Annotated in this window: 50 protein-coding genes, 5 pseudogenes and 2 riboswitches (1 of these 57 only partly in view); of the genes and pseudogenes, 30 read left to right on the top strand and 25 right to left on the bottom strand. The window is 60.6% G+C overall.

The features are described from left to right. A partial coding sequence (locus AACY44_RS17820; protein WP_339530765.1) for a DUF6531 domain-containing protein occupies positions 1–1,219 on the bottom strand: 1,219 nt, incomplete at its 3' end. A gap of 254 nt (positions 1,220–1,473) precedes the next feature. On the opposite strand from AACY44_RS17820, the gene AACY44_RS17825 reads away from it, so the two are divergent. Further along, positions 1,474–3,975, top strand: coding sequence for a TonB-dependent siderophore receptor (locus tag AACY44_RS17825; RefSeq protein ID WP_339530767.1), 2,502 nt, complete (start codon positions 1,474–1,476; stop codon positions 3,973–3,975). 90 nt (positions 3,976–4,065) lie between these two features. Further along, the gene (locus AACY44_RS17830) at positions 4,066–4,395 is read left to right on the top strand and encodes a hypothetical protein (RefSeq protein WP_339418312.1); all 330 of its coding nucleotides are present in this window, start codon (positions 4,066–4,068) and stop codon (positions 4,393–4,395) included. A gap of 4 nt (positions 4,396–4,399) precedes the next feature. On the opposite strand, the gene AACY44_RS17835 is transcribed toward AACY44_RS17830, so the two are convergent. Continuing rightward, entirely contained in the window at positions 4,400–4,537 is a 138-nt protein-coding gene (locus tag AACY44_RS17835) for a hypothetical protein (RefSeq protein ID WP_445261127.1), read from the bottom strand. Between the two features lie 144 nt (positions 4,538–4,681). Here AACY44_RS17835 and AACY44_RS17840 point away from each other — a divergent pair, with 144 nt between their 5' ends. After that, complete coding sequence (locus AACY44_RS17840; protein WP_339530769.1) at positions 4,682–5,128, top strand: GNAT family N-acetyltransferase; 447 nt, start codon at positions 4,682–4,684, stop codon at positions 5,126–5,128. Between the two features lie 531 nt (positions 5,129–5,659). Here AACY44_RS17840 and AACY44_RS17845 read toward each other — a convergent pair. Further along, positions 5,660–6,315 (bottom strand): annotated as a pseudogene (locus tag AACY44_RS17845) (sensor domain-containing diguanylate cyclase). A 127-nt stretch (positions 6,316–6,442) separates the two neighbouring features. Between AACY44_RS17845 and AACY44_RS17850 the strand changes: the two are divergent. Next, positions 6,443–6,589, top strand: a pseudogene (locus tag AACY44_RS17850) (DUF1652 domain-containing protein); the annotation flags it as partial. Here AACY44_RS17850 and AACY44_RS17855 read toward each other — a convergent pair. Further along, positions 6,586–6,726 carry a hypothetical protein gene (locus AACY44_RS17855; RefSeq protein WP_339418315.1) on the bottom strand — a complete coding sequence of 47 codons (141 nt, stop codon included), beginning with the start codon at positions 6,724–6,726 and terminating at the stop codon, positions 6,586–6,588. The pseudogene AACY44_RS17850 and the gene AACY44_RS17855 overlap by 4 nt on opposite strands. Here AACY44_RS17855 and AACY44_RS17860 point away from each other — a divergent pair. Further along, a pseudogene (locus AACY44_RS17860) lies at positions 6,707–7,104 on the top strand (hypothetical protein). The gene AACY44_RS17855 and the pseudogene AACY44_RS17860 sit on opposite strands and share 20 nt — an antisense overlap. Beyond that, a pseudogene (locus tag AACY44_RS27775) lies at positions 7,101–7,252 on the top strand (periplasmic heavy metal sensor); the annotation flags it as partial. The pseudogenes AACY44_RS17860 and AACY44_RS27775, both read left to right, overlap by 4 nt. A 114-nt stretch (positions 7,253–7,366) precedes the next feature. Here the strand turns inward: AACY44_RS27775 and AACY44_RS17870 are convergent. Beyond that, positions 7,367–7,729: an NUDIX hydrolase gene (locus AACY44_RS17870; protein ID WP_065876121.1), complete on the bottom strand. Its 363-nt coding sequence runs from the start codon at positions 7,727–7,729 to the stop codon at positions 7,367–7,369. A gap of 125 nt (positions 7,730–7,854) precedes the next feature. On the opposite strand from AACY44_RS17870, the gene AACY44_RS17875 reads away from it, so the two are divergent. The 4 genes and pseudogenes from AACY44_RS17875 to AACY44_RS17890 all read left to right on the top strand — a co-directional run bounded on the left by AACY44_RS17875 (position 7,855) and on the right by AACY44_RS17890 (position 10,616). Then, a complete protein-coding gene (locus AACY44_RS17875) occupies positions 7,855–8,835 on the top strand; it encodes a Gfo/Idh/MocA family protein (RefSeq protein WP_339418316.1) in 981 nt (326 codons plus the stop codon). A gap of 36 nt (positions 8,836–8,871) precedes the next feature. Beyond that, a complete protein-coding gene (locus tag AACY44_RS17880) occupies positions 8,872–9,501 on the top strand; it encodes a ribonuclease T2 (protein WP_339418317.1) in 630 nt (209 codons plus the stop codon). A 44-nt stretch (positions 9,502–9,545) separates the two neighbouring features. After that, positions 9,546–9,677: pseudogene (locus tag AACY44_RS17885) on the top strand (thioredoxin reductase); the annotation flags it as partial. Positions 9,678–10,028: 351 nt separating this feature from the next. Continuing rightward, positions 10,029–10,616 carry a LysE family translocator gene (locus AACY44_RS17890; RefSeq protein WP_339418319.1) on the top strand — a complete coding sequence of 196 codons (588 nt, stop codon included), beginning with the start codon at positions 10,029–10,031 and terminating at the stop codon, positions 10,614–10,616. Here the strand turns inward: AACY44_RS17890 and AACY44_RS17895 are convergent. The 8 genes from AACY44_RS17895 to gloB all read right to left on the bottom strand — a co-directional run bounded on the left by AACY44_RS17895 (position 10,558) and on the right by gloB (position 21,407). After that, on the bottom strand, positions 10,558–11,451 hold the full coding sequence (locus tag AACY44_RS17895; RefSeq protein ID WP_339428045.1) for an AraC family transcriptional regulator: 894 nt from the start codon (positions 11,449–11,451) through the stop codon (positions 10,558–10,560). The genes AACY44_RS17890 and AACY44_RS17895 overlap by 59 nt on opposite strands. A gap of 74 nt (positions 11,452–11,525) precedes the next feature. Next, positions 11,526–13,127, bottom strand: coding sequence for an ABC transporter ATP-binding protein (locus AACY44_RS17900; protein WP_339428044.1), 1,602 nt, complete (start codon positions 13,125–13,127; stop codon positions 11,526–11,528). 1 nt (position 13,128) lies between these two features. Next, on the bottom strand, positions 13,129–14,148 hold the full coding sequence (locus AACY44_RS17905; RefSeq protein WP_339418322.1) for an ABC transporter permease: 1,020 nt from the start codon (positions 14,146–14,148) through the stop codon (positions 13,129–13,131). A 1-nt stretch (position 14,149) separates the two neighbouring features. Beyond that, positions 14,150–15,226, bottom strand: coding sequence for a microcin C ABC transporter permease YejB (locus tag AACY44_RS17910; protein ID WP_339418323.1), 1,077 nt, complete (start codon positions 15,224–15,226; stop codon positions 14,150–14,152). Beyond that, positions 15,227–17,071, bottom strand: a complete 1,845-nt coding sequence (locus AACY44_RS17915) for an extracellular solute-binding protein (protein WP_339418324.1) — start codon at positions 17,069–17,071, stop codon at positions 15,227–15,229. Next, positions 17,068–18,897 (bottom strand): extracellular solute-binding protein, encoded by a 1,830-nt coding sequence (locus tag AACY44_RS17920; protein ID WP_339418325.1) that lies wholly within the window; start codon positions 18,895–18,897, stop codon positions 17,068–17,070. Before AACY44_RS17920 ends, AACY44_RS17915 begins: the two co-directional genes overlap by 4 nt. A 234-nt stretch (positions 18,898–19,131) precedes the next feature. Further along, complete coding sequence (locus AACY44_RS17925; RefSeq protein WP_339418326.1) at positions 19,132–20,541, bottom strand: transglycosylase SLT domain-containing protein; 1,410 nt, start codon at positions 20,539–20,541, stop codon at positions 19,132–19,134. A 98-nt stretch (positions 20,542–20,639) separates the two neighbouring features. Beyond that, positions 20,640–21,407, bottom strand: coding sequence for a hydroxyacylglutathione hydrolase (gloB, locus tag AACY44_RS17930; RefSeq protein WP_339530772.1), 768 nt, complete (start codon positions 21,405–21,407; stop codon positions 20,640–20,642). Positions 21,408–21,472: 65 nt separating this feature from the next. On the opposite strand from gloB, the gene AACY44_RS17935 reads away from it, so the two are divergent. The 5 genes from AACY44_RS17935 (at position 21,473) to AACY44_RS17955 (ending at position 26,481) form a co-directional block, all read left to right on the top strand. Continuing rightward, on the top strand, positions 21,473–22,231 hold the full coding sequence (locus AACY44_RS17935; protein WP_339470804.1) for a class I SAM-dependent methyltransferase: 759 nt from the start codon (positions 21,473–21,475) through the stop codon (positions 22,229–22,231). A gap of 30 nt (positions 22,232–22,261) precedes the next feature. After that, positions 22,262–22,714, top strand: a complete 453-nt coding sequence (gene rnhA / locus AACY44_RS17940) for a ribonuclease HI (protein WP_010210917.1) — start codon at positions 22,262–22,264, stop codon at positions 22,712–22,714. Positions 22,715–22,784: 70 nt separating this feature from the next. Continuing rightward, complete coding sequence (gene dnaQ, locus AACY44_RS17945; RefSeq protein WP_339418505.1) at positions 22,785–23,525, top strand: DNA polymerase III subunit epsilon; 741 nt, start codon at positions 22,785–22,787, stop codon at positions 23,523–23,525. A 116-nt stretch (positions 23,526–23,641) separates the two neighbouring features. Then, positions 23,642–25,897 (top strand): Orn/Lys/Arg decarboxylase N-terminal domain-containing protein, encoded by a 2,256-nt coding sequence (locus AACY44_RS17950; RefSeq protein WP_339438887.1) that lies wholly within the window; start codon positions 23,642–23,644, stop codon positions 25,895–25,897. A gap of 8 nt (positions 25,898–25,905) precedes the next feature. Continuing rightward, complete coding sequence (locus AACY44_RS17955) at positions 25,906–26,481, top strand: GNAT family N-acetyltransferase (RefSeq protein WP_339418330.1); 576 nt, start codon at positions 25,906–25,908, stop codon at positions 26,479–26,481. 2 nt (positions 26,482–26,483) lie between these two features. On the opposite strand, the gene AACY44_RS17960 is transcribed toward AACY44_RS17955, so the two are convergent. Further along, positions 26,484–27,377: a LysR substrate-binding domain-containing protein gene (locus tag AACY44_RS17960; RefSeq protein ID WP_339418331.1), complete on the bottom strand. Its 894-nt coding sequence runs from the start codon at positions 27,375–27,377 to the stop codon at positions 26,484–26,486. Between the two features lie 109 nt (positions 27,378–27,486). Here AACY44_RS17960 and AACY44_RS17965 point away from each other — a divergent pair, with 109 nt between their 5' ends. Continuing rightward, complete coding sequence (locus AACY44_RS17965) at positions 27,487–27,831, top strand: hypothetical protein (RefSeq protein WP_339438885.1); 345 nt, start codon at positions 27,487–27,489, stop codon at positions 27,829–27,831. Positions 27,832–27,892: 61 nt separating this feature from the next. Here the strand turns inward: AACY44_RS17965 and AACY44_RS17970 are convergent, their stop codons facing one another. After that, positions 27,893–28,129, bottom strand: coding sequence for a hypothetical protein (locus tag AACY44_RS17970; RefSeq protein WP_339530775.1), 237 nt, complete (start codon positions 28,127–28,129; stop codon positions 27,893–27,895). Positions 28,130–28,356: 227 nt separating this feature from the next. On the opposite strand from AACY44_RS17970, the gene AACY44_RS17975 reads away from it, so the two are divergent. Continuing rightward, positions 28,357–28,914 carry an NADPH-dependent FMN reductase gene (locus tag AACY44_RS17975; protein WP_339418334.1) on the top strand — a complete coding sequence of 186 codons (558 nt, stop codon included), beginning with the start codon at positions 28,357–28,359 and terminating at the stop codon, positions 28,912–28,914. A 53-nt stretch (positions 28,915–28,967) separates the two neighbouring features. Here the strand turns inward: AACY44_RS17975 and poxB are convergent, their stop codons facing one another. From poxB to AACY44_RS17990, 3 genes are all read right to left on the bottom strand, one after another. Further along, entirely contained in the window at positions 28,968–30,692 is a 1,725-nt protein-coding gene (poxB, locus tag AACY44_RS17980; RefSeq protein ID WP_339418335.1) for a ubiquinone-dependent pyruvate dehydrogenase, read from the bottom strand. Between the two features lie 428 nt (positions 30,693–31,120). Continuing rightward, positions 31,121–31,615, bottom strand: a complete 495-nt coding sequence (locus AACY44_RS17985) for a DUF934 domain-containing protein (RefSeq protein ID WP_048727764.1) — start codon at positions 31,613–31,615, stop codon at positions 31,121–31,123. After that, positions 31,599–33,257 carry a nitrite/sulfite reductase gene (locus AACY44_RS17990; RefSeq protein WP_339418337.1) on the bottom strand — a complete coding sequence of 553 codons (1,659 nt, stop codon included), beginning with the start codon at positions 33,255–33,257 and terminating at the stop codon, positions 31,599–31,601. The genes AACY44_RS17985 and AACY44_RS17990 overlap by 17 nt, the downstream gene beginning before the upstream one ends. Positions 33,258–33,722: 465 nt before the next feature. On the opposite strand from AACY44_RS17990, the gene AACY44_RS17995 reads away from it, so the two are divergent. Then, positions 33,723–34,784, top strand: a complete 1,062-nt coding sequence (locus AACY44_RS17995) for an ABC transporter substrate-binding protein (RefSeq protein ID WP_339436737.1) — start codon at positions 33,723–33,725, stop codon at positions 34,782–34,784. Here AACY44_RS17995 and AACY44_RS18000 read toward each other — a convergent pair. Beyond that, a complete protein-coding gene (locus AACY44_RS18000; protein WP_339418339.1) occupies positions 34,781–34,999 on the bottom strand; it encodes a DUF2970 domain-containing protein in 219 nt (72 codons plus the stop codon). The genes AACY44_RS17995 and AACY44_RS18000 overlap by 4 nt on opposite strands. A gap of 119 nt (positions 35,000–35,118) precedes the next feature. Next, entirely contained in the window at positions 35,119–38,829 is a 3,711-nt protein-coding gene (gene metH / locus AACY44_RS18005) for a methionine synthase (protein WP_339436736.1), read from the bottom strand. Between the two features lie 165 nt (positions 38,830–38,994). Here metH and AACY44_RS18010 point away from each other — a divergent pair, with 165 nt between their 5' ends. The 3 genes from AACY44_RS18010 to nfuA all read left to right on the top strand — a co-directional run bounded on the left by AACY44_RS18010 (position 38,995) and on the right by nfuA (position 43,043). Further along, complete coding sequence (locus AACY44_RS18010; RefSeq protein ID WP_339530778.1) at positions 38,995–41,286, top strand: fatty acid cis/trans isomerase; 2,292 nt, start codon at positions 38,995–38,997, stop codon at positions 41,284–41,286. 87 nt (positions 41,287–41,373) lie between these two features. Next, positions 41,374–42,399, top strand: coding sequence for an acyltransferase family protein (locus tag AACY44_RS18015; RefSeq protein WP_339418344.1), 1,026 nt, complete (start codon positions 41,374–41,376; stop codon positions 42,397–42,399). 59 nt (positions 42,400–42,458) lie between these two features. Next, entirely contained in the window at positions 42,459–43,043 is a 585-nt protein-coding gene (gene nfuA, locus AACY44_RS18020; protein WP_003190728.1) for a Fe-S biogenesis protein NfuA, read from the top strand. A 187-nt stretch (positions 43,044–43,230) separates the two neighbouring features. Here the strand turns inward: nfuA and cobM are convergent, their stop codons facing one another. The 4 genes from cobM to AACY44_RS18040 form a co-directional block, all read right to left on the bottom strand. Further along, positions 43,231–43,977: a precorrin-4 C(11)-methyltransferase gene (cobM, locus tag AACY44_RS18025; RefSeq protein WP_339418346.1), complete on the bottom strand. Its 747-nt coding sequence runs from the start codon at positions 43,975–43,977 to the stop codon at positions 43,231–43,233. Positions 43,978–44,047: 70 nt separating this feature from the next. Then, entirely contained in the window at positions 44,048–44,440 is a 393-nt protein-coding gene (locus AACY44_RS18030; RefSeq protein WP_339418348.1) for a cobalamin biosynthesis protein, read from the bottom strand. Beyond that, entirely contained in the window at positions 44,437–45,141 is a 705-nt protein-coding gene (locus AACY44_RS18035; protein ID WP_339428037.1) for a CbtA family protein, read from the bottom strand. The genes AACY44_RS18030 and AACY44_RS18035 overlap by 4 nt, the downstream gene beginning before the upstream one ends. Before the next feature lie 11 nt (positions 45,142–45,152). Further along, positions 45,153–45,341, bottom strand: coding sequence for a CbtB domain-containing protein (locus AACY44_RS18040; protein WP_012723860.1), 189 nt, complete (start codon positions 45,339–45,341; stop codon positions 45,153–45,155). A gap of 95 nt (positions 45,342–45,436) precedes the next feature. Beyond that, positions 45,437–45,641: riboswitch (cobalamin riboswitch) on the bottom strand. A gap of 165 nt (positions 45,642–45,806) precedes the next feature. Then, positions 45,807–46,006, top strand: a riboswitch (cobalamin riboswitch). A gap of 92 nt (positions 46,007–46,098) precedes the next feature. Here AACY44_RS18040 and cobW point away from each other — a divergent pair. Genes cobW through AACY44_RS18060 form a run of 4 tightly spaced genes read left to right on the top strand, consistent with a single transcriptional unit; the run spans position 46,099 to position 52,579 of the window. Beyond that, on the top strand, positions 46,099–47,160 hold the full coding sequence (cobW, locus tag AACY44_RS18045) for a cobalamin biosynthesis protein CobW (RefSeq protein ID WP_339428036.1): 1,062 nt from the start codon (positions 46,099–46,101) through the stop codon (positions 47,158–47,160). 3 nt (positions 47,161–47,163) lie between these two features. Beyond that, positions 47,164–50,925 carry a cobaltochelatase subunit CobN gene (gene cobN, locus AACY44_RS18050; protein WP_339438880.1) on the top strand — a complete coding sequence of 1,254 codons (3,762 nt, stop codon included), beginning with the start codon at positions 47,164–47,166 and terminating at the stop codon, positions 50,923–50,925. Continuing rightward, positions 50,925–51,923 carry an ATP-binding protein gene (locus AACY44_RS18055; protein ID WP_339418353.1) on the top strand — a complete coding sequence of 333 codons (999 nt, stop codon included), beginning with the start codon at positions 50,925–50,927 and terminating at the stop codon, positions 51,921–51,923. Before cobN ends, AACY44_RS18055 begins: the two co-directional genes overlap by 1 nt. Positions 51,924–51,925: 2 nt before the next feature. Then, positions 51,926–52,579: a vWA domain-containing protein gene (locus tag AACY44_RS18060; RefSeq protein ID WP_339418508.1), complete on the top strand. Its 654-nt coding sequence runs from the start codon at positions 51,926–51,928 to the stop codon at positions 52,577–52,579. 51 nt (positions 52,580–52,630) lie between these two features. On the opposite strand, the gene AACY44_RS18065 is transcribed toward AACY44_RS18060, so the two are convergent. Further along, positions 52,631–53,578, bottom strand: a complete 948-nt coding sequence (locus AACY44_RS18065; RefSeq protein WP_339438879.1) for a DUF1853 family protein — start codon at positions 53,576–53,578, stop codon at positions 52,631–52,633. A 145-nt stretch (positions 53,579–53,723) separates the two neighbouring features. Between AACY44_RS18065 and AACY44_RS18070 the strand changes: the two genes are divergently transcribed. The 5 genes in view from AACY44_RS18070 to AACY44_RS18090 are tightly spaced (at most 14 nt apart) and all read left to right on the top strand, a layout consistent with a single transcriptional unit that may run on beyond the window. Continuing rightward, entirely contained in the window at positions 53,724–54,614 is an 891-nt protein-coding gene (locus tag AACY44_RS18070; protein ID WP_003217892.1) for an NAD(+) kinase, read from the top strand. Next, entirely contained in the window at positions 54,614–55,585 is a 972-nt protein-coding gene (locus AACY44_RS18075; protein WP_339428032.1) for a metallophosphoesterase, read from the top strand. The genes AACY44_RS18070 and AACY44_RS18075 overlap by 1 nt, the downstream gene beginning before the upstream one ends. Continuing rightward, complete coding sequence (locus AACY44_RS18080) at positions 55,582–56,451, top strand: rhomboid family intramembrane serine protease (protein WP_339418358.1); 870 nt, start codon at positions 55,582–55,584, stop codon at positions 56,449–56,451. Before AACY44_RS18075 ends, AACY44_RS18080 begins: the two co-directional genes overlap by 4 nt. A 14-nt stretch (positions 56,452–56,465) precedes the next feature. Beyond that, on the top strand, positions 56,466–56,726 hold the full coding sequence (locus AACY44_RS18085; RefSeq protein ID WP_339418360.1) for a YeaC family protein: 261 nt from the start codon (positions 56,466–56,468) through the stop codon (positions 56,724–56,726). Beyond that, positions 56,723–56,844, top strand: partial view of a DUF2797 domain-containing protein gene (locus AACY44_RS18090; RefSeq protein ID WP_339418509.1) — the 5' end (the start) only. 709 nt of this gene lie beyond the right edge of the window; only the first 122 of its 831 coding nucleotides appear in the window; the start codon lies at positions 56,723–56,725; its stop codon lies beyond the right edge, outside the window. The genes AACY44_RS18085 and AACY44_RS18090 overlap by 4 nt, the downstream gene beginning before the upstream one ends.

The following is a 56,844-nucleotide window of genomic DNA, read 5'->3' on the forward strand; positions in this document are numbered from 1 at the left end:
AATGGTAGAAACGTGACCCTTGAGACAGGACTAACTCATCAGGCAAAGACCCCAGGTAGATCGCCGCTTCAGCCAAGCTATTGGTAATTGCAGGCCGAGAAACAGAAGGCAAGGGCAGGGTAGTCGACCGATTCTCATGATCCGTCCACACCACCAAGTCACCGGAAACAGCAAGCCGATGCGCCAGCGAATGACTCCAGCCAAACCCCAGCCCGCAATCCACTTCCACTGCACTGGTGCGGTACAACCGAGTCCACTCGAACGGCAGAATTCCATCCAGCGCACCATCGGTCAGCGTCAGCAGTTCCTCCCCGGTAACCATCGATACTGGGCAGCCATTGGTTGCGGTCTTATCCGAAGAAGCCGTCGCATCCCCCGCCGGATTTTTCGAACCAGCAGGCACGTCATCTACATGCTCTGTCTGCTTCAATACCGCGTTTTGCCGGGCCTTCCAGCGCATCTGCATCGTGCCTTGCTTCAGCCCGCCAACCACCCCGCGAACGGCCACCGCCTTGTAGCGATCCATGGCCTGCATAAACTTCTTCAGAGTCGCCAGAAGTCCCCTGACAAAGCTCACCGCCGCCTCGAGGATCTGCGCGCCATACTTGACCAACCGCAAGCTCAAATACGCCACGCCCGCAGCTGGCAATGCGATGGTCAACACCACGCCAATTACCAGATCAACCAGCAACGACACCACGAACCCTGCCGCCACCTCGGCCATTTCACCGGGCGGTAACGCGTCCAGCCAGATCATCGCCGTGCGCACCAACAGGAACAGCGCCGCCTCATCACTGGCCAGCAACATCGCCTGCTCCATGACCTTGGGGGCGTCGGTGGCGATTTGTGCCAACTTGTCGGCCTGATCACCCAGTTGCCCGACGAACTTCAGCGGGTCCTCAAGAATTGCCTGCACCAGCTTGATGCTGTCCCACACATCACGGATCGCCGCCCAACTGCCCGCCAATAGGCCGCTGCCAATCGCGCTGGCAGTAGATCGCTCCCAATGCGGCTTAAACCCAGCCCACTGCGACCGCTGCGAACCCCCGACCCGCAACACCCGATCCATCCCCAGCAACGACGGCATGTCCAACCCGTGGCTCACCGAATCCAGCGCACGCGAATACCAGGCGCCCATCTGCTGGCGATAAATCTCCGCGCTCTGATGAAAGCCATCGAGCTCAAATTCGATAAGGCTGATGTGGGAAGCGTGGGTCATCCGTGACGGCTCGACAAAGGGCAAGGCGTCGGAGCATGCCGGAGCAAAAAGCGGCTGGATGAACGGTTGAGAAATTCAGAAAAGGCCCACTAAAAAGGGGAAAAAAACCGCGCAATACCAACCCCAAGAGCTACACAAAAAAGCGATAAAACTGATTGCAGCAACCACTCTCAAATAAAAATCGCTCTCATCCTTGCCCGATTCCCCGACATGGCCGTCATGGTTAATAGAACCTCCATTACGCAGGATTTCCCATGTCGCGCCTTGCTCGTCCCTTGCATCCACTGACCCTGTCAGTGGCGATGGCTTTTGCCGCCGTGCCGTTGCTGACTGCCCAAACCGTCTTCGCCGAAGAAAGCAGCAGCGCCGTGCGCGGTTTCTCGATTCCTGCCGGTGACCTGAGCCAGGCGCTCAATAGCCTGGCCGAGCAGGCGGGCCTGGTGTTGGCCTTCGATGCGAGCTTGACCCGGGGCAAGCGCAGCAAGGGGTTGAGCGGGCAATACGACACCGAAGTTGCGCTGAACCAACTGCTCGCTGGCAGCGGCCTGCAGGCGATGAAACTCTCCGCCGATCGCTACCGCCTGGAAGCTATCCCGGATAACGGCGCGGCCATGGAGCTGCAGGCCACCACCATCAGCGGTGCGTACCAAGCCGAAAGCCCGACCGGTCCGGTGTCGGGTTATGTGGCCACGCGCAGTTTGTCGGGCACCAAGACGGATACCGCGTTGATCGAAACCCCGCAGTCGATCTCCATCGTCACCAAAGACCAGATGCGTGCGCAAAACGCCGAGAGCCTTAACCAGATCCTGCGCTATAGCGCCGCTGTTATCCCGGAAACCCGTGGCGCCACCGCGTCGCGTCTCGATCAGTTGACCATTCGCGGTTTCGCCCCGGCCACTTACCTCGATGGCTTGCGCATGCCTTCGAGCCGTGACGCCTTGCCGCAAAAGGACGCGTTTGACCTGGAACGCGTCGAAGTGCTGCGCGGCCCAGCGTCGGTGTTATATGGGCAGGGCACGCCGAGCGGGGTGATCAACATGGTCAGCAAGCGCCCGTTAGACGCGCCGTTTCATGAAGTGGGTGTGGAATACGGCACCTTCAACAAGAAGCGCACCACTTTTGACTTGAGCGGCCCGCTGGATGATCAGGGTGTGTATTCGTACCGCGTGGCCGGGCTTTTCGACGATGCCGATGGCCAGGTGGAACACACCGAGACGCGCCGTCAGTCATTGTCCAGCGCCTTTACCTGGCGCCCGGATGACGCCACGTCGTTGACCCTGCTCGGGCATTTCCAGAAGGACCCCAAAGGCGCGTCTTACGGCTCGGTGCCGGCCTGGGGCTCGGTGCTGCACAGCCCGACCGGGCGCAGCATCGATGTGGATCTCTACGATGGCGAAAAGAAGTTCGAGAAAAGCGACCGCGAGTATTACTCGATCGGCTGGGCGTTCGAGCATCATGTCGATGACGTGTGGACCGTGCGCCAGAATGCCCGTTACCTGCGCACCGAAGGCCAATACCGCAGCCTCTACAGCAATATCCTGTTATCGGATTACCGCACCATCCAGCGTTCGACCATTGCCAGTGATGTCGATATGGATGCCTACACCCTCGACAACCAGTTGCAGGCAAAATTTGAGACGGGGCCGTTGCAGCACACCTTGTTGATGGGGCTCGATTACCAGAACACCAGCACCGATACGCTGTCCGGCTCAGGCGTTTACAAGGCCGGGCCCACACTGGATATCTTTGATCCGGTCTACGGCGCGGCGGTCCCCGTGCCGGCCTATACCACCGACGGCACCTCGCGCAGCGAACAAACCGGTGTCTACCTGCAAGAGCAGATGAAGTGGGACAAGTGGGTATTGCTGCTGGGCGGTCGTTATGACTGGGCCAGCACCGATAGCAGTACCCAGGCCCTGCGCAGCGGCGCCAAGAGTAAATCTTCGTTGGACAGCAAGGCGTTTACTGGCCGTATCGGCCTGGTCTACCTGTTCGATAATGGCCTGGCTCCGTATGCCAGCTACGCGGAGTCCTTCAACCCGCAATCGGGCACCGGGTATGGCGGTTCGGTGTTCAAGCCGACTGAAGGCAAACAGTATGAAATCGGCATCAAGTACCAGCCGCCGGGGAGCAACAGCTTTATTACGGCGGCGATCTTCGACCTGCGCCAGACCAACGTACTGACCACCGACCCGGACCCCACCCACCTGTGCGGCAGCGGGCGCTGCCAGAGCCAGGACGGCGAAGTGCAATCGCGTGGCTTTGAGCTGGAAGGTAAGGCTAGCCTCAACGATAACCTGGACATTACTGCGGCCTACGCCTATCTGGACAACCGCATCAGCCAGTCCAACAACACCGTGCGCTATTCGCCCATCGGCGATATCGGCGTAGGCCCGAACCTCGCCGCCGAAGGCACCACCACCTACGCCGTACCTCGCCACACTGCGTCGGCATGGGCCGACTACACCTTCCACGAGGGCCACCTCAAGGGCTTCGGCGCGGGTGCGGGCGCACGCTACATCGGCTCGTCCTGGGGCGATACCGCCAACACCCTGAAAGTGCCGGGCTACACCTTGTTCGATGCGGCGGTGCACTACGACATCCCAAACCTCACCAGCCTTAAGGACAACCTGCGCCTGGCGCTCAACGCAACCAACCTGGCGAATAAAGAGTACGTCGCCTCCTGCTACTCCTACTCGTGGTGCTGGTATGGCTCGCAGCGCACCGTGCAGGCGAGCGCCACTTACCAGTGGTGATGGCACGCAATAAGGCAATTTAATGGCCCCTTTGTAACAAAATCCTCGCCAGAATCGCGTTTATTTTCAGGTGGTTAGGTGGGGATGCAAATGCGCACTGTTGGAATCATGCTGATCGCCTGCTCCCTGGCCGGCGGCGCAACTGCCGTGCAGGCACGGGAGTTGCGCGAGGGTGACAAGTACATGTGCAGTTGGGGCGCAGGCACCGCCGCCAGGGCCCAGAAACTCAAGTTGTCGGGGGTGTCGCTGTACGCCGCGCGGCAGAAAATCCAAACCATCAAATTCAATAAATCCTGGATGCGCATGATGGCCATGGGCATCACTGAACAGACCTACGACAGCGGCTCACGGCTGAAACCCGAGGCGATTCGCCAGAGTTTCTATCAGGACTGTGTGCGCTACAAAGTTGCCCGCAAATAACCGCTTAGTGCGACGACGCTGAGCTGGCATCTTCCTGGAAATACAGCACTGAACGCAGCAGGGTCGATACGCCCATGCCCTTGCGGGTAGCGTTAATCACTCGCGGGCCAAAGCTGCTTTCCAGGGCAGTGTTGAAACGCACGCTGGCCTGGACTATTTCGTCCCCGTGCTGCTCTCCTTATTCGCGAAAGCAGCATGACAAGTGCCTGCAGAGCGCTTTACAAATCCACGACATTCACTGTGTTTCTATTTGCATACAATTGCGTCCTCTATCACGGGGGCCAGTATGCAAACGCTAATCCGCACGGCGACGCAGGACGATATCGACATGCTGTTCAGCATCCGCACGTCGGTGGTGCAGAACCATTTGAGTGTCGAACAGATGGCTGGGCTGGGCATCACGCCGCAGGTGTTGGCCGAGAGCATCGAGGCAGCGCCCTGCGTGTGGGTCGCTGAAGTGGATGGCCGGGCCGTCGCCTTTGCCATGGTCGACCTGGCCGAAGGCGAGGTATTTGCGATGTTCGTACGGCCCACTCACGAAAACCTGGGCCTGGGCCGTCAGCTGATGGCGGTCGCCGAAGCCGCGCTGTTTGAACACCATGACCGGCTGTATCTGATCACCGATGGCCGCGACGAAATACGCGCCAACGGTTTTTATCAGCGGCTCGGTTGGGTCGTGGTCGGTCAGGTTGACGGCGATGATGTGCGATACGAGAAGAGCAGGACGCAGTAGTCTAATGAACGCGCCCGAGCCGTCGTCTTCTAACAGCGTGCGCTACTTCGTGCTCGGAGTGCTTTGCTCTGCCGTATTGCTGGGGATTTATTTTGTCCAGCTCAACGCCCAGGTTGACCGCGCGAGGCAAGCCGCCAACGAGCGCCTGGCACTCTGTCGGCAGGTGGAAAGTATCGCGCGTTCACTACTGCCTAATAGCCTTGATACACGCGAGACATGTGAGCCGTTGAACGAGCGTATGTCGAAAAGTGTGACGCCGCCTTAATTCAGTAACCCTTTTTTATAAGGGGGAATTTTGGCGGTATTTGCACCAAAAAGTGGCATTCATAGAGTCCGCCACCTTAAAAAATGTGTGGTTATTGAATGACTTACAGCGCTTTTAATCCGACGAAAGGATTAAAATAATCTTGTTACAGCTTTTTACAGTCGCTACTATAGCCGGGCGTTCACCTCCCACGGTTTATGCATTTTTAAATCCCAAGTTTCCATCAGCTACTTGGGATTTTTTTTGCCTGCAAATTGACCTCAACGTCAAACTTCACCTGTCGCGAACGCTGCACGCATCCGCCCATTGCGTTTGGCTTGGTACAACAACTTATCGACCTCTTCGACAAACCCCAGCATCGGGCTATCGGGTTTTACGATGTGTGTGCCGACGCCCAGGCTCAAGGTCAACAGGTTCGATACCGCCGAAAAACCATGCTCGATCTGCCGTTGGCGAATCAGGTGCAGGCAGCGTTGCGCCACTTGCCTGGCCGACGCCGCATCGGTTTCCGGCAGCAACCACACAAATTCTTCGCCGCCGATACGCGCAATGAAATCCCGTGGCCGGTTGGCGGCCTGTGACAGGGTGTGCGCGACTTGGCGCAGGCATTCGTCGCCCTTGATATGACCATAGTGGTCGTTGTACTGCTTGAAAAAATCGATATCCAGGATGATCAGCGACAGTGGCAACTGACTGCGCTGGGCGCTGGCCCATTTTCACGGTCGTCCGGGTGCATGCGCTCGATCCAATCGTCCACGCTGACCCAACTTTGCGGGCTCCAGCCGAGCAAGGTCTTGATCTGCGGGCCGATATAACTGAAGGTCATGCTTTGCCAATCAATGCGCCAGGGGATGGCCTTGGTCGACTCCAATAATGTCTTGTACACATCGCTGTCGGGCTGGCTGGGAGGGTCGATGCTCATAGGGGCTTTGCTCAGAATGATGGCGAAAGGCCAAGAGCCTCTTGTGATTGACGCGTGGAGTCAAGTGCCCTCCGAAACAGCAGACGAGAGGTCGAAGGCAGGGTTTTTGACGTCAGCGAACCGACATTTTCGAGCGGTTTCCGGCCGGGTCGACCTGCTCCTGACCGGCGTGTCCCCCGAGGTTTTGGACAGCATCCGTTCCATCTCAAACCTGATTGGCGAGTTGCGCACCGAGATCACGGCCGGGCGCCTTGGGTTTGCGGTGGTCGGCTAGCCGTTGACGGAGTGGGTCGGCGTATCGAGCGCGCCGTAATAGCGCCAGCAGCAATGGCGGTGCTCCGGCAGGATTACGCAGCCGCTGAGGCTGACGATCAGCAACGCGGCAACTAGCATGGAAAGTCGACGGTACATGGTGTGTCCTCTGGCGGAGCGAGGCGCGGCGCAAGCCCTGCTTGAAAGTGCTCATCCCAGTGCCCGTGCGGCCTTGGAGGAGGCCGTTGGCTCGACGCCCAGCTGAACAGCTATCAACTGGCGCTTACCGACCCGGCACTGGCGAGGCAGATCCGCCAGTCTGCGTCGCGCCGCAGGTCGTTCTGGTCGCGCTACGCCAACTGGTTGTCGCCTGTGGGCCTGGTGGGCGTGAGCATTGCCGGCATTGTTACCGGGACGCTGGTAGCGTCGATGAGCGTGCCACTGCCGATGTTGTCATCCGACGTGTTGCCCTGTGTCTTCGATCAGGGCGATGCGCAAGTCATCTTTACCGCCAACGCCGAGGACACCCAGCAATGACCGCTAAATCCCTGAAACCGTGGTTGTTTGTCTCGGTATTGCTCAATGTATTTTGATCGGCGGCGTGGGCGCAGGCCTCTACCATTGGAGGGTTAACGCCAAGCCCTCCGTAGCGATGGTCAGCCAGCACGGCCTGCGCCAGGCCATGGCAGTACCGATTGCGCACGCAGCCGCAGCCGCGTTCGTCAGATCCTTTGTCGAACGGCAGAAAGAGAATGGTTTGGTGAAGCGAGGATTGGTCGCCAGCGGGCAGAGCGCTGAACTACAGGCGACGTAGGAAGGATTTAACGATGTGCCGGGTAGCGTCGGTGGTGTCGAGTTCTTCCATCGCGCCATAGGGATGCCACTGGCAATCGATTATTTCGTTGCAAGGTTTTGCATCGGCGATGTTCACAACGGACGCTTCGAAAACGTGGTGAACGGTGTCGCGGGCTTTCAGCTCTTGCAAGTAGAGCAAGCCGTCCACGTTCAACCCGGTTTCTTCTTGCAGCTCGCGTTCGGCGGCGCCGACCGGGCGCTCGTTGCGTTCTACCTTGCCGCCCGGCAAGGCCCATTTTGATCTGGCCTTACGCACGAAGAGGATATGCCCCTCGTGTTCGCAGATGACCGTTGCGCGTATTTTCATCGTTTAGCCCCGCAGCGGAATGAGTGTCATAAAATTGTAATTCAATTGTCATGCTAAGTGGTTATAGCGCTGACGTGTGGGGATGTGGATACTGCCCGATTGATCAAAACGAACGAGGAGAGCAGATGAGCACCGTACGCTGGGGCATGATCGGCTGTGGCAGTGTCACTGAATTGAAGAGTGGACCGGCTTTCTACAAAGCGCCAGGTTCTGCGCTGGTGGCCGTGATGGGGCGCCGTGAAGCTGTTGTGCGTGATTATGCGGCACGCCACGGTATCGCACGCTTCTATACCGAAGCCCAGGCACTGATCAACGACCCCGACGTTGACGCGGTGTACATCGCCACGCCGCCCGACAGCCACCTTGAATACAGCCTGATGGTGGCCGCAGCCGGCAAACATTGCTGCGTCGAGAAGCCCATGTCGCTGAATGCCGAGCAGAGCGCGTTGATGCAGCGCACGTTCGAGCGTGCCGGGCTGCATCTGTTTGTTTCTTACTACCGCCGCTCGCTGCCGCGCTTCCAGCAAGTGCGTGACTGGCTGCTGGACGGGCGCATCGGTGAGCTGCGTCACCTGACCTGGACCTTGTGCAAACCTGCGGGAGTCGACGACGCCAGCGCCGCTAACTGGCGTACCGACCCGACGATTGCCGGTGGCGGCTATTTCGCCGACTTGGCCAGCCATGGCTTCGACCTGTTCCAGTACCTGGCCGGGGACATCATCGAAGTCTCGGGCTTCACCGCGCGCCAGGCCGGGCGCTATGCGGCCGAGGATGCAGTGACGGCGTGCTGGACCTTCAGCTCCGGCGCGTTGGGCATGGGCTGCTGGAACTTCGTCGCGGACCGCCGTGAAGATGTGGTCGAGATGATCGGCAGTCGTGGGCGCATCCGGTTCTCGGTGTTCGAGGACCAGCCCCTGCACCTTGAGGGCGAGACCCATGAGGTGCTGGAAGTACCCTGCCACGCGCATATCCAGTGGCATCACGTATTGGCCATGAATGCGCATATCCGTGGCGAAGCCGAGCATCCGTCATTGGCCATCGAAGCGTTGAAGACCGATCGGATCCTGGACAAGGTGCTACAACGTAACCCCCATCATCCTGGGTAGTCGCGATAGGGTTTTGTTTTTCCAAGGAACAGACCAATGAAATACTGGATGATGGTGTGGCTGGTACTCGCCACAAGTGCAGTGGCGGCCCCGCGTAGTCAAGGCACGCCGGGAGAGTTTGATTTCTATGTGCTGTCGTTGTCATGGTCGCCAACCTTCTGCCTCACGCACCCGGACAATGAACAGTGTTCGGGCAAGGGCTACGGCTTTGTGCTGCATGGCTTATGGCCGCAGTACGCACGGGGTGGGTGGCCGGCTTCGTGCTCAGCGCGATCGCAGTTGAGTCGCGAAGAAATCGAAAAAGGTGCTGCATTGTTCCCGACCCGTTCACTGCTTCGGCACGAATGGGCCAAGCATGGCACCTGCAGCGGGCTGGAGCCGCTGGCGTATCTGGAAAAAACCGACGAGGCGCTGGGTGTGGTGACCATTGCGCAGCAACTGCAGCCGTTCAATACGCCGCCATCGTTACAAGCCCGTGAGATCGAGGCGTTGTTTCGTGAGAGCAACCCGCGCATGGGCAGCCATGGGCTGGCGGTGATCTGCAAAGGTAACGTGTTATCGGAAGTGCGCGTGTGCCTGACCAAGGACCTGGCCTTCGCCGGCTGCCCGCGCAGCGTCAAAACCCAGTGCCGCGACGGCGATATCCGCATTCCCGCCCAGCGCTAGGGCATCATCGCGACGCGATAGCGCTCGTCAAAATCCTCGGCCAACTGCGCCAGACTTCCGTGCCCGGTGTGTTTGCTGGTGGTGATGTCTCCCTTGCCGCCGGTTCCGTCGCGCTGGCCGTGGCCGAGGGCGTGTGTGCCGGCGTGGGCGTGCACTTCTCGTTGATCGACGGTTGAGGCGCCCAGACGGCACTGGCTTGATGGCGAAAGTAAGGAACCGGACATCCTGCGTCGCTTGGAACAACTCAGCCCACGACTTTTCGCAAGAACCCCTTGTCGCAACAGTGGTGGGTGGTACGCGACGAGCCAGGCTCCAGGGTGTCACTGTGCTTCGCGCCCCATGCCGATTGCGCGCTGCCCCTGGACCCCAGCCTTGGTTCGACGCCTACTACCGCGCCGGGCACGTGAAAGCCCGGGATCGGGAGTTGTTTGTCAAATAAGCCTGCGGGGGCATTTTCTTCAATACCGCCGCCGTTTTGCCCTTTACCGTGAAGCCATCTGCACCCATCACCCTAAAAGGGAACCCCCATGAGCTTGATCATTTCCATGGCTGCCTTCGCCCTGGCGACCTCCATCACACCGGGGCCGGTGAATGTCGTCGCGCTCAGTACAGGCGCGCGCTTCGGTTTTGCCGCCAGCCAGAAACACGTGCTCGGCGCCGCCGTGGGCTTTACGTTGCTGTTGGTGTTGATTGGCCTCGGCTTGCATCAAGTGCTGCTGCGCTGGCCGATCCTGACCCAGTTGATCCAGTGGGGTGGGGTGGCGTTTTTGCTGTACATGGCCTGGAAACTGGCGGTGGACAACGGCCGGCTGGACGCCGACGGCACGGCCACTGCGCCGTCGATGCTCTATGGCGCAATCATGCAGTGGCTCAATCCCAAGGCCTGGCTGGCCTGCGTGGCGGGGATGGGGTTGTTTGTGGCGGATGGCGATACCGCACAGGTCTGGCTGTTTGCGGCGATTTATCTGGTGATCTGTTACCTGTCGGTCGCTTGCTGGGCCTACGCCGGCACGTTCCTGCGCCGCTACCTCAGCAACCCCCAGGGCGTGCGGCTGTTCAACCGCTCAATGGCCGCGTTGCTGGTGGCCAGTGTGGGTTATTTGCTGATGGCGTGAGCCGGTCGCGGTATTGCCCCGGCGTGGCGGCGAAATGCTGTTTGAACGTGCGCTGGAAATGCGCCTGGTCGGCAAAACCTGCGGCCAGGGCCACATCGGCGATCAGCTCGCCCTGACGCAATTGCGTACGGGCAAACTGGATGCGCTGGTTGACCAGGAATGCATGGGGCGTCAGCCCGTAATACTGCTTGAAGGCGCGGATCAGGTAGGACGGCGACAACTCGGCCGCCGCGCAGATATCTTCCAGTTTCAACGCCTGGGTGCAGTGGGCGCGGATGTATTCGGCAGCGCGCTCCAGCTTGTGGTTGACCTCGCGTACCGGGGTGTCGGAGGGGTTGAGGCGTTGTTGCACCTCAGTGAAGTAACTCACCAGCGCACTCTGTTTTTGCAGGTGTTCAGCCTGTTCGTCCACCAGTATTCGATACAACGCCAGCAGGCCGTTGTACAGCAGCGTGTCCCGAGTGTAAGGCGTGTCGAAGGGCCGGTAACCCTGGTCCGTGCTGAAACCCAACTGGTGCTGCAAGTCGGTCAGCCACGACGTGTCGAGGTACACCATCTGGTAGGACCACGGCTCGTTTTCGAAGGGGTTGCAGGCGTGGACATCACCTGGGTTCATCAACACCACGGTGCCGGTGTTGACCTGGAAGGTGTCCGCGCCGTAGTGGTAATAGCTCCTTCCGGTCGTGATCGCACCGATGGAAAAGTGCTCATGAGCATGACGGGTGTACGTGACCTTGCGCCCATCATCGATGGTACGTGCTTCAATGAACGGCAAGCGCTCATCACGCCAAAAGCGTGGTGCGTGTGCGGGTTGCGCGGTGTTGTTCAACGACATGGCGGTGGTTCCATCCCTTTAGAGACCGGGGGACGATCATTGCACAGACCGCCAGGGTCGTCAGCCTGTGTACGTCAGGCGGGTACGAGGAAGGCTGCCTCCAGCAGTTGCCGCGTGTAAGCATGCTGCGGATCAGCAAAAATCGCCCGTGCATCGCCTTGCTCTACCACCTGCCCGTGCTTAACCACCATCAGTTGGTGACTCAACGCCTTCACCACCGCCAAATCATGGCTGATAAACAAGTAAGTCAGGTTGTACTTGGCCTGCAAACTGCGCAGCAGTTCCACTACTTGGCGTTGCACCGTGCGGTCCAGCGCGGAGGTGGGCTCGTCAAGCAGGATCAGGCGAGGCTTGAGCACCAGCGCGCGGGCGATGGCGATGCGCTGGCGCTGGCCGCCGGAGAACTCGTGGGGGTAGCGGTGCCGGGAATCCGGGTCGAGGCCCACTTCCTTGAGCGCAGCGATGATTGCCGCTTCCTGCTCGGCGGCTGTGCCCATCTTGTGGATGCGCAGGCCTTCGCCGACGATCTCGCTGACGCACATGCGCGGGCTCAGGCTGCCGAACGGGTCCTGGAACACCACCTGCATTTCCCGGCGCAACGGGCGCACCTGTTGCTGGGTCAGCGTGTCCAGTTGCTGGCCTTCGAAGCGAATCCCGCCCTTGCTGGCGATCAACCGCAGAATCGCCAGGCCCAAGGTGGATTTGCCCGAGCCGCTTTCGCCGACGATGCCCAGGGTTTGCCCCTGAGGCAGGCTGAAGTTAATGCCGTCCACCGCCTTGACGTAGTCGACGGTGTTGCGCAAAAAGCCCTTCTTGATCGGGAACCACACTTTCAGGTCATCCACCTCCAGCAACGGGGGGCCGACTTCATTGGTCGCCGGCCCGCCGCTGGGTTCAGCCGCGAGCAGTTCCTGGGTGTACGGATGCTGAGGTGATTGGAACAGTGTCTCGCAATCGGCCTGCTCAACGATGCAGCCCTTTTGCATCACGCACACGCGATGGGCGATACGCCGCACCAGGTTCAAGTCATGGCTGATCAGCAACAGCGCCATGCCCAGGCGTGCCTGCAAGGCTTCGAGCAATTCGAGGATCTTCAACTGCACCGTGACGTCGAGGGCGGTGGTCGGTTCGTCCGCGATCAGCAACTCCGGCTCATTGGCCAGCGCCATGGCAATCATCACCCGCTGGCGCTGGCCGCCAGACAGTTCGTGGGGCAGGGCCTTGAGGCGCTTGTGCGGTTCGGGAATGCCCACCAGCTCCAGCAGTTCCAGGGTGCGCAGGGTGGCGGCTTTGCCGGTGAGTCCCTTGTGCAGGCCGAGCACTTCGTTGATCTGCTTTTCGATGTTGTGCAGGGGGTTCAACGAGGTCATTGGCTCCTGGAAGATCATCGCAATGCGGTTGCCGCGAATGTGCCGCAGGCTTTTTTCCTGGAGCGTCAGCAGGTCTTGCCCGGCGTAGTTGACGGTGCCGGATGGGTGCCGCGCCAGCGGGTAGGGCAGCAGGCGCAGGATCGAGTGGGCGGTCACCGATTTGCCCGAGCCGCTTTCGCCGACCAAGGCCAGGGTTTCGCCGCGCTTGATATCAAAGCTGACGTTGTTCACCACGCGGTGGTGATGTTCGCCCGTGACGAACTCGACAGAGAGGTCGCGGATTTCGATCAGATTGTCCTGATTCATCTCATTTCCTCGGGTCGAAGGCATCGCGAGCGGACTCGCCGATAAACACCAGCAAACTCAACATGATCGCCAGCACGGCAAAGGCACTCATGCCCAGCCACGGCGCTTGCAGGTTGGATTTGCCCTGAGCCACCAGTTCACCCAACGACGGCGAACCGGCGGGCAAGCCAAAGCCAAGGAAGTCCAGCGCGGTGAGGGTGCCGATGGCGCCGGTAAGAATGAACGGCATGAAGGTCATGGTCGACACCATGGCGTTGGGCAGGATATGCCGGAACATGATCGCGCCGTTCTGCATGCCCAAGGCCCTGGCCGCGCGCACGTATTCCAGGTTGCGTCCGCGCAGGAACTCCGCGCGCACCACGTCCACCAGGCTCATCCAGGAAAACAGCAGCATGATCCCCAGCAACCACCAGAAGTTGGGCTGCACGAAACTGGCGAGGATGATCAACAGGTACAGCACCGGCAACCCGGACCAGATCTCCAGGAAACGTTGCCCGGCCAGGTCGACCCAGCCGCCGTAGAAGCCCTGCAACGCGCCGGCGATCACGCCGATGATTGAGCTGAGCACGGTGAGTGTCAGGGCAAACAGCACCGACACACGAAAGCCGTAGATCACTCGCGCCAACACATCGCGGCCCTGGTCGTCGGTGCCGAGCAGGTTGACGCTAGAGGGGGGCGCCGGAGCTGGCACTTTTAGGTCGTAGTTGATGCTCTGGTAGCTGAATGGGATCGGTGCCCACAAGGTCCAGGCATCCTTGGCGTTGAGCAGTTCCTGGATGTACGGGCTCTTATAGTTGGCCTCTAGCGGGAATTCACCGCCGAACGTCGTTTCCGGGTAACGCTTGAGCGCCGGGAAGTACCAGCCGCCGTCATAGTGCACGGCCAGCGGCTTGTCGTTGGCAATCAGCTCCGCGCCCAGGCTCAGCACGAACAGCACCAGGAACAGCCACAGCGACCACCAGCCACGCTTGTTGGCCTTGAACCGCTCATACCGGCGGCGATTGAGGGGGGACAGGTTCATCTCAATGCTCCCGGCTGGCAAAGTCGATACGCGGATCGACCAAGGTGTAGGTGAGGTCGCCGATCAGTTTTACGACCAGACCCAGCAAGGTGAAGATAAACAGCGTGCCGAACACCACCGGGTAGTCGCGGTTGATCGCGGCTTCAAAGCTCATCAGACCCAGGCCGTCGAGGGAGAAGATCACCTCCACCAACAGCGAACCGGTAAAGAAAATACCGATAAACGCCGATGGGAAACCGGCGATCACCAGCAACATTGCGTTGCGGAATACATGGCCGTAGAGCACGCGGTGGTTGGTCAGGCCCTTGGCTTTGGCGGTGACCACGTACTGCTTGTTGATCTCGTCGAGGAAGCTGTTCTTGGTCAACAGGGTCATGGTGGCGAAGTTGCCGATCACCAACGCTGTGATCGGCAACGCCAGGTGCCAGAAGTAATCGAGGATCTTGCCGCCCCAGCTCAGTTCGTCAAAGTCGTTCGACGTAAGCCCGCGCAAGGGGAACCAGTTGAAATAACTGCCCCCGGCAAACACCACGATCAACAGGATCGCAAACAGGAACGCCGGGATTGCGTAGCCAACGATGATTGCCGAACTGGTCCACACGTCGAAATGGCTGCCATGCCGCGTGGCCTTGGCGATCCCCAGGGGGATCGACACCAGGTACATGATCAGCGTGCTCCACAACCCAAGGGAAATCGACACTGGCATCTTTTCCTTGATCAGGTCGATGACCTTGGCGTCACGGAAGAAGCTATCGCCAAAATCCAGCGTGGCGTAGTTCTTGACCATGATCCACAAGCGTTCCGGCGCCGATTTGTCGAAGCCGTACATCGTTTCGATTTCCTTGATCAGCGCCGGGTCCAGGCCCTGCGCGCCGCGGTAGCTGTTGGAGCCGGCCACCGAGACCTCGGCGCCGCCACCGGCAATGCGGCTGGTGGCGCCTTCAAAGCCTTCAAGCTTGGCGATCATCTGTTCCACCGGCCCACCGGGAGCGGCCTGGATGATGACGAAGTTGATCAGCAGAATTCCGAACAGCGTGGGGATGATCAGCAACAGGCGACGAAGAATATAGGCCAGCATTTAATCGCCTCCGCTCGCCGAATCGGCGCTCGTGTTTGTGCTTGTGTCTAGGGTCACAGCCGGTTTGACATCGGGTTTTTCCCACCAGGTGGCGGTGCCGACGTCGTAGCGCGGCGCGACTTTGGGGTGACCCAGATGGTCCCAGTACGCCACGCGGAAGGTCTTGATGTGCCAGTTGGGAATCACGTAGTAGCCGAACTGCAGTACGCGGTCCAGGGCCTTGGCATGGGCCACCAGGCTTTTGCGCGAATCGGCGTCGATCAGCTCTTCCACCAATTGGTCGACAGCCGGGTCCTTGAGGCCCATGTAGTTACGGCTGCCGGGTTTGTCGGCGCTTGAAGACTTCCAGAATTCCCGTTGTTCGTTACCCGGCGAGGTGGATTGCGGAAAGCTGCCCACCAGCATGTCGAAGTCCCGCGAGCGAATGCGGTTGACGAATTGCGAGACGTCAACCCGGCGGATCACCAGTTCAATGCCCAGGTCGGCCAGGTTGCGCTTGAACGGCAGCAGGATACGTTCGAACTCGGTCTGCGCGAGCAGGAACTCGATGGTCACCGGTTTGCCGGTGGTGTCGACCATCTTGTCATCGACAATGCGCCAGCCGGCCTCCTGCAACAGTTGATAGGCTTCGCGCTGCTGTTTACGGATCATCCCGCTGCCATCGGTTTTGGCCGGCTCAAACGCCTGGGTGAAAACTTCGGGCGGGATTTTATCGCGCAGGGGCTCGAGGATTTTCAGCTCACCCGGGCCGGGCAGGCCGGTGGCCGCCATCTCCGAGTTTTCAAAGTAGCTGCGGGTGCGCGTGTAGGCGCCGTTGAACAGCTGCTTGTTGCTCCACTCGAAATCCAGCAGCAGGCTGATGGCCTTGCGCACGCGCACGTCCTGGAACATCGGCTTGCGCATGTTGAACACAAACCCTTGCATGCCGGTAGGGTTGCCGTTGGGGATCTCTTCCTTGATCAAACGGCCTTCTTTGACTGCCGGTGTGTTGTAGGCGTTGGCCCAGTTCTTCGCGCTGAATTCCAGCCAGTAGTCGAACTGCCCGGCCTTCAAGGCCTCCAGGGACACGGTGCTGTCGCGGTAGTAGTCGGTGATGCGGTTATCGAAGTTGTAGAAACCTTTGGCGACCGGCAGGTCCTTGGCCCAGTAGTCCTTGACCCGCTCGTAGCGGATCATACGCCCGGCCTTGACCTCGGCCACTTTGTACGGCCCGCTGCCCAGTGGTATCTCGAGGTTGCCCTTGGCAAAGTCGCGGGTCGCCCACCAATGCTTGGGCAATACCGGCAATTGCCCGAGGATCAGCGGCAGTTCGCGGTTGTTGGTGCGCTTGAACTTGAACAACACCTTCAGTGGGGCTTCGGCGATCACTTCGTCGACATCGGCGTAATAGGTGCGGTAGATCGGCGAGCCGTCCTTGATCAACTCCTGAAAGGTAAACACCACGTCTTCGGCGCGGATCGGGTGGCCGTCGTGGAAGCGCGCCTCGGGACGCAGGTAGAAGCGCACCCAGCTGTTGTCCGGGGCTTTTTCGATCTTGCCGGCGACCAGTCCGTATTCGGTGATTGGCTCATCCAGGCTTTGCATGGCCAGGGTGTCGTAGATCAGGCCCAGGTTGTCGGCCGGCACGCCCTTGCTGATGTAGGGGTTGAGGCTGTCGAAACCGCCCATGGCCGACTCGCGGAACGTGCCGCCCTTGGGCGCTTGCGGGTTGACGTAGTCGAAGTGCTTGAAGTCGGCGGGGTACTTCGGCGGTTCGTTGTAAAGCGTCAGTGCGTGTTGCGGAGCGGCATGGGCTGCGGTGCACAGCAGCAGGCTGCCGAGCAGTGCGTTGCGCAAATACATCATTGGGCTTTCTCCGAAGCTTTCAGCCACCATGCGCTCAGGCCCAGGCTGTAGGGCGGCGTGGTGACAAAGGCGAACCGGTTGCGGTAGGCCAGGCGATGATAGTTGAGGTACCAATTGGGAATGCTGTAGTGCTGCCACAGCAACACACGGTCCAGGGCACGGCCGGCGGCCAGTTGCTCTTCGCGGGTCTGCGCCGCCAGCAGTTGTTCCAGCAGGTGATCGACAATCGGGTTATTGATGCCGGCGTAATTCTTGCTGCCCTTGATCGCGGCCTGGCTGGAGTGGAAGTACTGCCACTGCTCAAGGCCCGGGCTCAGGGTCTGGTTGAGGGTGATCAGGATCATGTCGAAGTCGAATTGATCCAGGCGCTGCTTGTACTGTGCGCGGTCGACGGTGCGCAGGCGCGCGTCGATACCGATGCTGATCAGGTTCTCGACATAGGGCTGCAGGATGCGCTCAAGGTTCGGGTTGACCAACAGGATTTCGAAGCGCAGCGGTTGCCCATCCTTGTTCAGCAGGCGTTGACCCGATAGCTTCCAGCCGGCTTTACCGAGCAGGGTGAGCGCATGGCGCATCGTCTCGCGGGGGATGCCGCGACCATCGGTCTGCGGCAGGCTGAAAGGCTGGGTAAGCAGGCTGGCCGGCAACTGCTCGCGGTACGGTGAGAGCATCAGCCACTCACGGCCGGTTGGAACACCGGTAGCGGCGAATTCGCTGTTGGGGTAGTAGCTCAATGTGCGCTTGTAGGCGTTGCTGAACAGGGTGCGGTTGGTCCATTCAAAGTCGAACATCAGCCCCAGTGCTTCGCGCACCTTGGTCTGGCTGAAGGTTGGCCGACGGGTGTTCATGAACAGGCCCTGGCTTTGCGTCGGGATCTGGTGGGCTATCTGCGCTTTGATCACATCGCCACGGTTCACCGCCGGGAAGTTGTAGCCATTGGCCCAGTTCTTGGCCTGGTGTTCGATATAGATATCAAACTCCCCGGCCTTGAAGGCTTCGAACGCCACATCGCTGTCGCGATAGAACTCCACTTCGACCTTGTCGTAGTTATAGAAGCCCTGGTTGACCGGCAGGTCCTTGCCCCAGTAATCCTTGACCCGTTCGAACATCAGTTGCCGGCCTGGCGTGACTTTGCTGATGCGGTACGGCCCGCTGCCCAGCGGTGGTTCGAAGGTGGTGGCCTTGAAGTCGCGATTTTTCCAGTAGTGCTGGGGCAATATTGGCAACTCGCCCAGGCGCAGGATCAGCAGCGGGTTGCCGGCGCGCTTGAACACAAAGCGGATGCGGTGACGATTGAGGATGTCCACCCGCGCCACTTCCTGCAGGTTGGTGCGGTATTGCGGGTGGCCTTCGGTGAGCAGGGTGCGATAGGAAAACGCCACATCATAGGCGGTGATCGGCTTGCCATCGTGGAAGCGTGCTTCCGGGCGCAGGTTGAACACCACCCAACTGCGGTCCTCGCTGTACTCCACCGATTGGGCGATCAGCCCGTAGCTGGAGGTGGGTTCGTCGCCGGAGGGCGCGTACTGGCCGGTACCGACCATCAATGGCTCGTTCAGCTCATTGACGCCGTATTGCAGGAAATTGGGGGTGGAAACCGGGCTGGAGCCCTTGAAGGTATAGGGGTTGAGCGTATCGAAGGTGCCAAAGGCCATCACCCGCAATGTGCCGCCTTTCGGCGCTGCAGGGTTTACCCAGTCGAAGTGGGTGAATTTGGCCGGGTACTTGAGCCTGCCGAACTGCGTATACCCGTGGCTCTCGGTAATTGTCGCGTTCGCACCAAAGCTCAAGGCCAGACTTATTAGTAGAAGGAGGGGACGCTTCAAGTCAGAGATCCGATCCAGGCGGCTTGGGCTTTATGATCGGTACAGTAACAGCTTGTTCCGGTTGGAAAAAGGCCGTTGGGAAGGCCCTTTGAGGGCTGGCGCGGTATTGAACGGTGTGAAGATCAAATGTGGGAGCTGGCTTGCCTGCGATAGCATCACCTGGGTGTCATTGATACACCGCGGTGTCTGCATCGCAGGCAAGCCAGCTCCCACACAAGCCAGCTCTCATGCGGCTTATCTTGGCCCGGAAACCACCAGCATCTGCCCCGGCTTGAGCGCCTGGCCAGTGCGTGGGTTCCAACGCTTGAGATGTTGCATCTCCACGTTGAAGCGCTTGGCGACGATGTACAGCGAGTCGCCTTTCTTGACCTTGTACTGCACCGGCTTCTTGCGACTGGCTACCGCGCGGCGGGTGTCCTGCATCACCAGGGTCTGGCCGACCTTGAGGGCCTGGCCGTTGAGCTGGTTCCAACGTTGCAGGTCATGCACATTGACTTTGTTGGCCTTGGCGATCAGCGTCAGGTTGTCACCCTTACGCACTTTGTAGCTGCGGGTACGCCCGGTAACCCGTGCGGTCTCAACTTCGTCGAACACCCGTTTTTTGGGGCGCATCGCCAGTAATTCTTCCGGCTTCATCGTCGAAAGGGTGCTGGTGAGCAGTTGCGCTTTGGAACTTGGCACCAGCAAATGCTGCGGGCCGTCCAAGGTAGTGCGTTGTTTCAGGGCCGGGTTGAGCTGGAACAATTCGTCTTCGTCGATCTCGGCCAGCGCGGCAACCCGTGACAGGTCCATGCTTTGCTTGACTTCAACCACTTTGAAGTACGGCGTGTTGGCAATCGGGTTAAGGTTGACGCCGTAGGCTTCCGGCGCCAGCACTACCTGGGACAGCGCCAGGAACTTGGGCACGTAGTCCTTGGTTTCCTGGGGCAGGGGCAAGTTCCAGTAGTCAGTCGGTAGGCCGAGTTTCTCGTTGCGCTCGATTGCCCGGCTCACCGTACCTTCGCCGGCGTTATAGGCAGCCAGGGCCAGCAACCAGTCACCGTTGAACATGTCGTGAAGGCGGGTCAGGTAGTCCAGGGCGGCGGTGGTGGAAGCGGTGATATCGCGGCGGCCATCGTAGGCGCGGGTCTGGCGCAGGTTGAAGTAGCGCCCGGTGGAGGGAATGAACTGCCACAGGCCGACCGCATTGCTGCGCGAGTAGGCCATCGGGTTATAGGCACTTTCAATCACTGGCAGCAGCGCCAGTTCCAGGGGCATGTTGCGTTCTTCAAGGCGTTCGACGATGTAATGGATGTAGAGGCTGCCGCGTTCGCCGGCGTTTTCCAGGAAGGAGGGGTTGCTGGCGAACCACAGGCGCTGTTGCTCGATGCGCGGGTTGACGCCTACGTCGTCCTGCAATTGAAAGCCACGTCGCATGCGTTCCCAGACGTCTTGTGGGACGTCGGGAGCCGGCTTCTCTGAAAGCCAGATGACGGGTTTCTGTTTGATCTTGGCGGTAAGGTTTGGCTTGGGTTGCACGGTGGGTTGTGCGGTGAAATTGTTTGATTGGCAGCCCGCCAGCGTGGCGGACACAGCCACCGCCACAGCTTGAGCCAGGCGGGTCAATGCGTCTGAATGGTTGGATTTACGAATAGATGACGACATTGGCTGGAAGTAAGTTCCGGGCAAAAATGTCGGGCGATTCTAGAAAGCGCATTGGTTCCGGTCAACCATTCAGAAATTACGTATCAGATTGTTTTCCGTTAGAACTTATCTTTCCAGGCCCTCAAACTAGCAAATACCTCGGCCCTAGAGCGGTTGTCGCGCCCATTCCGTTCGTCCGCTTTTTGTTTAACGGATGTTTCAGAGGTGCGCAGAAAGGGATTGGTGCGCTTTTCCAGGGCCAGGTTGGAAGGCAACGTGATCTCGCCCCGGGCCCGCAGTTGAAGGACGTTTTCCACGCGTTCGGCGATATCTGCGTTGTGTGGTTCCACCGCCTGGGCAAACTTGAGGTTACTTTGTGTGTATTCGTGGGTGCAGTACACCAAGGTATCGGCAGGCAGCGAGGCCAGACGCTCAAGAGAGGCGTACATCTGTTCCGGCGTGCCTTCGAACAGGCGCCCGCAACCGGCGGCGAACAGGGTGTCGCCACAAAACAGCACGCCTTGGTGATAAAAGGCGATATGGCCCAGCGTATGGCCAGGCACTGTATAAATGTCGAAGTCCCAGCCGAGCACCGTGATGCGGTCATTATCGTTTAACGCTACGTCCCGCGCCGGGATCATCTCGTTGGCCGGGCCGTAGACCTTGGCGTCGGTAGCACCTTTGAGTTGTTCGACACCGCCGACATGATCATGGTGATGATGGGTAATCAGGATGTCGCTGAGGGCCCAGCCAGGGTTTTGCTTGAGCCAGGCCAGTACGGGCGCGGCGTCGCCGGGGTCGACCACGGCGCAGCGCTGGGTGCGGGGGTCTTGTAACAACCAGATGTAGTTATCGGTGAAGGCGGGCAGGGCAGTGATCTGTATCATTCTTCGATTCGCCAAGCTGAACACATTGGTGCATCTTAGAACGTCTAGGCGAGTTGGAGAATGCAATGACTGATAAAGCGTTCGCCCAGGCCGATCCTGAGTGGCTGGCCCTGATCAGCGCAGCCCGTGAATGGCTGTCCGGACCCATCGGGCAATTTCTGCTGCACGAAGAACGGCGCATGCTTGAAGACGAGTTGGGCCGGTTCTTTGGCGGCTACCTGGTGCATTACGGGCCATCAGCCGAAACGCCACCCGCCGCGCCCCAAGTGCAACGCAATGTACGCTTGGGCGCACCGTTGCCGGGGGTTGAGATCGTGTGCGAGGAACAAGCCTGGCCGTTGAGCGAGCACGCCGCCGACGTGGTGGTGTTGCAACATGGGCTGGATTTCTGCCTGTCACCCCACGGTTTGTTGCGCGAAGCGGCGAGCAGTGTGCGCCCAGGTGGCCATTTGCTGATTGTGGGCATCAACCCCTGGAGTAGTTGGGGGCTGCGCCATGTGTTTGCCCATGACGGCCTGCGCCAGGCGCGCTGCATCTCGCCGCAACGGGTGGGGGACTGGCTGAACCTGCTGGGCTTCGCGCTGGAGAAACGCCGCTTCGGATGCTATCGTCCGCCGCTTGCTTCGACCAAGTGGCAAGGCCGCCTGGCTGGCTGGGAGCGGCGCGCAGGTGCCTGGCAACTGTCGGGCGGCGGCTTCTATTTATTGGTCGCACGCAAGATCGCGGTCGGGCTGCGGCCGGTGCGTCAGGTACGTCGCGAGCCTATCGGCAAGCTGCTGCCGATGCCGCTGGCCAAGGTCAACCGTGAGCAAGTCGATACGTAACTTCTTTTTTGAATTCAGACCGAGCAACCGATGACCGATAGCGTAGAACTCTTCACCGATGGCGCCTGCAAGGGCAACCCGGGCCCTGGCGGCTGGGGCGCATTGCTGGTGTGCAAGGGCGTGGAGAAGGAATTGTGGGGCGGTGAACCCAACACCACCAACAACCGCATGGAGCTGATGGGTGCCATTCGCGGCCTGGAAGAACTCAAGCGCCGCTGCAACGTGCTGCTGGTGACCGACTCGCAGTACGTAATGAAGGGCATCAATGAGTGGATGGTCAACTGGAAGAAGCGTGGTTGGAAGACCGCGGCCAAGGAACCGGTTAAAAATGCTGACCTGTGGCAACTGCTCGATGAGCAATGCAATCGGCACGACATCACCTGGAAGTGGGTGCGTGGTCACATTGGCCACCCTGGCAACGAACGCGCCGACCAACTGGCCAACCGTGGCGTGGACGAAGTGCGCGGCTACAAGCAGAGCTGATGCCGGCTCACGTGTTAACATCGCGCCCTTTGATTCACACCACACCGTTGAGAGCTGAACCCTGATGGCCATCCGATCTGTTGTACTCGATACCGAAACCACCGGCATGCCGGTGACTGACGGCCACCGGATCATTGAAATCGGCTGTGTCGAACTGATGGGTCGCCGCCTCACCGGGCGTCACTTCCACGTCTACCTGCAACCAGACCGGGACAGTGACGAAGGCGCGATCGGCGTCCACGGCATCACTGACGAATTCCTCAAGGGCAAGCCGCGCTTTGCCGAAGTCGCCGATGAGTTTTTCGATTTCATCAATGGCGCCCAGCTGATCATCCATAACGCAGCGTTCGACGTCGGCTTCATCAATAACGAGTTTGCCCTGATGGGGCAGACGGATCGCGCCGACATCTCCAGGCACTGCTCGATCCTCGACACCCTGATGATGGCCCGGGAGCGTCACCCGGGCCAACGCAACAGCCTCGATGCCTTGTGCAAACGTTATGGCGTCGATAACTCCGGCCGTGAACTCCACGGCGCCTTGCTCGACTCCGAGATCCTCGCCGACGTTTACCTGACCATGACCGGCGGGCAGACCAGCCTGTCCCTGGCCGGCAATGCGTCCGATGGAAATGGTTCGGCGGAAGGCTCGGGTAACCGCCCTTCGGAAATCCGCCGCCTGCCGGCGGATCGCAAGCCGACCCCGATTATCCGCGCCAGTGAGCAAGACCTGGCCGAGCATGCGGCGCGGTTGGAGGCAATTGCCAAGTCGGCGGGTGCGCCGGCGTTGTGGACCCAGCTGACCCAGCAATAACCCCCAAGACTGAACGCAGCCCACACTGGATCTCCATTGCTTTCAAAATCTTCATTCGCGTCATCGCCCCCAAGCTTCTACCCTTGAGTGCATAGCCGTCAGGACGCCATGCCCTTATGTACAAAGACCTGAAGTTTCCGATCCTCATCGTGCACCGCGATATCAAAGCCGACAGCGTCGCCGGTGACCGGGTCCGAGGCATCGCCCGGGAGTTGGAACAAGAGGGCTTCAGTATCTTTTCCGCCGTGGACTACGCCGAAGGCCGGCTGGTTGCTTCTACCCATCATGGCTTGGCCTGCATGCTGATTGCCGCCGAAGGTGCCGGTGAGAACACCCACCTGCTGCAAAACATGGTCGAACTGATCCGCCTGGCGCGGTTACGGGCGCCGAACCTGCCGATTTTTGCCCTGGGCGAGCAAGTCACCCTGGAAAACGCGCCGGCCGACGCCATGAGCGAACTCAACCAACTGCGCGGCATTCTGTACCTGTTCGAAGACACCGTCCCGTTTCTCGCCCGGCAAGTCGCCCGCGCGGCCCGCACTTACCTGGATGGCTTGTTGCCGCCGTTCTTCAAGGCGCTGGTGCAGCACACCGCCGACTCCAACTATTCCTGGCACACCCCCGGCCATGGCGGTGGCGTGGCCTATCGAAAAAGTCCGGTGGGGCAGGCGTTTCATCAGTTTTTTGGGGAAAACACCCTGCGTTCTGACCTGTCCGTCTCGGTGCCGGAACTGGGCTCGCTGCTGGATCACACCGGCCCATTGGCTGAAGCGGAAGCCCGCGCTGCACACAATTTTGGCGCCGATCACACCTTCTTCGTGATCAACGGCACGTCCACCGCCAACAAGATTGTCTGGCATTCCATGGTCGGCCGCGATGACCTGGTGCTGGTGGACCGCAATTGCCACAAGTCGGTATTGCACTCGATCATCATGACCGGCGCGATCCCACTGTACCTGTGCCCGGAGCGCAACGAACTGGGGATTATCGGGCCGATTCCCCTGAGCGAATTCAGCCCCGAGTCGATCCGCGCCAAGATCGACGCCAGCCCGCTTGCCCGTGGCCGAGTGCCGAAAGTGAAGATGGCGGTGGTCACCAATTCCACCTACGACGGCCTGTGTTACAACGCCGAGCTGATCAAGCAGCAATTGGGCAGCAGTGTCGAGGTGCTGCACTTTGACGAGGCCTGGTATGCCTATGCGGCGTTTCACGAGTTCTTTGCCGGGCGCTACGGCATGGGCACTTCGCGCACGCCGGACAGCCCGTTGGTGTTCACCACTCACTCCACCCACAAACTGCTTGCAGCCTTCAGCCAGGCCTCGATGATCCACGTGCAGGACGGCGGTGCGCGCCAGCTGGACCGTGATCGTTTCAACGAAGCGTTCATGATGCATATCTCAACCTCGCCGCAATACAGCATTATCGCTTCGTTGGACGTGGCCTCAGCGATGATGGAAGGCCCGGCCGGGCGCTCGCTGTTGCAGGAAATGTTCGACGAAGCCTTGAGTTTCCGCCGTGCCCTGGCCAACCTGCGCCAACACATTGCCGCCGATGACTGGTGGTTCTCCATCTGGCAGCCGCCGTCGGTGGCGGGTATTGATCAGGTGGTTACCGACGATTGGCTGTTGCAACCTGAGGACGATTGGCATGGCTTTGGTGATGTGGCCGAGGACTACGTGCTGCTGGACCCGATAAAAGTGACACTGGTGATGCCCGGCCTAACCGCCGGGGGCGCTCTGAGCGACTGCGGCATTCCTGCTGCGGTGGTCAGCAAATTCCTGTGGGAGCGTGGCCTGGTAGTGGAAAAAACCGGGCTGTATTCCTTCCTCGTGCTGTTCTCCATGGGTATTACCAAAGGCAAATGGAGTACGCTGCTCACCGAATTGCTTGAGTTCAAGCGCAGTTACGATGCCAATGTCAGCCTCGCTAATTGTTTGTCATCGGTCTTCGCACAAGGGCCGGCGCGCTATCAGGGTCTGGGTTTGCGCGACCTGTGCGATCAATTGCACAGCTGTTACCGCCGCAATGCCACCGCCAGACACCTCAAACGCATGTACACGGTGTTGCCGGAAATTGCGATGAAACCGGCCGACGCCTATGACCAATTGGTGAGAGGTGAAGTCGAAGCGGTATCGATTGACGCCTTGCCAGGGCGCATCGCAGCCGTAATGCTGGTGCCGTATCCACCTGGCATTCCATTGATTATGCCGGGCGAGCGGTTTACCGATTCGACGCGCTCGATCATCGACTACCTGGCCTTTGCCCGGACGTTCGATAGCAGTTTCCCCGGTTTTGTCGCCGATGTTCATGGGTTACAACACGAAGATGACGGCAGTGGTCGTTGTTACACCGTCGATTGCATCAAGGGTTAAGAATGTTTATGCAAGCTGTAATGAACCCGAAGTATCCGGGGCTCAGTGTACGGGTCGCTGACGAAGGTTTTGATGCCTACGTGTGGGGCAATGACTTCAGCTTTGAGGTCAGCGGCTATGGGCAGCCGCAGATGGGCGCGCGGGTCGATCAATGGCCCGTGGAGCGCATCGTGCCGTACCGCAAGTGCTATGGTATCGATCCGGAGGAGTTCGCCAGTTTTCGCGATGCGCCCGACAGCGCGATCTTCATGGCCTACCTGGACGACCGCCCGGTGGGGCATATCGTGGTCAGTACCAATTGGAACGGCTATGCCCATGTCGATGAACTGGCGGTGGTCTTGCCCGCGCGGCGTCATGGGGTGGCCAAGGCATTGCTGGATGTGGCGCAGTTCTGGAGCCGCAAGAAAAACCTGCCCGGCTTGATGCTGGAAACCCAGAACAACAACCTCGGCGCCTGCCGTTTGTATGAACGTTGTGGTTACGTGATGGGGGGCATCGACAATCTGCGCTATCGCGGCATCGATCCGCAAACCCGCGAAGTGGCGATCTTCTGGTATCGGTTATTCAAAAGCGAAGTCGAATAGGCTTAGCCCACCAACAGGCCTTCAGCCTTCTGCGTCACGATCTCCAGCAGTGCATTCAGCGCCGGGGAAGTCACGCCATCCTTGAGGGTCAGCGCATACAGGTTGACCATGATCGGCGGCGACACCGGGCACGCATCCAGCCCGGCTTCACGCGCGCCAAACGCGGTGAACGGGTCAACCACCGCCAAGCCTTCTCCCGCTTCCACCATGCTGCGCATCATCTGATAGGTCTGTACGCGCGTCTGCACCACAGGCAGCGGGCGCAAAGCTTGCAGCTTGGCGTCCAACTGGCGGCTGAGCGGGTCCTGGCCCTCCAGGCCAATCATCGATTGCCCGGCCAGGTCCTGCAACGCGATGTACTTTTGCTTGGGCTTTAGCCAGCCACGGGGCGCGAGTAATTGCAGCTTGCCCTGGGCCAGTACGGTGCTGTGGATCTGTGGGTGTTCCGGGTCATGCAGGCTTAAACCGACGTCAGCCTCGTGCAGCAGCAGGCTCCTGACGATCTCCCGTGTCGGCTGGCTCGACAGGTTGCAAGGTGTGTCCTGGAAACGTCGGCGCAGCACCGCAATGCTGTGCGGCAACAGTTGGTTGGCCAGGGGCGGCGTGCACAGGGCACGGAGGGTCGGGGCGTGATGGTGTTTCAAGCGACTGGCCAGGCGTTGCACCGGCTCCAGCGCCTCATACACATGGGCGATTTCTGCCTGCAGCTCCAGCGTTTCCCGCGTCGCCTGCAATCGCCCGCGGATGCTGGCGAACAGCATAAAGCCCAGTTGCGCCTCGGCTTCCTTGAGCGCCGCGTCCACGTCGCCCACGGGGAGTTGCAGCCACTCGGCGGCCAAGCCGGGGTGTCCGGTCTGCAAGATGGCCTGAATCACTTCGATATGACGTAAACGCATCGCCGGAGTCTATGTGCAGCGCGCCGCGTATTCAATAGAATGGCTACGCTGATCATCAACGACCACAGCCGGCTACCGGCATTAACAACAAAAACAGGTCTGGTCTCAAATGCCTCTACCCTCGATATTCCTCGGGGTAACGGCCAAGCAACTGCTGGTTCTGGTGACCGTAGGGTGCGTGGCTGCTTATCTCTTCAATACCCAAAGCGAAACCACGCCGGAAAAGCTGGCACTTGAAACGTTTATCCGTTCCCAGGAACAGGTGGCCGAACAGGTGGGGGCAGTCCTTGGCATTGAGTTGATCAGGCAGGTGGTCGCGCATCCCGGTTACAACTCGGCGGGTTACCAGCGTTCGATGTTTGCGGTGGAAGGCGAGCGTGGGCGGGTAGTGGTGACGTTGAAAGAGGTCGAGGGGGAGCAGGGCATTGAAGTCACGGAGATCCGCCGCCCGTGATCACCTCAGCCCAGTCAATGCCATCAATGGCCAGGACTGAGCAGGTGGATAGGGCGAGATCTTATGAAGCGAGGGTGGTTTGCGATTCGCGCACGAGAATGGTGCCCGACTGAATCAGCTTGAATTCGTCGCCTTCCAGTTTCTCTACACGGTCGCCAATGGCCAGCTTGTAGGTGGTGGTAGGTCCCGAGCCAGCCAGGTCGCCTTGCGCCGGGTTGGATTCCTGGAACTCATGCACCGAATACACGCGTCCTTCTGCGTCTCTGGCATGAAACTGTCCGACTAGTACTGCTGCCATCTGTTTAGAACCTCTGGAGATAAACACTCGATTTGCGGTTCTGTAGACCGTTATGGAGCGGGGTAGTTTACTTACGGAATAAAAATACTATTCGCTGATCTTTTTGGACGCTTCCTACACGTTGTAGGGCGATGCAAACGTCCGGGGGATGAGCAAAACCTTCTGGTGAACACGCCGCGAAGACTTTATAACTACACGTTCCTTTAGTCAGACGTCGAGAAACCCCAATGAGCAAGGTCTACACGGTAGCCGTCCTGGTTGGCAGCTTGAGAAAAGACTCGATTAACCGCAAGGTTGCCTTGGCATTGGCCGAACTGGCCCCTGTCAACCTTAGGTTGAACATTGTGGAAATTGGCGATTTGCCGCTCTACAACGAAGACATCGACGGCGCTGCACCGCCCGCAGCCTACAGCACTTTCCGCCAACAGGTGAGCTCATCCGACGCGGTGCTGTTCGTGACCCCGGAATACAACCGTTCCGTGCCCGCTCCGTTGAAGAATGCCATCGACGTGGGTTCCCGGCCGTACGGGCAGAGTGCCTGGAGTGGCAAGCCGGGTGCGATCATCAGCGTGTCGCCGGGGGCCATTGGTGGCTTTGGCGCCAATCATCATCTGCGCCAATCCCTGGTGTTCCTGGATGTGTGGTGCATGCAGCAGCCGGAGGCCTACTTGGGGGGGGCGGGGAGCGTGTTCGATGACGCAGGCAAGGTCTCGGAAAAGACCAAGCCGTTTCTGCAAGCGTTCATTGATGCCTACGGCAAGTGGGTGGAAAAACAGCACGCTTGATTTGGCAATGAGATCAGAATGTGGGAGCGGGCTTGCTCGCTCCCACATTGGGTTCAGCGTAGCCAGTTGGTGCGCGCCAGCTCGATCACTTCATCGCCACGCCCACTCATCACCGCCTTGAGCATATACAGGCTGAACCCCTTGGCCTGTTCCAGCTTGATCGTCGGCGGCATCACCAACTCCTGGGTCGCGGTGATCACGTCCACCAGCACCGGGCCGTCATGGGCCAAGGCGCGGCGCAGGGCCGGCTCCAGGTCCTCGGATTGTTCCACCCGAATGCCGAGGATGCCCATGGCATTGGACATGGCGGCGAAGTCCGGGTTTTTCAGCTCGGTGCCAGCATCCAGGTAACCCGATGCTTTCATTTCCATGGCGACAAACCCCAGCGACGAGTTATCGAACACGATGACTTTCACTGGCAGCTTCAACTGCGCCAGCGAGATGAAATCCCCCATCAACATGGCGAATCCACCGTCACCGGACATCGAGATCACCTGGCGATTCGGGAAGGCTGCCTGGGCACCAATGGCCTGGGGCATGGCATTGGCCATCGAACCGTGGTTGAACGAACCGATCAGGCGGCGTTTGCCGTTCATCTTCAAATAGCGTGCCGCCCAGACGGTGGGCGAGCCGACGTCGGCGGTGAAGATCGCATCATCATCAGCCAGCTCGCTGAGCAGGCGCGCCACGTACTGCGGGTGGATTGGTCGATCGGCTTTCGACGGTTGAGCAAGGTCGTCCAGCCCTTGGCGGGCCTTTTCGTAGTGCTTCAAGGACGCTTCGAGAAAGCTGCGATCGGTCTTGCGTGTCAGGCGCGGTAGCAACGCGCCAATGGTTTCACTGACGTCGGCGGCGATGCCCAAGTCCAGCGTGGCACGACGGCCCAGCGCCTGCGGGTTGCGGTCAACCTGGATGATCTTCGCGTCAGTCGGGTAGAACTGACGGTACGGAAAGTCGGTGCCGAGCATGATCAAGGTGTCGCAGTCGAGCATGGCGTGGTAACCGGAGCTGAAGCCGATCAGGCCGGTCATGCCTACGTCGAACGGATTGTCCCACTCCACGTGCTCCTTGCCGCGTAGCGCATGCACCACCGGAGCGCCGAGTGCGTCGGCCAGGGCGACCACTTGGTCATGTGCACCGGCACAGCCGCTGCCGCAGAGCAGGGTGGTTTTATGGCTGCTTTCAAGAATTTCGGTAAGGCGTTGTAGGTCTTGTTCAGCTGGCAAGGTGCGCGGCGCGTGCAGAGCGGGCCAGGGCTTGAGCTTGTCTTCCACTTCCAGCAGCGAGACGTCGCCCGGAATCACCACCACCGCGACGCCGCGATTGAGGATCGCCGAGCGCATGGCGCGGTGCAGCACATGGGGCATCTGCTCGGGGTTGGTCACCAGCTCGATGAAGTAGCTGCATTCCTTGAACAGTTCCTGAGGATGGGTTTCCTGGAAGTAGTTAAGGCCGATCTCCGAAGACGGAATCTGCGCGGCAATCGCTAGTACCGGCACATGGTTGCGATGGCAGTCAAACAGGCCATTGATCAAGTGCAGGTTGCCCGGCCCGCAGCTGCCGGCGCAGACCGTCAGCTCACCCGTGGCCGCGGCTTCGGCACCGGCGGCGAACGCGGCCACTTCTTCGTGGCGCACGTGCATCCACTCGATGCTGTCCATGCTGCGCAGGGCGTCGGTGAGGCCGTTGAGGCTGTCGCCGGTCAGGCCCCAGATGCGCTTGACGCCCGCCTGTTCAAGGGTGCTCGCCAATTGCTGGGCCAGGTTGATTTTCGCCATGGAGAACTCCAATCGTCAGTGAGGTTAAAAACTGCTGATCAATAGGGGACAGTTCGATCACGGCGAATGCTCCGCCTTTAATGTGAAGATTGCGTCAGAGAGGGGCTTCACCGCCGGCCCCCTGTGGGAGCCGTCGAGCTTCAGCGAGGGCGCGATAGCGGTGGGGCAGGCGATGATTATGTTGGCAGTGCCGGCCTTTTCGCAGCCTCGCTAAAGCTCGACAGCTCCCACCTTTGATCTGCGTTGCTGATAGGAATGGTGTCCGTAAGGAATGCCTGGGAGCCGAGATTCAGCCGCCACCGCCGATCCCCTGTGTGAGCCGTCGAGCTTTAGCGAGGCCGCGATAGCGGTGGGGCAGGCGGCGAGTGGATTCGCTGATGAACCATAAAAAAGCCCTGGCATGCCAGGGCTTCTTCTTTCGCTAAGACTCAGCGACGACGAAACAACGGCAACGGTTCATCCGTTGCAGCCTGGTACGTCACGGAGAAGTCCTTGAGGCTTTCCAGCGCTTCGTACGGGTCTTTGTCGGCGCGCAGGGCGAAGGCATCGAACCCGCAGCGGCGCAGGTAGAACAACTGGTCGCGCAGTACGTCGCCAATGGCGCGCAACTCGCCCTTGTAACCGTAACGGTCACGCAACAGGCGCGCGTTGGAGTAGTTGCGACCGTCGGTGAACGCCGGGAAGTTCAGGGCGATGACTTGGAAGTGTTCCACGTCGTCGCCGATCTCTTCGGCTTCTTCATCGGCGTCCAGCCACACACCCAGGCCGCCGTCGCGGGCCTTTAGGGCGTGGCCGTGTTCGCGCCACAGCGCCAACGGCACGATCAGGTCGTCGCAATTGGAGATGCCGTCGAAGCTCGCGTCCTTGGGCAGCAGGTGCCAGGTTTCGTCGAGGACTTCGTTGTTCTTAATGATTCGCTGCATAGACGCGCTCCTTGAACAGGTCAATGCCGATGCGCTGGTAGGTGTCGATAAAACGCTCATCTTCGGTGCGCTGTTCGATGTACACATCGATCAGTTTGCCGATCACCTCGGGCATGGCTTCCTGGGCGAAAGACGGGCCGAGGATCTTGCCCAGGCTCGCATCGCGGCTGGCGCTGCCACCCAGGGACACTTGGTAGAATTCTTCGCCTTTCTTGTCCACGCCCAGGATGCCGATGTGGCCGACGTGGTGGTGACCACAGGCGTTCATGCAACCGGAGATGTTCAGGTCCAGCTCGCCGATGTCGAACAGGTAGTCCAGGTCTTCGAAACGACGCTGGATCGATTCGGCAATCGGGATCGACTTGGCGTTGGCCAGGGAGCAGAAATCGCCACCCGGGCAGCAGATGATGTCGGTCAGCAGGCCGATGTTCGGTGTGGCGAAACCGCCTTCGCGCAGCTCGCCCCACAGGATAAACAATTGGCTCTGCTCAACGTCCGCGAGAATGATGTTCTGCTCGTGGGAGGTGCGCAGTTGGCCAAAGCTGTAGCGCTCGGCCAGGTCGGCGACGGCGTCCAGCTGCTTGTCGGTGATATCGCCCGGAGCAACGCCGGTAGGTTTCAGCGACAGGGTCACCGCGACATAACCCGGCTTCTTGTGCGCCAGGGTGTTGCGGGTACGCCAACGGGCGAAACCTGGGTGCTGCTGGTCGAGTGCCGCGAGCTCGGCGTCCTGATTGGTCAGGGCCTTGTACTCGGGATCAACGAAGTGTTTGGCCACGCGGTGCACTTCGGCTTCGGTCAGTGTGGTCTGGCCGCCGCGCAGGTGTTCCATTTCAGCGTCGACTTTCTGGGCAAACACCTCAGGGGTCAGCGCCTTGACCAGGATCTTGATCCGGGCCTTGTATTTGTTGTCACGACGGCCATAGCGGTTGTAGACCCGCAGGATCGCGTCGAGGTAGCTCAACAGGTCCTGCCACGGCAGGAACTCGTTGATGAAGGCGCCGACTACCGGGGTCCGGCCAAGGCCACCACCCACCAGTACGCGGAAGCCCAGTTCGCCGGCTGCGTTGTGCACTGGCTCCAGGCCGATATCGTGCACTTCGATGGCCGCGCGGTCCGAGGTCGAGCCATTGATGGCGATCTTGAACTTGCGTGGCAAGTAGGCGAATTCCGGGTGGAAGGTGGTCCACTGACGGACGATTTCGCACCAAGGGCGTGGATCGATCAGTTCGTCAGCGGCCACGCCGGCGAATTGGTCGGTGGTCACGTTACGCAGGCAGTTACCGCTGGTCTGAATCGCGTGCATTTGCACGGTCGCCAATTCAGCCAGGATGTCCGGCACATCTTCCAGTGCCGGCCAGTTGAACTGGACGTTCTGGCGGGTGCTGATGTGGGCGTAGCCTTTGTCGAAGTCGCGGGCAATCTTGGCCATCATGCGTGTCTGACGTGACGTCAGTTGGCCATAGGGCACGGCCACCCTCAGCATCGGCGCAAAGCGCTGCACATAAAGGCCATTTTGCAGGCGCAGAGGGCGGAACTCTTCTTCGCTCAGTTCACCTGCTAAGTAGCGTCGGGTCTGATCACGGAACTGCTTGACGCGGTCCTCGATGATGCGCTGATCGTATTCGTCGTATACGTACATATAGGTCCTGTTCTCGGCAAATCTGCGCGCACGGCCGCGCACTCCCAACGGAGCCGGGGCACGATACCAGTTTGCGTTTATGCGCAAAAGTGATGTTTGAGTATATGCAAATAACCAAATCGCCTAATTAGAGCCATTATTGCGATACCCACATTTGTCATACGGGCAATCGTCAACTTTACTGTGAGCGTGTTTAGGGGGCGTTCTCATCGATTTTCCCCGCCAGCGGGGAAAATCGATAAGAGCGCCCCCTAGCAATCACCTATAAAACCGATAAGAGGCGATGCGATGAGCAATCCTACAAAAGCCCGTAAACCCGACAGTACCGTTGATGCCTGGGCCATTCTGTTTTTGATCATACTGGTGGTGGGAACTGCCGTATTCTGGGTGAGCCACCAGTAAACGTCCTCGGGTGACTGTCGCATTGCCACTATCATGGCGGTCAATATTCAAGGTTTGATAACCATGTTGAAGGTGTTGATTGCGTGTGTCTGGTTGCTGGGGTCGGCGTATGGGGCAACGGCCCATGCCACGTCGGTGGTGTTTCTCAACCCGGGCATGTCGACGGAAACCTTCTGGGTCAGCTACACGCAATTCATGCAGGCCGGTGCCAAGGACCTCGGCCTGCATTTACGCGTGCGCTATTCCGAGCGCGATACCCAAAACACCCTGATCCAGGCCCGTGAGGCGCTGCAAGGCAGCGAGCGGCCGGATTACCTGGTGCTGGTGAATGAACAATACGTTGCCCCACAGATTCTGCGCATGGCCCAGGGCAGGGGGGTCAAGCTGCTGATCGTGAATAACGCGCTGACTGCCGACCAAGTGCAAATGCTCGGCCACGACGTCGATTGGCTCGGCAGCATCGTTCCCGACGACGAGCAGGCCGGGTACCTGATGTTCAGCGATCTACTGCGCCAGCACGGCCCTGTCGCGCCTGGCGAGCGCATTGATTTGTTGGCCTTCTCCGGCGTCAAGAACACCCCGGCCGCGCAGTTGCGTGAACAGGGCCTGCATCGCGCCCTGGCCGAGCACCCCGAGGTGCGGCTGCGCCAGTTGGTCTATGGCGAATGGAGCCGTCAGCGCGCGTTCGAGCAAGCCACGCAACTGTTCAAGCGCTACCCGAAGACGGCGCTGGTGTGGTCGGCCAACGATGAGATGGCACTGGGTGCGATGCAGGCGCTGCAGGGCAGCGGGCAAATGCCGGGCAAGCACGTGTTGTTCAGTGCGGCCAACAGTTCACCGCAGATCTTGCAGGCGCGGTTGGACGGTCGACTGAGTACGCTGGTCGCCGGGCATTTCACCCTGGGCGGGTGGGCGATGGTGTTGATTCATGATGATGCCAAGGGTGTGGACATTGGCACCTTCGGCGGACGTGATCGCCAGGAAGCGTTATTCCAGCTGATTGACGCCGCCCAGGCGCAGCGCTTACTGGGCGCTACTGCGCGCGTTGACTTTCGTGCGCTGTCTGCCGTCGGCAAGCCGGCGTCCTACCGTTATCCCTTCAGCTTGCAACTGCTGCTGCGCTAGACCCCGGCCAGGAGCAGCACCAGCTTGACGATGCCGAACAACGCCAAGGCAAACACCGCTGTGAACAGAATGCCCAGCAGCACAAAGTGGCTGGGCTTGCCGTGGGTAAAGTCGCGGGCGCGGTTCTTGCCACTCTGCACGCCAAAGGCGGCCGCCAAGACGCTGTGCAGCATCTGCCAGAAAGTAGGGGGCTTGTTGTTGACTGGATCGTCCATAAATCCCTCGACACAAGGTGTGTGAGGGACAGCATAGCTGACGATGTTTTGATCTGTAGTGAACGGGCTTGCCCCGCGCGGGGAAAGCCCGCTCACTACAGAACCTGGGGGGCGGTCAATCAGTTGTCGTAACCCAGGTTCGGCGCCAGCCAACGCTCGGTCACGGCCAGGTCCTGGCCTTTGCGGGCGGTGTAGCTCGCCACCTGGTCTTTGTCGACTTTGCCCACAGCAAAGTATTGCGCCTGCGGATGGGCGAAGTACCAGCCGCTGACGGCCGCCGCCGGAAACATCGCGTAGTGCTCGGTGAGGAACACGCCACTACGCCCGGCCTGCATTTCGCGGGCCTCGGGATCGAGCAGTTGGAACAGTTGGGCTTTTTCGGTGTGATCCGGGCACGCCGGGTAGCCCGGGGCAGGGCGGATGCCGCTGTATTGCTCCTTGATCAGCGCTTCGTTATCCAGTTGCTCGTCCCTGGCGTAACCCCAGTAGTCCTTACGGACTTGCTGGTGCAGCCACTCGGCGCAGGCTTCGGCCAGGCGGTCGGCCAGGGCCTTGACCATGATTGAGTTATAGTCGTCGCCAGCGTCCTGATAGGCCCTGGCGACTTCTTCGGCACCGATGCCGGCGGTGGTGATGAAACCACCGATGTAGTCGGTTACACCGCTGTCTTTGGGTGCCACGAAGTCGGCCAGGGAGAAATTCGGCTTGCCGTCAGTCTTGATGATCTGCTGGCGCAGGTGGTGCAGCTTTGCGATCGGTTGGCCGTCGTCGCCGTAGACTTCCAGGTCATCGTCCTGCACCTGGTTGGTCGGCCAGAAACCGAATACCGCGCGGGCGCTGATGAGTTTTTCGTCGATCAGCTTGGCGAGCATTTCCTGGGCGTCGGCGTACAGCGCGGTGGCCGCTTCACCCACGACTTCATCGGTAAGGATGCGTGGGAATTTGCCGGCCAGGTCCCAGGAGATAAAGAACGGTGTCCAGTCGATGTACTCGGCCAGCACCTTGAGGTCGATATTGTCCAGCACCTTGGCGCCGGTAAAGGTCGGCACCACCGGCGTGTAGCTGCTCCAGTCGAACGGCGGCTTCTTCGCGATGGCGGCCGGGTAGCTCAGGCGTTCGGTGCGGGCGCTACGGTTGGAGGTGCGTTCGCGCACGTCGATGTATTCCAGGCGGGTTTTCTCGACGAAACCGGCCTTGAGTTCCTTGGACAGCAGTTGCGTGGCCACGCCCACGGCGCGCGAGGCGTCGGTCACGTAGATCACCGCATCGTTGCTGTACTTGGGCTCGATTTTCACCGCCGTGTGCGCCTTGGACGTGGTGGCGCCACCGATCATCAAGGGCAGGTGGAAGTCCTGGCGCTGCATCTCACGGGCGACATGCACCATCTCGTCCAGGGACGGGGTGATCAGGCCGGACAGCCCGATGATGTCGCACTTCTGCTCCTTGGCCACCTGCAGGATCTTCTCCGCCGGCACCATCACGCCGAGGTCGACGATGTCATAGCCGTTGCATCCCAGCACCACGCCGACGATGTTCTTGCCGATGTCGTGCACGTCGCCTTTCACAGTGGCCATCAGGATCTTGCCCTTGGCTTCCGGCTTGTCGCCTTTTTCCAGTTCGATGAACGGAATCAAGTGGGCCACGGCCTGCTTCATCACACGGGCGGACTTCACCACCTGGGGCAGGAACATTTTGCCGGCGCCGAACAGGTCGCCAACGATGTTCATGCCGGACATCAACGGGCCTTCGATCACTTCGATCGGGCGTGCGAATGACTGCCGGGATTCCTCGGTGTCGTCGACGATGTGGGTGGTGATGCCCTTGACCAGCGCATGTTCCAGACGTTTGTTGACCGGCCAGCCGCGCCATTCTTCGGTCTCGGCTTCCTTGACGCTGCCGTCGCCTTTGTATTTGTCGGCGATGGCGAGGAGGGCGTCGGTGCCTTCTGGGGTGCGGTTGAGCACCACGTCTTCCACGGCGTCACGCAGCTCGGCCGGGATCTGGTCGTAGATCTCCAACTGGCCGGCGTTGACGATACCCATGGTCAGGCCGTTGCGGATCGCGTACAGCAGGAACACCGAGTGGATTGCCTCACGCACCGGGTTGTTGCCACGAAACGAGAACGACACGTTGGACACGCCGCCGGAGGTCAGCGCATACGGCAGCTCGTCACGGATATAGGCACAGGCGTTGATAAAGTCGACGGCGTAGTTGTTGTGCTCTTCGATACCGGTGGCGACCGCGAAAATGTTCGGGTCGAAGATGATGTCTTCCGGCGGGAAGCCGACTTCATTCACCAGGATGTCGTAGGAGCGTTTGCAGATCTCTTTCTTGCGCGCTTCGGTGTCGGCCTGGCCGGCTTCGTCAAACGCCATCACCACCACGGCGGCGCCATAGCGCTTGCACAGCTTGGCGTGGTGAATGAACTGCTCGACGCCTTCCTTCATGCTGATGGAGTTGACGATGCCCTTGCCCTGGATGCACTTCAGGCCGGCCTCGATCACTTCCCACTTGGAGGAGTCGATCATGATCGGCACGCGGGAGATGTCCGGCTCGCCGGCAATCAGATTGAGGAAGGTCACCATGGCCTTCTTCGAATCGAGCATGCCCTCGTCCATGTTGATATCGATCACCTGGGCGCCGGCTTCCACCTGCTGCAAGGCGACTTCCAGGGCTTCGGTGTAGTTGTCTTCACGGATCAGGCGCGCGAAACGCGCGGAGCCGGTGATGTTGGTGCGCTCGCCGACGTTGACGAACAATGAGCTGCGATCAATCGTGAACGGCTCCAGGCCCGACAGGCGGCAGGCCTTGGGGATGTCCGGGATCTGGCGCGGCGCATAACCGGCCACAGCCTTGGCGATGGCTTCGATATGGCCCGGCGTGGTGCCGCAGCAGCCGCCGACGATGTTCAGGAAGCCGCTCTGGGCAAACTCCTCGATAACCTTGGCGGTTTCCGATGGCAGTTCATCGTACTCGCCGAATTCGTTGGGCAGGCCAGCATTGGGGTGCGCGGACACATGGGTGCTGGCTTTGTTCGACAACTCTTCCAGGTACGGGCGCAGTTCGCTGGCGCCCAGGGCGCAGTTTAGGCCCACGGAAATCGGCTTGGCGTGGCTGACGGAGTTCCAGAACGCTTCAGTGGTCTGGCCCGACAGCGTGCGGCCGGAGGCGTCGGTGATGGTGCCGGAGATCATGATCGGCAGTTCGATATTCAGCTCTTCAAACACACCCTGCACGGCGAAGATCGCCGCCTTGGCGTTGAGGGTGTCGAAGATGGTTTCGATCAGGATCAGGTCAGCGCCGCCTTCGATCAGGCCTTTGGTGGCTTCGGTGTAGTTTTCCACCAGTTCATCAAAGGTCACGTTGCGGTAGCCGGGGTTGTTCACGTCGGGCGACAGCGAGCAGGTACGGCTGGTCGGGCCGAGCACGCCAGCAACGAAACGCGGCTTGGCCGGTGTCTCCAGGGTCTTGGCGTCAGCGACCTTGCGCGCCAGGCGTGCGCCTTCTACGTTGAGCTCGTAGGCCAGTTCTTCCATGCCGTAATCGGCCATGGAAACGCGGGTGGCATTGAAGGTGTTGGTTTCGAGGATGTCGGCACCGGCATCCAGGTAGGCTTTTTCAATACCGCCGATCACGTCCGGACGGGTGAGCACCAGCAAGTCGTTGTTTCCCTTGACGTCACTTGGCCAGTCGGCGAAGCGTTTGCCACGGTAGTCCTGTTCTTCAAGCTTGTAGCTCTGGATCATCGTGCCCATACCGCCGTCGAGGATCAGGATGCGGTCCTTGAGGGCTTGGTGAAGGGCTTGCAGACGAGCGCTACGATCGGACATGGGACTACTCTGGTCAGGCATTTCGGAGGGCGTGAATCATAGCAAACCTGTGCCGATTTGGAGCATGTACGGGTTTTACATGAATATCGTTCATGTTGGCTGGGGGCATGGCCCGGTAGAATCACCGGCACTTTTCGCCGCACGCATTGAATCGGGACCGGATCCATGTCATTTCGCCTCATCGCCAGCGCCGTCCTGGCACTGGTTACCTGCACTGCTCAGGCCGACGGATCCGCCCCGGCGATTTCGTATACCCGCGACATTCAACCGATCTTCACCGAGAAATGCGTGGCCTGCCATGCCTGCTACGACTCCGCCTGCCAGCTCAACCTGGGCAGTGCCGAAGGCGCGGTGCGCGGTGCGAGCAAAATGCCGGTGTATGATGGCGAGCGCAGCCAGGCGGCGCCGACCACCCGCCTGTTTATAGATGCTTCTGGCAAGGCGGCCTGGCAACAGAAGGGCTTTTACTCGGTGTTGGACGCGCAGGGCAGCCAGGCTGCATTGATGGCGCGCATGCTCGAATTGGGGCACAACGCTGCACTGGCACCCAATGCCAAGTTGCCTGAAGACATCGTCCTGGGCCTGAACCGCGCGAACATGTGCGCAATACCCGGCGAATTCAACGCCTACGCCGGCGCCCACCCCAAGGAAGGCATGCCACTCGCCGTCACCGGCCTGACCGAGCAGCAGTACCAGGCGCTGCAACGCTGGCTCGCGTCCGGCGCGCCTATAGATGAACAAAGCCTGGCGCCGAGTGCCAGCGAAGCCTTGCAGGTGCAGCAGTGGGAGAACCTGTTCAACAAGCCAGGCGCCCGCGAAAGCTTGGTGGCACGCTGGTTATTTGAGCATTTGTACCTGGCGCATATTGACTTCGAGAATGGCGAGCCGGGGCATTTCTTCCAGTGGGTGCGGTCGCGCACCCCGAGCGGGCAGCCGATTGATCTGATCACTACCCGTCGCCCTAACGATGACCCTGGTACTCATGTGTATTACCGCCTGTGGCCAGTGCAGGGCGTGATCGTGCATAAAACCCACATCACTTACCCCTTCAGTGCTGCGAAAATGGCGCGCATCAAAGCGCTGTTCTACGCCGGCGACTGGCAGGTCAGCGCCTTGCCTGGCTACGGCCCAGCCCGTCGCGCCAATCCATTCGAAACCTTCGAGGCCATCCCCGCCAAGGCGCGTTACCAGTTCATGCTGGATAACGCCGAATACTTCGTACGCACTTTCATTCGTGGGCCGGTGTGCCGCGGGCAGATTGCCACGGATGTGATCCGCGATAACTTCTGGACCCTGTTCCAAGACCCGGACCACGACCTCTACATCACCGATGCGCGCTATCGCGGCCAGGCCACGCCATTACTGGCCATGCCGGGACAGAATGACGATGTGGGCAGCGTGCTCAGCCTGTGGCGGGCCTACCGCGATAAACGCAATGAATACGAGGCCCTGCGCCGTGACAGCTATGCTGACCTGCCGCCGCCAAGCTGGTCGAGCCTGTGGGCGGGCAATGACGATGCCTTGCTGAGCATTTTCCGCCACTTCGACAGCGCCTCGGTGACCAAAGGCCTGATCGGCGATGTGCCGCAGACGATGTGGTTGTTCGACTATCCGCTGCTGGAGCGTACGTACTACCAATTGGCGGTGAATTTCGACGTGTTCGGCAATGTCTCGCACCAGGCCCAGACCCGGTTGTACTTCGACCTGATCCGTAACGGCGCCGAGCAGAACTTCCTGCGCCTGATGCCCGCCGATACCCGTAAAGACTTCCTCGACGACTGGTACCAGAACAGCGGCAAGATCAAGCTCTGGCTGGACTATGAGGCCATTGATGATGAAAAACCCACGGGTTTGCACCTGAACCAAAACGACCCGAAGCGCGATTTCGCCAACCAATTGTTGACCCGTTATGCCAGCTTGAATGCCAGCCCGGACCCATTTAACCGTTGTGTGAGTGCGTATTGCTCGCGCAGCGGTATTGATCCGGTTTTGCAGGATGCGGAGCAGGCGTTGAGCCGCTTGACCTCACGCCCGGCCGCCGGGCTCAAGGTGATCGATCAATTGCCCGAAGCCACGATGTTGCGCATTCAAACTGCCAGCGGCAAGCGCGAGATCTACAGCCTGCTGCGCAACCGCGCCCACAGTAATGTCGCGTTTTTGCTGGGCGAAGCCTATCGCTACCAGCCGCGACTCGACACCTTGACCCTTTACCCCGGCGTACTAAGCAGTTACCCGAACTTCATGTTCAATATACCCGCCCAGGAAGTGCCCGAGTTCGTGGCTGAAATGGAGCGGGCCAAAGATGCCGATCGTTTCGAAAAGATCGTCGACCGCTGGGGCGTGCGGCGCAGTCATCCGTTGTTCTGGCAGTACTTCCACGATCTGTCGCAGTACCTCCACGAAGTCGCGCCCGTGGAAGAGGGGGTATTGGACATGAACCGCTATGAGAACCTATAACGACGCTCATTGATCCAGTCATCTCTCCAGGCGGAAGTTGAAGCAGTCGGATATCCAGTGCGCGGGGCTCGAAAAGGTACTCCGATAATGTTGATTTCAGTGCAATTTCTCCGCGCCTTGGCTGCATGGCTGGTGGTGGGTCACCATGTCATGCAGCTGTTTTTCAACTTTGAGGTGCACAACGCGCTGGAGTATCTGTTCGTCGAAAAAGGCGGCGCAGGGGTGGATGTGTTCTTTGTCATCAGCGGCCTGGTGATATTCCTTGCGACCGCAGACAAAGCCCTGACACCTTGGTGCTTCATGCTCATGCGCGTGGCACGGATCGCTCCGGCGTACTGGTTCTATACCTTGCTGCTGGCCCTCCTGACCCTGGCTGTGCCGTCGATGTTTCCCGATGTTCAACTCGCGCTGGGCCATGTGCTCCTGTCGATGCTCTTTATCCCTGCCCAGCACCCGGCAGGCTACGGCGTCTATCCGCTGCTGGATGTCGGCTGGACCCTGAACTTCGAAATGCTGTTCTATGGCCTGTTCGCCGTCGCCTTGTGGGTTCGTGGGGACTATCGGTTATGGGTGGTGGCCGTGCTGTTGTACCTGGTGTGCTACCTCATCGCTCCCGCCCTTGACTTGGCCGACGGTTTTTACAGCAATGATATTGTCCTGGAGTTTCTGATGGGCATGGTCATCGGCATGCTGTATCGCCGCGGCCTGTGTCGGGCCAGGGCGTGGGTGCCGTTGTTGGGGATTGTGGCGGCATCAGTGGCGTTTTATCACGGGGCGGATCTGCCCCGTGCGTTTGAATGGGGCGTGCCCAGCGCGATCCTGGTCATCAGTTGCGTGGCACTGGAGCCTTACTTCCAAGGCTCACGCGTGTTGAAGCTGATGGGGGACTGCTCTTACTCGGTGTATCTGATCCACGTGCTGGTTCTGTGCGCTGGGCTGTGGGTGGTCAAGCGTACGGGAATAGATCCCTATGCGATGCTGCCTGTTTGCATCGTATTAACGGCGCTTTGCGCCTTTGCGAGCTACCAATGGCTGGAAAAATCGACCTATCGCACGCTTAAGCGTTGGTTTGGCATTGATGATCCCGCAGCTCTTTCCCGACAAAAATACTAGGACTTTGTACCTCTGTAATGATTTGGCGTAAACTGCCGGCAAGCCTGTGAGGAGTTTCCATGACTGCCATAACCATTACCGACGCCGCCCACGATTACCTGGCTGACCTGCTGTCCAAGCAGAACACCCCAGGTATCGGTATTCGCGTCTTTATCACCCAACCCGGCACCCAATACGCCGAGACTTGCATTGCCTACTGCAAGCCAGGGGAAGAGAAGCCTGAAGACACCGCCTTGGGGCTGAAAAGCTTCACCGCGTACATCGACGCCTTCAGCGAAGCCTTCCTCGACGACGCCGTGGTCGACTACGCCACCGATCGCATGGGCGGCCAACTGACCATCAAGGCGCCGAATGCCAAGGTGCCGAACGTCAACGCCGACAGTCCGGTGAACGAGCGCATCAACTACTACCTGCAAACCGAGATCAACCCGGGCCTGGCCAGCCACGGCGGTCAGGTCAGCCTGATCGACGTGGTGGATGACGGCATTGCCGTGCTCAAGTTTGGCGGCGGCTGCCAAGGCTGCGGCCAGGCGGACGTGACCCTGCGCGAAGGCATCGAGCGGACCCTGCTGGAGCGTATTCCAGAGCTCAAGGGTGTACGTGACGTGACCGACCACACGCAGAAAGAAAACGCCTACTACTGAGTAAGGTGTTCACTGCGGACAAAAAAAACGGCGCCCCGTGAGCGCCGTTTTTTATTGTTTAAATTCAATGGCTTGAGATACTTAGCTAAGAAAGCAGATCAACTGTGGGAATAAACCCGCTCCAGCGGTTTTATTATAATTTATTCAATTAAATCAGTGCTTTGAACCTGTAAGCTGATTCGGTTTATTAAGATCGATAAAGGTGCGCATGCCCTGCGCGATACAGCGAAGACTCACTGAAACCCTCACTGCCCAACACCCGACCCACCACAATCAACGCCGTTCGCCGAAATCCCTTCGCCGCCACTTTCCCGGCAATATCGCTCAGCGCCCCCACCACCCAATCCTGATCCGGCCACGTCGCGCGGTGCACCACGGCAATCGGGCAGTCCGCGCCATAGTGCGGCAGCAGTTGAGCGACGATTTTCTCCAAGTGATTGACCCCCAGATGGATCGCCATGGTGGTGCCATGTCGCGCCAGGCTGTCGAAGTCCTCGCCATCCGGCATGCTGGTTTTATCTGCATAACGGGTCAGGATCACACTCTGGGCGATGTCCGGCAGGGTCAGCTCGGTTTCCAATAACGCTGCGCAAGCCGCCACTGCCGTGACGCCGGGAATGATCTGGAATGGGATGCCCAGCTCACGCAAATGACGGATCTGCTCGCCAATCGCCCCGTACAGGCTCGGGTCGCCAGAATGTACGCGTGCCACGTCCTGGCCTTTCGCGTGGGCGGTCTTGATCAGGTCGATGATCTGTTCAAGGTGCAATTCGGCACTGTTGACCAGTTGTTCTGCCTGGTGGCCTTCGAGCACTGCCGTCGGCACCAGCGAGCCGGCATAGATGATCACCGGGCAACTGCGGATCAGCCGCTGGCCTTTGACGGTGATCAATTCCGGGTCGCCGGGGCCTGCGCCGATGAAGTAGACGGTCATGGGAATATCCTATGGAAAAACGCACGAGCATGAAGAACGCTCATGATCGGAGCGGGCGATTATCAGGTTTTCAGCCGGCGCAAGCCAATGCGAAGGTGGCCTGGGCGGTTTGCTTGCGGGTAATCAATAGCCGGGCAGGGGCGTTGGCGAGGTGTTCAGCCAGGGCCAGGGCGGCGCTTTCGGCAATGCCGTAGCAGCCTGTATGGGCAAACGCGATCGCGGATTTGTGGCTCAGCTGTTCTGCATAGCCCGCCAACTGATCAGCGTCGAAACACTGGAACGGCACGTTCAACAGATCGGCCAGGGCTCGAAGGCCAGGTTCATCGCGCTTGCGGTCGATACTGGCCAGCGCGGTGATCCGTTGGGGCTCGATACCGCCCTCGGCGAGGGCGCTCTCGAGCAGGGCCAGCAGGGTGTGAACGTCACAACCCCGCTGGCACCCCAGGCCGACCACTAAAATCATGCTGGGTATTGATCATCACGATTGCGGCGGAACAGCCAAGCGCTGATCAGGCCCAGCGCTAGCCAGAAGGCGACATTGGTCAACTGCGAAGCAATCTTGAACTGCGCTTCCAAGGCTTCGGGGGCTAGCATCGAATGCACTTGCGGCTGGGGCGCGCCGATCACGTGTGGCACGACCAGAATCGCTACGCCCAGCGCTTTGAGCAGCCAATTGCGGCCGAACACGATCAGCGCTATGCCCGCAGCGGTGGAGGCGGCGGTGCCTACCCACCAGATCTGCCGTTGTGCGAGATCAGCGGCAGCAGTGCCCGGCAGCTCAGGCGGCAGGCCCATTGTCGGCGCCAACACGAAGGTTGCGTAGCCGGCCAACCCCCAGAGCAGCCCCTGGGCAGTGCGGGTGGGTGCGCGCAGGGTATAGAGACCGGCGAGCATCAGCGCGAAACCGACAGCGACCACCAGATTACCGCCGGTGGTAGACAACACGCGCTGCCAGCCGTCTTCCGGCTCCCAGGCTTCGAGGTCATGGGTATGCGCGGCAGCACCGGCTGCGTGCTCATGCATCACTTCAGTCGCTGCCGGGGCCTTTTCAAAGGTTTCCGCCTGCAGAATTAACGGAGCGACCCAGAAGCTTTGCAGCAGGGTCAGCAGCAGGGCAGCCAGAAGACCGGTGAAACCGGCAGTTTGCGCAATACGCTTGATCATGTCGGCAGGTCTCAGTGGCACGGGAACGCGGCGCTGTGGCGGGTATCGTGGGCAGCGTTGTGCACCGCCTCGATGTGCGAGAAACCGGCGAAATACACCAGGCACGCGCCCAGGATCGACGCGCCGATTGCGGCGGTCAGGCGTTGGCTCAAGGTAGAGGTGCTGCTGGCGGAGTGCGAAGTGCTGCTGATGATCGACATGGCGCGTCCCTTTCAGGTATCAGGGTGAAACGAGCGCATGAAAACCCCGCGAGCCAGGCTCGCAGGGTTTTGAACAGCGCCCGCCCACCGCGGGTTTTTTATCTGATTTTCGGGCCGGTCTCCGGGCTTGCGAGGGGCATTGTGCCTAATTAAGCATCGCCTTCCCATGCCTTAGCGGCACAGTGGATCTGACGCTTCACTCGCTTACCGTTGCGGGGGCAGCACCGGACTTGCCATATGTTATGGCTCACCGGTTTCCCGTTTCACCCTGTGAAGGGCACCCGAAACAAGGTGTGTAGGAGAGCATGGGGGTGGGAGGGGAGTCAATTGGGGAGGGCATATCCGTTATTTGGGTAATGGCTGCTATTGGTTCCGGCGTGAGGGCGGAACCAATAGCAGCTGTAACCGCAGAAACGGATATGTACGCCAACCCAACCCCATCATTGACCATCCCCCAAGCACTGCGTAGCCTTGCACCCTCGAGGTTCTTCGGCCCAGGCCGAAGCTAAGAAGGGAACGCGGTCCAATCCGCGGCTGCCCCCGCAACTGTGAAGGGTTTATCTGACTGCCACGCCACTGCCGATACGGCGGGAAGGCGCAGCCAGCGCCGGTCGCAAGACCCGCAAGCCCCAAGCCAGGAGACCTGCCTCGCAACCGATTTTCAATTCAACCGGGCGGGGTGATCCGGTGACGAAAACCGCTGCTGCGCGCCGTCGCAGGGCCTATCGTCCCGTATGCCCGCCCCAAAGGGCATCCGATGAAAACACTGGCCAAACTCCCCGTCACCATCGTTACCGGCTTTCTCGGCTCGGGCAAAACCACCTTGCTGCGCCATATGCTCGACAACGCCCAGGGCCGTCGTATTGCCGTGATCGTCAACGAATTCGGCGAGCTGGGCATCGACGGTGAAATCCTCAAGCAGTGCTCCATCGGTTGCACCGAAGAAGAAGCCAGCGGCCGTGTTTACGAACTGGCGAACGGCTGCCTGTGCTGCACCGTGCAAGAAGAATTCTTCCCAGTGATGCGCGAACTGGTCGCGCGTCGCGGTGACCTTGACCATATCCTTATCGAAACCTCCGGGCTGGCCCTGCCAAAGCCGTTGGTACAAGCCTTCCAGTGGCCGGAGATCCGCAGCGCCTGCACCGTTGATGCGGTGATTACCGTGGTCGACAGCCCGGCCGTGGCCGCTGGCACGTTCGCGGCATTCCCGGATCAAGTGGATGCCCAGCGCAAACTCGATCCGAACCTGGACCACGAATCGCCACTGCACGAACTGTTCGCTGACCAACTGGCCAGCGCCGACCTCGTTATCCTCAATAAATCCGACCTGATCAGCCCTGAAGACCTGGCCCGCGTGCGCCTGGAAGTCGCCGAAGAGCTGCCGCCAGCGGTGAAGATCATCGAAGCCAGCAGCGGTCGCGTGCCGTTGGACGTGCTGATTGGCCTGGGCGCTGGCTCTGAAGAGCACATCGACGGTCGTCACAGCCATCACGATCACCATCACGAGGGCGAGGACGATCATGACCACGATGCCTTCGACTCCATTTCCATCGACCTGCCGCAGGCTGACGAAGCGCTGCTGCTCGATGCGCTGAACCAATTGGTCGTGCAACACGGCATCCTGCGCGTCAAAGGCTTCGCTGCCATCCCGAACAAGCCGATGCGCCTGCTGATCCAGGGCGTGGGCACGCGTTTCGACAAACACTTTGACCGCGCCTGGGGCGCCGACGAAGCCCGCATAACGCGACTGGTGCTGATCGGCCAGGCGCTGGACGCAGCGGGCCTTGAAGCGCAACTGCGCGCTGCCCTCAGCGTTTAACCCATGCACCTGCTCAGGACCCAGCCCGGTGGTTTCGTCTCAGACGACAATATTGCCGACCTTGGCCAAACCCCCGCTGAACTGGTGATCTTGTGCAGCGGTGATTCGAGCCTCGCACTGCTGGCCGAAGCCGCCCAGCACTTGCCGGACGATTACCCGACGTTTCGCCTGGCCAACCCGATGCAAGTGCAGAACCATGCCTCGGTCGACCTGTACGTCGATGAGGTGCTGCGCCACGCCAAGGTCATCCTGATTTCGCTGCATGGCGGCATTGGTTATTGGCGTTACGGCATCGAGCGTCTGGTGGCGTTGGCGGAACGCGGCGTGCAACTGATCCTGGTGCCGGGGTGTGATCGCCCGGACCCTGAGCTCAGCGGCTTGAGCACTGTTGGCGCACAGGAGCGTGACCGCCTGTGGCACTTTCTGCGCCAGGGCGGCCTGGCTAACGCGCTGGATTTTTACCGCTGCCTGGCCAGTGCCTACCTAGGCCAAGACTACGCCTGGGCCGAACCGCAAACCCTGCCGCGCACGGCGATTTATCACCCGCACAACGCCACTGCCCGCCTGAATGATTGGCAGGCGGATTGGAACGCTGATTGGCCGGTGGCGGCGGTGCTGTTCTACCGCTCGCATTTGCAGGCCGCCAATACCGGCTTTATTGATGTGTTCTGCGAGCGCTTGCAGGCGGCGGGGTTGAACCCGTTGCCGATGGCGGTGGCCAGTCTTAAAGAGCCCGGCTGCCTGACGGTGGTCGAGGACTTGCTGGATGAGGTCGGCGCGGCGGTGATCCTCAACACCACCGGTTTTGCCCAATCCAGCCCCGAAGCGCCGCATTTGCGGCCGTTTCGCCGCAATATCCCGGTGATCCAGGCGATCTGCGCCCAGGACAATCAGCCCGGCTGGGAGGCCAGCGAGCAAGGCCTCGGCCCGCGCGATCTGGCGATGCACATTGCGTTGCCGGAGCTGGACGGGCGCATCATCAGCCGGCCGATCAGCTTCAAGGACCTGGCCTGGCGCAGCGAGCGCAGCCAGTCGGATGTGGTGTGCTATCGAGCAGCGCCCGAGCGTATGGATTTCGTGGCTGAGCTGGCGCGGCGCTGGGTCGAACTCGCGCGGGTGCCGAACGCGCACAAGCGTATCGCATTGATCCTCGCCAACTACCCAACTCGCGATGGCCGTATCGGTAACGGCGTAGGCCTGGATACGCCCGCAGCGGCGCTGAATATCCTGCGTGCCCTGCAGGCCGAAGGCTATCCGCTGCCGGACACGTTGCCCGACAGCGGCACTGCGCTGATTCATCAACTGCTGGGCGGTGTCACCAACGACCTGGACAGTCTCGACCTGCGTCCGTGCCATCAAAGCCTGGGCCTGGACGACTACGAGACACTGTTCAGTCGCTTGCCCGAGGCTAATCGTCGAGCCGTGATGGAACGCTGGGGCACGCCTCATAACGATCCGATGTGCCGCGACGGCCGGATGATGATCGCCGGCCTGCGCCTGGGACTGACCTTCGTCGGTATCCAACCGGCGCGGGGTTATCAGGTCGACGCCAGCGCGGTGTACCACGACCCGGACCTGGTGCCACCCCATGGCTATCTGGCGTTCTATTTCTGGCTGCGCCATACCTACGGCGCCCACGCTGTGATTCACGTGGGTAAGCACGGCAACCTCGAATGGCTGCCGGGCAAGGGCGTGGGCCTCTCGGAAAACTGCTGGCCCGATGCGCTGCTGGGGCCGCTGCCGAATATCTATCCGTTTATCGTCAACGACCCAGGTGAGGGCGCCCAGGCCAAACGGCGTACCCAGGCGGTGATCATCGATCACTTGATGCCGCCGCTGACCCGCGCCGAAACCTATGGCCCGTTGCGTGACCTGGAGTTGTTGGCCGACGAGTATTACGAGGCGCAACTGCTCGACCCACGCCGCGCCCTGGAATTGCAGAAAGACATCCTCACGCTGGTGCGCGAAACCCGTATCGACCAGGAGCTTGAGCTGGACAAGGACGCCGACGCCGCCATCTGGCTGCCGCGCCTCGATACCTACCTGTGCGACTTAAAGGAATCGCAGATCCGCGACGGCCTGCACATCTTTGGCGAGTCGCCTGAAGGCCGCTTGCGTATCGACACCTTGCTCGCCTTACTGCGCATCCCGCGTGGTGACGGCCGAGGTCCGCAATCGAGTGTGCTGCGAGTGTTGGCCAAGGCTTTCGAGCTGGGCTTCGACCCACTCGACTGCGCCCTGGCCGAACCCTGGACCGGGCGCCGGCCCGACGTGTTGCTGAAAATCGATGAGCAGTTGTGGCGCACCGCCGGCGATACCCGTGAGCGCCTGGAGTTGTATGCAGCGCGGCTGATCGAACAGGCGTTGGAAGGGCCGCTTGAACAATTGGAAGCGCCCGGTTGGGAGGAGGTGAAGGCGGTGATCGAGAGCCTGCGCAGAGTCGTGGCGCCATGCCTGGACGCCTGTGGGCCGGCAGAAATGCGCGGGTTGCTGGACGCCTTGAGCGGCCGCTTCGTGCCTGCCGGCCCCAGTGGCGCACCGAGTCGCGGGCGTTTGGACGTGCTGCCGACCGGGCGCAATTTTTTCACCGTCGACGTGCGCAACTTGCCGACCACCACGGCCTGGCGCATTGGCTTCCAGTCGGCCAACCTGATTCTTGAGCGGCACCTGCAAGACCATGGCGACCACCTGCGCCAGCTCGGCCTGTCGGTGTGGGGCACCGCCACCATGCGCACTGGCGGCGACGATATCGCCCAGGCCATGGCGCTGATGGGCGTGAGGCCGGTGTGGGCGACGGGCAGCCAGCGCGTGGATGACTTTGAAATCCTGCCGATCAGCCTGTTGGACCGTCCGCGCGTTGACGTGACGTTGCGCGTGTCCGGCTTTTTCCGTGACGCCTTTGCCAACCTGATCCGCCTGTTCGACGCGGCGGTGCAGGCGGTGGCCGCGCTGGACGAACCAGACGACATGAACCCGCTGGCGGCCAAAGTGCGCAGTGAACGTGAGGCGTTGTTCAAGTCGGGCCTGGACGCAGAGGCCGCAGCGAAACAGGCCGGCTGGCGCATCTTCGGCGCGAAACCCGGCGCCTATGGTGCGGGTGTGCAAGGCGCGATCGATGGTCGCCTGTGGCAAAGCCGCGAAGACTTGGCCGAGGTCTATTTGAACTGGGGCGGCTACGCCTATGGCGGCTCCGATGAGGGCACCGCCGCCCGCGAGCAATTCGCCCAGCGCTTGAGCCAGGTGCAGGCGGTGTTGCAGAACCAGGACAACCGCGAGCACGACCTGCTCGACTCCAATGATTACTACCAATTCCAGGGCGGCATGCTCGCCGCCGTGGAAACACTGAGTGGCGAAAAGGCCGCCAGTTACCACGGTGACCACAGCCAGCCGGACCTGCCGAAGATCCGAACGCTGAAGGAAGAGCTGAACCGGGTGATCCGTTCCCGCGCCGCCAACCCCAAGTGGATCGACGGCGTGAAGCGCCATGGCTATAAAGGTGCGTTTGAAATGGCCGCGACCGTGGACAATCTGTTCGCGTTCGATGCCACCACCGCGCTGATCGACGATCATCAATACGCCTTGCTCGCCGACGCTTACCTGCTGGACCCTGACACACGGGCCTTTGTGCAAGAGCACAATCCCGACGCCCTGCGTGACATGACCGAACGCATGCTGGAAGCGCAGCAACGTGGCCAGTGGCAGGAGCCGGGGGCTTATAAAGAGGCGTTGGAAAACCTGTTGCTGGATATAGAAGAAGACAGCTGATGACTGATACTCCGCATTTTCCGCTGTCCGCCGTGGTCGGCGCCGACGACTTGAAATTGGCCCTGTGCCTGACTGCCATCGACCCGAAGATCGGCGGCGTGCTGATCGAAGGCCCGCGTGGCATGGCCAAGTCCACCTTGGCGCGGGGGCTGGCAGACCTGCTGGCCAGTGGTCAATTCGTCACCTTGCCCTTGGGCGCTACCGAAGAGCGGCTGGTGGGGACGCTGGACCTGGACGCCGCATTGGGCGAAGGCCGCGCGCAGTTTTCCCCCGGCGTCTTGGCCAAGGCTGACGGCGGCGTGCTGTATGTCGATGAAGTCAACTTGCTGGCCGATCACCTGGTGGACCTGCTGCTCGACGTGGCGGCCAGCGGCACCAACCTGATCGAGCGTGACGGCATCTCCCATCGCCATTCGGCGCGTTTTGTACTGATCGGCACCATGAACCCGGAGGAGGGCGAGTTACGCCCGCAACTGCTCGACCGCTTCGGTTTCAACGTGGCCTTGAGTGGGCAGACCCTGCCGGTCGAGCGTGGGCAAATCATCCGTCGTCGCCTGGACTTTGACAGCGACCCGGCGGCGTTCTGCGCGCATTGGGCAGAGCCCCAAGCCGCTCTGCGCGAGCGCTGTACCCAGGCGCGGGCGCGACTCGACACCATCGCACTGGATGACCAGGCACTGGCGCAGATCACAGAGCGGTGCTTTGCCGCCGGTGTCGATGGCTTGCGTGCGGATCTGGTTTGGCTGCGCGGCGCCAGGGCGCACGCGGCATGGCGCGGGGCGGATGCGATCGCCGAGGAAGACATCGAAGCCGTCGCCGAGTTTGCCCTGCGCCATCGCCGCCAGGCACCATCGCCGCCGTCCAATGCGCCGAGTAAAGGGCAGTCGCCAACGTCCTCCGACACGTCGCCGGGTCAAGGCCAATGGGGTGACATGCCCGCACCGGCCCTGCCCACGGGCGCACGCCGGGATGTACCCACCTGGCCAAAAAAGCCCTAGGCATTCGCCCTCGACCTGACGCGGGGGCGGATGCCCGGCCCAAGGCAGGACGACTCGATAGAGGCAGGCACGGTAAGGTCCGGAGTGCGAAACAGGGTTCGATCAATTGGCCGGGCACTCTGCTCGATGGCCGGCCGCAATCGCGAGAGGATCTACGGTTTCACCTGCGCAGTCGCTCGGCCCATGAGTTGTGGCTGGTGATTGTCGATGCGTCGGCGTCAACCCGGCGCCATCGTGCGCTCACCGATGCCAAAGGTTTGCTGGCCCAGTTGTTTGATGACGCCTACCGCCAACGCGCGCGGATGGCCTTGTTGACGGCCAGCGGGCAATCGCCCAAATGGCAGGTACAGGGACTGAAAGCTGCGAAGGGTTTGGCCGGATGGTTGGACCTGTTGGGGGCGGGCGGGGGCACGCCGTTGTTCGCGGCGCTGACTGAGGCTGGGAATTGGCTGGCGGTGCGGCGTAAGCGGTTTCCGACTGAGCAGCAGCGCTTGTTGGTGATCACCGATGGGCGGCTTAAGGATGTCGCAGGACTGCCGTTGCTGGAGTGCTCGGGATTATTGATAGACATCGAGCGTGGGCCGATCAGGTTGGGCCGGGCTGAGGAGTTGGCGGCTGGGTTGCAGTTGGATTATCAGCATATCGATAAGGTGTAACGCCTGGGCCGCCGCCTTCGCGAGCAAGCCCTCAACTACACCACAAGGTTATCAGCCCGCCCCCGGCACATTCGGCCAAAGATCCGCCACCAGAAACAGCCGCTCAGCCTCTTCCCAATCCTGACCCACCTGAACCAGCCGTACTAATAGCTGCGCTGGAGCCATCGGATCCAGGTCCGCCAGCCAACCCTGCATCTGCTCCTCACTCCATACCTCATCCGCTGGGTAATGCGCCGGCGCCAGCCATGCATGCCGGGGCAGGGGTTGCCAGCGGCCGGGGGCGCTGGCGCTGACAAATGCCCGCCAGTCGCGCTGATGCAACCAGCGCCCACGCAAATGCTGCGGGTGGGCACCCACGGGTGCCTGCGCTTCACCGGGCCAGGGATACAGCAAATACCCGCCCAGCCACAAATGCGCATCGAACTGCTGGATATCCAGCGCCGCCAACACCTCGCGGCTCTCCGCCCGCGCCGAGATTGGCAATTGGTGCTGGGCCAGATGCGCCAGCTTGCGGTCCAGCCGATCATGACAACCCGGCCCCAGCCACTGCGCCGTGTCCTGGCCGTCGCCGTCCTGCGGCCCCAGATAGAGTTTGATCGCCAGTTCCAAGTGATGCACGCCATCGCGGTCGCGCAGCAACATATCCAGCTCGCCGAGGGTATGCCCGGCGCGGCGGATCGGCAGGTTGGCGGCCAGCAACTCCACGCCCGGCGCATGCTGCACGGCGAACTGCCATAACCGCTCGTAATAAAGCCCAAGACGACGGGTACGGGCCAGGCTCAGCCAGTGTTGCAAGGGGCTGCTGTCGTGATCGAGTGCACGTAGCCATTGTTCGAGCAGGTGTGGCGCTTGCACCCAATCACTGCCGGCCAACGGGTGGCGTTGCGGCCACGGCGTCTGCGCCAGCATTGGCGGGGCGAGCATCACCCACGCCAAGTCGCGCACTTCAGGGTGGCGCAGCTGGCGGGGCAGTGTCTGCAGATCCGGGAACACAGTCATGGTCCGAGCATAGCCTTTTAACGGGGGCTCAGGTGGCTGAGAACCGTTTTCATCAAGGGTTCATGGCGACAAAGGATTTTGCCTGGGGCGGCCTTTCGCCCATAATCGTTCTTTTTTGCCCCACCCCAAATCCCGCAGGAGCCCCATGGAGCAATTTCGCAATATCGGCATTATCGGTCGCCTGGGCAGTACCCAGGTGTTGGACACCGTCCGCCGGCTGAAAAAATTCCTGCTGGAACGCCACCTGCACGTGATCCTCGAAGACACCATCGCCGAAATCCTACCAGGCCATGGCCTGCAAACCTCGTCGCGCAAGATGCTCGGCGAAGTCTGCGACATGGTTATCGTGGTTGGCGGCGACGGCAGCCTGCTCGGCGCCGCCCGGGCCCTGGCGCGGCATAACGTGCCGGTACTGGGGATCAACCGGGGTAGCCTGGGGTTCCTCACCGATATCCGCCCCGATGAGCTGGAAGTCGAAGTGGCCAAGGTGCTCGACGGCCATTACCTGGTGGAAAACCGCTTCCTGCTGCAGGCCGAAGTGCGCCGCCACGGCGAAGCCATCGGCCAGGGCGACGCCTTGAATGACGTGGTGCTGCACCCCGGCAAGTCCACGCGAATGATCGAGTTCGAACTCTATATAGACGGCCAGTTCGTGTGCAGCCAGAAGGCCGACGGCCTGATCGTCGCCACGCCGACCGGCTCCACCGCCTACGCGCTGTCGGCGGGTGGCCCGATCATGCATCCCAAGCTGGATGCCATTGTGATCGTGCCGATGTATCCCCATATGTTGTCCAGCAGGCCCATCGTGGTCGACGGCAACAGTGAGCTGAAAATCGTAGTGTCCAAAGACATGCAGATCTACCCGCAGGTGTCCTGTGACGGTCAGAACCATTTCACCTGCGCGCCCGGTGACACCATCACCGTGAGCAAGAAGGCACAGAAGTTGCGGTTGATCCACCCGCTGGACCACAACTACTACGAAGTGTGCCGCACCAAGTTGGGCTGGGGCAGCCGCTTGGGGGGTGGAGGCGACTGATGCTCGATCCCGCGCGTAGCTACGACCTGATTGGTGACGTGCACGGTTGCGCTCATACCCTTGAGCACTTGCTCGAGCGGCTGGGGTACCACAAGCAGGGCGGCACCTGGCGTCATCCTTCGCGTATGGCGGTGTTCCTCGGCGATATCATCGACCGTGGCCCTCGTATCCGCGAGGCGTTACATATCGTCCACGACATGGCCGAGGCTGGCCAGGCGCTGTGCATCATGGGCAACCACGAATTCAACGCACTGGGCTGGAGCACGCCAGCACCGCCGGGCAGCGGCAAGCAGTTCGTGCGTGAGCGCAACCCACGGCATGCGCGGTTGATCCACGAGACGCTGACCCAGTTCGAACACCACCCGGCCGACTGGCACGACTTCCTCGGCTGGTTCTATGACATGCCGCTGTTTGTCGACGCCGGGCGTTTCCGGGTGGTCCACGCGTGCTGGGATGACGGGTTTATCGAGCCACTGCGCGCGACCTTCCCGGACGGCTGCATCGACCAGCACTTTCTGCAGGCCGCCGCCGTCCCGGGCAGTTTTGCCTGCAATGCGTTTGACCGCCTGCTGCGCGGCACCGACATGCGCCTGCCGGATGGCCTGACGCTGACCGGTGGCGACGGCCTGACGCGCTCGTTTTTCCGCACCAAGTTCTGGGAAGACGACCCCAAGACCTACGGCGACATCGTGTTCCAGCCCGACGCACTGCCGGAGCCGGTGGCGCGCACGCCGTTGTCGTCCACTGAAAAGAATTCCCTGCTGCGCTACGGCGTCGACGAGCCTTTGCTGTTCGTCGGCCATTACTGGCGCAGCGGCAAACCGGCGCCGATCCGCGACAACCTGGCCTGCCTGGACTACAGCGCGGTGCTGTACGGCAAGTTGGTGGCGTACCGCCTGGATCAGGAACCCCGCCTGGATCCGCGTAAATTTGTATGGGTCGACGTTGAGCGGCCCGAGGTCATCACATGAGTACTGTGGCTGTATTGCGTCTGCCGCTGAGCGTCGACTTGGGTGGCTTCGTGAAGCTGCTGCAACGCATGCAAGTGCCCCATCGCATCAGCGAGGAATCGGGCGAGCAAGTGTTATGGGTGCCCGAGACCATCAGCGACGATGTGCGCGTGCTGTATCAGCGCTTTCCTGCGGGTGATCCGGACCAGCAACTGGATATTCCTGAGCAAGCGCCGGTCAAGCGCCCGGGTTTTGTCGAGCAACTGCGGCATAGCCCTGTGACGGCGTTGGTGCTGCTGGCGAGCATCATCGTTGGCGCGGTGACCTTGCTTGGCGAAAACCTGCAGGCCATGAGCTGGCTGACGTTCCTGCCGTTTCGCATTCTCGGTGAGTACATCCAGTTCACGCCGCTGGCCGATACACTGGCCTCGGGCCAATGGTGGCGGTTGGTTACGCCGATGCTGATCCACTTCGGCATCCTGCACCTGGCCATGAATGGCATGTGGTACTGGGAGCTGGGCCGGCGCATCGAAGCGCGCCAGGGCAGTATCAACCTGCTGGGGCTGACGCTCTTGTTCAGCCTGGTCTCCAACTACGCTCAATACGCCTACGGCGGCCCCGGGCTGTTTGGCGGTTTGTCCGGCGTGTTATATGGCCTGCTTGGGCATTGCTGGATTTTTCAACTGCTGTCGCCGAACCCGGCTTATCGCCTGCCCCGTGGGGTGCTGGCGATGATGCTGATTTGGCTGGTGCTCTGTATGTCGGGGCTGATCTCGATGATCGGCTTCGGCGAAATCGCCAACGCTGCCCATGTCGGCGGCCTGGTTATCGGTTGCTTGACCGGCTTGCTGGGCGGGTTGTACAGCCGCCGCAAATCGTCTATTTGATAAGGAAGAGCCTCATGTCCTCTTTTGCTGAAATGATTGAAAACATCACCCCGGACATCTACGAGAGCCTCAAGCTCGCCGTGGAAATCGGCAAGTGGTCCGATGGGCGCAAACTGTCCCCTGAACAGCGCGAGCTGTCTCTGCAAGCCGTGATCGCCTGGGAACTCCAGAACTTGCCGGAAGACCAGCGCACCGGCTACATGGGGCCGCAGGAATGCGCGTCCAAGTCCGCGCCGGTGCCGAACATCCTGTTCAAGTCGGATGCGATCCATTGATTGAAATTGGTCGTGGTGCAGTCAGCAAGATGTCGGCGCAACTCGGTGAGCCGACCGTTCAATACGCGTTTCGCCTTGGCGATGCCGAGGTGCCGGTTAATCCGTTGATCGGCACGCA

It is taken from the genome of Pseudomonas sp. RA_15y_Pfl1_P11 (assembly GCF_963970975.1).
GTDB classification, from domain to species: domain Bacteria; phylum Pseudomonadota; class Gammaproteobacteria; order Pseudomonadales; family Pseudomonadaceae; genus Aquipseudomonas; species Aquipseudomonas tritici.

Bases quoted from the DNA above. Each gene is read 5' to 3' on its own strand.
- AACY44_RS17950 (WP_339438887.1), top strand. From the start codon at position 23,642: ATGTACAAAGACCTGAAGTTTCCGATCCTCATCGTGCACCGCGATATC.
- gloB (WP_339530772.1), bottom strand. From the start codon at position 21,407: ATGATACAGATCACTGCCCTGCCCGCCTTCACCGATAACTACATCTGG.
- AACY44_RS17985 (WP_048727764.1), bottom strand. From the start codon at position 31,615: ATGCAGCGAATCATTAAGAACAACGAAGTCCTCGACGAAACCTGGCAC.
- AACY44_RS18010 (WP_339530778.1), top strand. From the start codon at position 38,995: ATGTCATTTCGCCTCATCGCCAGCGCCGTCCTGGCACTGGTTACCTGC.
- AACY44_RS17890 (WP_339418319.1), top strand. From the start codon at position 10,029: ATGAGCTTGATCATTTCCATGGCTGCCTTCGCCCTGGCGACCTCCATC.
- cobM (WP_339418346.1), bottom strand. From the start codon at position 43,977: ATGACCGTCTACTTCATCGGCGCAGGCCCCGGCGACCCGGAATTGATC.
- AACY44_RS18075 (WP_339428032.1), top strand. From the start codon at position 54,614: ATGCTCGATCCCGCGCGTAGCTACGACCTGATTGGTGACGTGCACGGT.
- nfuA (WP_003190728.1), top strand. From the start codon at position 42,459: ATGACTGCCATAACCATTACCGACGCCGCCCACGATTACCTGGCTGAC.
- AACY44_RS17880 (WP_339418317.1), top strand. From the start codon at position 8,872: ATGAAATACTGGATGATGGTGTGGCTGGTACTCGCCACAAGTGCAGTG.
- AACY44_RS17910 (WP_339418323.1), bottom strand. From the start codon at position 15,226: ATGCTGGCCTATATTCTTCGTCGCCTGTTGCTGATCATCCCCACGCTG.
- AACY44_RS17990 (WP_339418337.1), bottom strand. From the start codon at position 33,257: ATGTACGTATACGACGAATACGATCAGCGCATCATCGAGGACCGCGTC.
- AACY44_RS17900 (WP_339428044.1), bottom strand. From the start codon at position 13,127: ATGAATCAGGACAATCTGATCGAAATCCGCGACCTCTCTGTCGAGTTC.
- AACY44_RS17965 (WP_339438885.1), top strand. From the start codon at position 27,487: ATGCCTCTACCCTCGATATTCCTCGGGGTAACGGCCAAGCAACTGCTG.
- AACY44_RS17960 (WP_339418331.1), bottom strand. From the start codon at position 27,377: ATGCGTTTACGTCATATCGAAGTGATTCAGGCCATCTTGCAGACCGGA.
- AACY44_RS17830 (WP_339418312.1), top strand. From the start codon at position 4,066: ATGCGCACTGTTGGAATCATGCTGATCGCCTGCTCCCTGGCCGGCGGC.
- AACY44_RS17970 (WP_339530775.1), bottom strand. From the start codon at position 28,129: ATGGCAGCAGTACTAGTCGGACAGTTTCATGCCAGAGACGCAGAAGGA.
- rnhA (WP_010210917.1), top strand. From the start codon at position 22,262: ATGACCGATAGCGTAGAACTCTTCACCGATGGCGCCTGCAAGGGCAAC.
- poxB (WP_339418335.1), bottom strand. From the start codon at position 30,692: ATGGCGAAAATCAACCTGGCCCAGCAATTGGCGAGCACCCTTGAACAG.
- cobN (WP_339438880.1), top strand. From the start codon at position 47,164: ATGCACCTGCTCAGGACCCAGCCCGGTGGTTTCGTCTCAGACGACAAT.
- AACY44_RS17870 (WP_065876121.1), bottom strand. From the start codon at position 7,729: ATGAAAATACGCGCAACGGTCATCTGCGAACACGAGGGGCATATCCTC.
- AACY44_RS17935 (WP_339470804.1), top strand. From the start codon at position 21,473: ATGACTGATAAAGCGTTCGCCCAGGCCGATCCTGAGTGGCTGGCCCTG.
- AACY44_RS18055 (WP_339418353.1), top strand. From the start codon at position 50,925: ATGACTGATACTCCGCATTTTCCGCTGTCCGCCGTGGTCGGCGCCGAC.
- AACY44_RS18035 (WP_339428037.1), bottom strand. From the start codon at position 45,141: ATGATCAAGCGTATTGCGCAAACTGCCGGTTTCACCGGTCTTCTGGCT.
- AACY44_RS17825 (WP_339530767.1), top strand. From the start codon at position 1,474: ATGTCGCGCCTTGCTCGTCCCTTGCATCCACTGACCCTGTCAGTGGCG.
- AACY44_RS17840 (WP_339530769.1), top strand. From the start codon at position 4,682: ATGCAAACGCTAATCCGCACGGCGACGCAGGACGATATCGACATGCTG.
- AACY44_RS18015 (WP_339418344.1), top strand. From the start codon at position 41,374: ATGTTGATTTCAGTGCAATTTCTCCGCGCCTTGGCTGCATGGCTGGTG.
- AACY44_RS18085 (WP_339418360.1), top strand. From the start codon at position 56,466: ATGTCCTCTTTTGCTGAAATGATTGAAAACATCACCCCGGACATCTAC.
- AACY44_RS18070 (WP_003217892.1), top strand. From the start codon at position 53,724: ATGGAGCAATTTCGCAATATCGGCATTATCGGTCGCCTGGGCAGTACC.
- AACY44_RS17855 (WP_339418315.1), bottom strand. From the start codon at position 6,726: ATGTACCGTCGACTTTCCATGCTAGTTGCCGCGTTGCTGATCGTCAGC.
- cobW (WP_339428036.1), top strand. From the start codon at position 46,099: ATGAAAACACTGGCCAAACTCCCCGTCACCATCGTTACCGGCTTTCTC.
- AACY44_RS17875 (WP_339418316.1), top strand. From the start codon at position 7,855: ATGAGCACCGTACGCTGGGGCATGATCGGCTGTGGCAGTGTCACTGAA.
- AACY44_RS17925 (WP_339418326.1), bottom strand. From the start codon at position 20,541: ATGTCGTCATCTATTCGTAAATCCAACCATTCAGACGCATTGACCCGC.
- AACY44_RS18030 (WP_339418348.1), bottom strand. From the start codon at position 44,440: ATGATTTTAGTGGTCGGCCTGGGGTGCCAGCGGGGTTGTGACGTTCAC.
- AACY44_RS17955 (WP_339418330.1), top strand. From the start codon at position 25,906: ATGCAAGCTGTAATGAACCCGAAGTATCCGGGGCTCAGTGTACGGGTC.
- AACY44_RS17905 (WP_339418322.1), bottom strand. From the start codon at position 14,148: ATGAACCTGTCCCCCCTCAATCGCCGCCGGTATGAGCGGTTCAAGGCC.
- AACY44_RS18065 (WP_339438879.1), bottom strand. From the start codon at position 53,578: ATGACTGTGTTCCCGGATCTGCAGACACTGCCCCGCCAGCTGCGCCAC.
- metH (WP_339436736.1), bottom strand. From the start codon at position 38,829: ATGTCCGATCGTAGCGCTCGTCTGCAAGCCCTTCACCAAGCCCTCAAG.
- AACY44_RS18080 (WP_339418358.1), top strand. From the start codon at position 55,582: ATGAGTACTGTGGCTGTATTGCGTCTGCCGCTGAGCGTCGACTTGGGT.
- AACY44_RS18000 (WP_339418339.1), bottom strand. From the start codon at position 34,999: ATGGACGATCCAGTCAACAACAAGCCCCCTACTTTCTGGCAGATGCTG.
- AACY44_RS17895 (WP_339428045.1), bottom strand. From the start codon at position 11,451: ATGTCGTTGAACAACACCGCGCAACCCGCACACGCACCACGCTTTTGG.
- AACY44_RS17915 (WP_339418324.1), bottom strand. From the start codon at position 17,071: ATGATGTATTTGCGCAACGCACTGCTCGGCAGCCTGCTGCTGTGCACC.
- AACY44_RS17975 (WP_339418334.1), top strand. From the start codon at position 28,357: ATGAGCAAGGTCTACACGGTAGCCGTCCTGGTTGGCAGCTTGAGAAAA.
- AACY44_RS18040 (WP_012723860.1), bottom strand. From the start codon at position 45,341: ATGTCGATCATCAGCAGCACTTCGCACTCCGCCAGCAGCACCTCTACC.
- AACY44_RS17995 (WP_339436737.1), top strand. From the start codon at position 33,723: ATGTTGAAGGTGTTGATTGCGTGTGTCTGGTTGCTGGGGTCGGCGTAT.